Annotated in this window: 55 protein-coding genes and 7 pseudogenes (1 of these 62 running past the window's edge); 34 read left to right on the top strand and 28 right to left on the bottom strand. The window is 71.7% G+C overall.

Annotated features, from left to right (window positions below; translation table 11 throughout):
- Both mptB and ACWC1K_RS20500 read left to right on the top strand, forming a co-directional pair.
- Positions 1–801: the 3' portion of a polyprenol phosphomannose-dependent alpha 1,6 mannosyltransferase MptB gene (gene mptB, locus ACWC1K_RS20505; RefSeq protein ID WP_450833117.1), read on the top strand. 594 nt of this gene lie to the left of the window's left edge; the window shows 801 of its 1,395 coding nt (coding positions 595–1,395); its start codon lies off the left edge, out of view; the stop codon is at positions 799–801.
- Positions 798–2,144 carry a glycosyltransferase family 87 protein gene (locus tag ACWC1K_RS20500; RefSeq protein WP_450833115.1) on the top strand — a complete coding sequence of 449 codons (1,347 nt, stop codon included), beginning with the start codon at positions 798–800 and terminating at the stop codon, positions 2,142–2,144. Before mptB ends, ACWC1K_RS20500 begins: the two co-directional genes overlap by 4 nt.
- A gap of 83 nt (positions 2,145–2,227) precedes the next feature.
- Here ACWC1K_RS20500 and ACWC1K_RS20495 read toward each other — a convergent pair.
- Positions 2,228–2,830: pseudogene (locus ACWC1K_RS20495) on the bottom strand (D-alanyl-D-alanine carboxypeptidase family protein); the annotation flags it as partial.
- A gap of 507 nt (positions 2,831–3,337) precedes the next feature.
- Between ACWC1K_RS20495 and ACWC1K_RS20490 the strand changes: the two are divergent.
- Genes ACWC1K_RS20490 through ACWC1K_RS20475 form a run of 4 tightly spaced genes read left to right on the top strand, consistent with a single transcriptional unit; the run spans position 3,338 to position 7,078 of the window.
- Positions 3,338–4,276 carry an ABC transporter ATP-binding protein gene (locus ACWC1K_RS20490; RefSeq protein ID WP_450833114.1) on the top strand — a complete coding sequence of 313 codons (939 nt, stop codon included), beginning with the start codon at positions 3,338–3,340 and terminating at the stop codon, positions 4,274–4,276.
- Positions 4,273–5,112, top strand: coding sequence for an ABC transporter permease (locus ACWC1K_RS20485; protein ID WP_450833112.1), 840 nt, complete (start codon positions 4,273–4,275; stop codon positions 5,110–5,112). The genes ACWC1K_RS20490 and ACWC1K_RS20485 overlap by 4 nt, the downstream gene beginning before the upstream one ends.
- A gap of 23 nt (positions 5,113–5,135) precedes the next feature.
- Positions 5,136–6,413: a sensor histidine kinase gene (locus ACWC1K_RS20480; RefSeq protein WP_450833111.1), complete on the top strand. Its 1,278-nt coding sequence runs from the start codon at positions 5,136–5,138 to the stop codon at positions 6,411–6,413.
- Complete coding sequence (locus ACWC1K_RS20475) at positions 6,410–7,078, top strand: response regulator (protein ID WP_450833109.1); 669 nt, start codon at positions 6,410–6,412, stop codon at positions 7,076–7,078. Before ACWC1K_RS20480 ends, ACWC1K_RS20475 begins: the two co-directional genes overlap by 4 nt.
- A 61-nt stretch (positions 7,079–7,139) precedes the next feature.
- Here the strand turns inward: ACWC1K_RS20475 and ACWC1K_RS20470 are convergent, their stop codons facing one another.
- Positions 7,140–7,613, bottom strand: coding sequence for a nuclear transport factor 2 family protein (locus ACWC1K_RS20470; RefSeq protein WP_450833107.1), 474 nt, complete (start codon positions 7,611–7,613; stop codon positions 7,140–7,142).
- 201 nt (positions 7,614–7,814) lie between these two features.
- Between ACWC1K_RS20470 and ACWC1K_RS20465 the strand changes: the two genes are divergently transcribed.
- The 4 genes and pseudogenes from ACWC1K_RS20465 to ACWC1K_RS20450 all read left to right on the top strand — a co-directional run.
- Positions 7,815–8,630, top strand: coding sequence for an SDR family NAD(P)-dependent oxidoreductase (locus ACWC1K_RS20465; RefSeq protein WP_450833106.1), 816 nt, complete (start codon positions 7,815–7,817; stop codon positions 8,628–8,630).
- A gap of 58 nt (positions 8,631–8,688) precedes the next feature.
- Entirely contained in the window at positions 8,689–9,930 is a 1,242-nt protein-coding gene (locus tag ACWC1K_RS20460; protein ID WP_450833104.1) for a CaiB/BaiF CoA transferase family protein, read from the top strand.
- A gap of 127 nt (positions 9,931–10,057) precedes the next feature.
- Positions 10,058–11,110: an aldo/keto reductase gene (locus ACWC1K_RS20455; RefSeq protein ID WP_450833102.1), complete on the top strand. Its 1,053-nt coding sequence runs from the start codon at positions 10,058–10,060 to the stop codon at positions 11,108–11,110.
- Positions 11,106–11,567 (top strand): annotated as a pseudogene (locus tag ACWC1K_RS20450) (alpha/beta fold hydrolase); the annotation flags it as partial. The gene ACWC1K_RS20455 and the pseudogene ACWC1K_RS20450, both read left to right, overlap by 5 nt.
- Here ACWC1K_RS20450 and ACWC1K_RS20445 read toward each other — a convergent pair.
- The 5 genes and pseudogenes from ACWC1K_RS20445 to ACWC1K_RS20425 all read right to left on the bottom strand — a co-directional run.
- A pseudogene (locus ACWC1K_RS20445) lies at positions 11,454–12,575 on the bottom strand (sensor histidine kinase); the annotation flags it as partial. The pseudogenes ACWC1K_RS20450 and ACWC1K_RS20445 sit on opposite strands and share 114 nt — an antisense overlap.
- Positions 12,568–13,254 carry a response regulator transcription factor gene (locus ACWC1K_RS20440; RefSeq protein ID WP_450833101.1) on the bottom strand — a complete coding sequence of 229 codons (687 nt, stop codon included), beginning with the start codon at positions 13,252–13,254 and terminating at the stop codon, positions 12,568–12,570. The gene ACWC1K_RS20440 and the pseudogene ACWC1K_RS20445, both read right to left, overlap by 8 nt.
- Positions 13,255–13,322: 68 nt before the next feature.
- Positions 13,323–13,970, bottom strand: a complete 648-nt coding sequence (locus tag ACWC1K_RS20435) for a response regulator (protein ID WP_450833099.1) — start codon at positions 13,968–13,970, stop codon at positions 13,323–13,325.
- Positions 13,967–15,226 carry a sensor histidine kinase gene (locus tag ACWC1K_RS20430; RefSeq protein ID WP_450833098.1) on the bottom strand — a complete coding sequence of 420 codons (1,260 nt, stop codon included), beginning with the start codon at positions 15,224–15,226 and terminating at the stop codon, positions 13,967–13,969. The genes ACWC1K_RS20435 and ACWC1K_RS20430 overlap by 4 nt, the downstream gene beginning before the upstream one ends.
- 131 nt (positions 15,227–15,357) lie before the next feature.
- A complete protein-coding gene (locus ACWC1K_RS20425; RefSeq protein WP_450833096.1) occupies positions 15,358–16,500 on the bottom strand; it encodes an ABC transporter substrate-binding protein in 1,143 nt (380 codons plus the stop codon).
- Between the two features lie 439 nt (positions 16,501–16,939).
- Here ACWC1K_RS20425 and ACWC1K_RS20420 point away from each other — a divergent pair, with 439 nt between their 5' ends.
- Positions 16,940–18,352, top strand: a complete 1,413-nt coding sequence (locus tag ACWC1K_RS20420) for an alpha/beta hydrolase (protein WP_450833094.1) — start codon at positions 16,940–16,942, stop codon at positions 18,350–18,352.
- An 18-nt stretch (positions 18,353–18,370) separates the two neighbouring features.
- On the opposite strand, the gene ACWC1K_RS20415 is transcribed toward ACWC1K_RS20420, so the two are convergent.
- Positions 18,371–19,516 (bottom strand): RNA polymerase sigma factor, encoded by a 1,146-nt coding sequence (locus ACWC1K_RS20415; protein ID WP_450833093.1) that lies wholly within the window; start codon positions 19,514–19,516, stop codon positions 18,371–18,373.
- Positions 19,513–19,932 carry a YciI family protein gene (locus ACWC1K_RS20410; RefSeq protein ID WP_030926839.1) on the bottom strand — a complete coding sequence of 140 codons (420 nt, stop codon included), beginning with the start codon at positions 19,930–19,932 and terminating at the stop codon, positions 19,513–19,515. Before ACWC1K_RS20410 ends, ACWC1K_RS20415 begins: the two co-directional genes overlap by 4 nt.
- 152 nt (positions 19,933–20,084) lie before the next feature.
- On the opposite strand from ACWC1K_RS20410, the gene ACWC1K_RS20405 reads away from it, so the two are divergent.
- Positions 20,085–20,825: a VOC family protein gene (locus ACWC1K_RS20405; protein ID WP_450833092.1), complete on the top strand. Its 741-nt coding sequence runs from the start codon at positions 20,085–20,087 to the stop codon at positions 20,823–20,825.
- 366 nt (positions 20,826–21,191) lie between these two features.
- On the opposite strand, the gene ACWC1K_RS20400 is transcribed toward ACWC1K_RS20405, so the two are convergent.
- On the bottom strand, positions 21,192–22,031 hold the full coding sequence (locus ACWC1K_RS20400) for a LysR family transcriptional regulator (RefSeq protein ID WP_450833090.1): 840 nt from the start codon (positions 22,029–22,031) through the stop codon (positions 21,192–21,194).
- A 94-nt stretch (positions 22,032–22,125) separates the two neighbouring features.
- On the opposite strand from ACWC1K_RS20400, the gene ACWC1K_RS20395 reads away from it, so the two are divergent.
- A complete protein-coding gene (locus ACWC1K_RS20395) occupies positions 22,126–22,863 on the top strand; it encodes an SDR family oxidoreductase (protein WP_450833088.1) in 738 nt (245 codons plus the stop codon).
- A 308-nt stretch (positions 22,864–23,171) separates the two neighbouring features.
- Here the strand turns inward: ACWC1K_RS20395 and ACWC1K_RS20390 are convergent.
- The 4 genes and pseudogenes from ACWC1K_RS20390 to ACWC1K_RS20375 all read right to left on the bottom strand — a co-directional run.
- A pseudogene (locus ACWC1K_RS20390) lies at positions 23,172–23,414 on the bottom strand (transposase); the annotation flags it as partial.
- 215 nt (positions 23,415–23,629) lie between these two features.
- A pseudogene (locus tag ACWC1K_RS20385) lies at positions 23,630–24,007 on the bottom strand (helix-turn-helix domain-containing protein); the annotation flags it as partial.
- Positions 24,008–24,133: 126 nt separating this feature from the next.
- Complete coding sequence (locus ACWC1K_RS20380; RefSeq protein WP_450833086.1) at positions 24,134–24,673, bottom strand: GNAT family N-acetyltransferase; 540 nt, start codon at positions 24,671–24,673, stop codon at positions 24,134–24,136.
- Between the two features lie 309 nt (positions 24,674–24,982).
- Positions 24,983–25,363, bottom strand: coding sequence for a winged helix-turn-helix transcriptional regulator (locus ACWC1K_RS20375; RefSeq protein WP_450833084.1), 381 nt, complete (start codon positions 25,361–25,363; stop codon positions 24,983–24,985).
- 137 nt (positions 25,364–25,500) lie between these two features.
- Between ACWC1K_RS20375 and ACWC1K_RS20370 the strand changes: the two genes are divergently transcribed.
- On the top strand, positions 25,501–25,908 hold the full coding sequence (locus ACWC1K_RS20370) for a RidA family protein (RefSeq protein WP_450833082.1): 408 nt from the start codon (positions 25,501–25,503) through the stop codon (positions 25,906–25,908).
- Between the two features lie 16 nt (positions 25,909–25,924).
- Here ACWC1K_RS20370 and ACWC1K_RS20365 read toward each other — a convergent pair.
- Both ACWC1K_RS20365 and rho read right to left on the bottom strand, forming a co-directional pair.
- Positions 25,925–26,167 (bottom strand): annotated as a pseudogene (locus ACWC1K_RS20365) (hypothetical protein); the annotation flags it as partial.
- 193 nt (positions 26,168–26,360) lie between these two features.
- The gene (gene rho, locus ACWC1K_RS20360) at positions 26,361–27,503 is read right to left on the bottom strand and encodes a transcription termination factor Rho (protein WP_450833080.1); all 1,143 of its coding nucleotides are present in this window, start codon (positions 27,501–27,503) and stop codon (positions 26,361–26,363) included.
- Between the two features lie 436 nt (positions 27,504–27,939).
- Here rho and ACWC1K_RS20355 point away from each other — a divergent pair, with 436 nt between their 5' ends.
- Positions 27,940–28,860, top strand: a complete 921-nt coding sequence (locus ACWC1K_RS20355) for a zinc-binding dehydrogenase (protein WP_450833079.1) — start codon at positions 27,940–27,942, stop codon at positions 28,858–28,860.
- Positions 28,861–29,119: 259 nt separating this feature from the next.
- Here ACWC1K_RS20355 and ACWC1K_RS20350 read toward each other — a convergent pair whose 3' ends face one another.
- A complete protein-coding gene (locus tag ACWC1K_RS20350) occupies positions 29,120–29,887 on the bottom strand; it encodes an NPP1 family protein (RefSeq protein ID WP_450833078.1) in 768 nt (255 codons plus the stop codon).
- Between the two features lie 148 nt (positions 29,888–30,035).
- Here ACWC1K_RS20350 and ACWC1K_RS20345 point away from each other — a divergent pair, with 148 nt between their 5' ends.
- The 8 genes from ACWC1K_RS20345 to ACWC1K_RS20310 all read left to right on the top strand — a co-directional run bounded on the left by ACWC1K_RS20345 (position 30,036) and on the right by ACWC1K_RS20310 (position 36,321).
- Entirely contained in the window at positions 30,036–30,536 is a 501-nt protein-coding gene (locus ACWC1K_RS20345) for a winged helix-turn-helix transcriptional regulator (RefSeq protein ID WP_450833077.1), read from the top strand.
- Positions 30,537–30,917: 381 nt separating this feature from the next.
- Entirely contained in the window at positions 30,918–31,151 is a 234-nt protein-coding gene (locus ACWC1K_RS20340) for a hypothetical protein (protein WP_450833306.1), read from the top strand.
- Positions 31,151–32,209, top strand: coding sequence for an LLM class flavin-dependent oxidoreductase (locus ACWC1K_RS20335; RefSeq protein ID WP_450833299.1), 1,059 nt, complete (start codon positions 31,151–31,153; stop codon positions 32,207–32,209). Before ACWC1K_RS20340 ends, ACWC1K_RS20335 begins: the two co-directional genes overlap by 1 nt.
- A 92-nt stretch (positions 32,210–32,301) precedes the next feature.
- On the top strand, positions 32,302–33,045 hold the full coding sequence (locus ACWC1K_RS20330) for a nuclear transport factor 2 family protein (RefSeq protein WP_450833075.1): 744 nt from the start codon (positions 32,302–32,304) through the stop codon (positions 33,043–33,045).
- A complete protein-coding gene (locus tag ACWC1K_RS20325) occupies positions 33,042–33,320 on the top strand; it encodes a YciI family protein (protein ID WP_450833073.1) in 279 nt (92 codons plus the stop codon). Before ACWC1K_RS20330 ends, ACWC1K_RS20325 begins: the two co-directional genes overlap by 4 nt.
- Complete coding sequence (locus ACWC1K_RS20320) at positions 33,317–34,573, top strand: RNA polymerase sigma factor (protein WP_450833071.1); 1,257 nt, start codon at positions 33,317–33,319, stop codon at positions 34,571–34,573. Before ACWC1K_RS20325 ends, ACWC1K_RS20320 begins: the two co-directional genes overlap by 4 nt.
- A 272-nt stretch (positions 34,574–34,845) precedes the next feature.
- The gene (locus tag ACWC1K_RS20315) at positions 34,846–35,511 is read left to right on the top strand and encodes a DUF402 domain-containing protein (RefSeq protein ID WP_450833069.1); all 666 of its coding nucleotides are present in this window, start codon (positions 34,846–34,848) and stop codon (positions 35,509–35,511) included.
- Between the two features lie 204 nt (positions 35,512–35,715).
- Positions 35,716–36,321 carry a DUF1353 domain-containing protein gene (locus ACWC1K_RS20310; protein ID WP_450833067.1) on the top strand — a complete coding sequence of 202 codons (606 nt, stop codon included), beginning with the start codon at positions 35,716–35,718 and terminating at the stop codon, positions 36,319–36,321.
- A 4-nt stretch (positions 36,322–36,325) separates the two neighbouring features.
- Here ACWC1K_RS20310 and ACWC1K_RS20305 read toward each other — a convergent pair whose 3' ends face one another.
- Positions 36,326–36,721 carry a nuclear transport factor 2 family protein gene (locus tag ACWC1K_RS20305; protein WP_450833065.1) on the bottom strand — a complete coding sequence of 132 codons (396 nt, stop codon included), beginning with the start codon at positions 36,719–36,721 and terminating at the stop codon, positions 36,326–36,328.
- Between the two features lie 96 nt (positions 36,722–36,817).
- Between ACWC1K_RS20305 and ACWC1K_RS20300 the strand changes: the two genes are divergently transcribed.
- Positions 36,818–37,543, top strand: coding sequence for a methyltransferase domain-containing protein (locus ACWC1K_RS20300; protein WP_450833063.1), 726 nt, complete (start codon positions 36,818–36,820; stop codon positions 37,541–37,543).
- A 19-nt stretch (positions 37,544–37,562) separates the two neighbouring features.
- Here ACWC1K_RS20300 and ACWC1K_RS20295 read toward each other — a convergent pair whose 3' ends face one another.
- On the bottom strand, positions 37,563–39,638 hold the full coding sequence (locus ACWC1K_RS20295) for an ATP-binding protein (protein ID WP_450833061.1): 2,076 nt from the start codon (positions 39,636–39,638) through the stop codon (positions 37,563–37,565).
- Between the two features lie 104 nt (positions 39,639–39,742).
- Here ACWC1K_RS20295 and ACWC1K_RS20290 point away from each other — a divergent pair, with 104 nt between their 5' ends.
- Both ACWC1K_RS20290 and ACWC1K_RS20285 read left to right on the top strand, forming a co-directional pair.
- A complete protein-coding gene (locus tag ACWC1K_RS20290) occupies positions 39,743–40,645 on the top strand; it encodes an MEDS domain-containing protein (protein ID WP_450833059.1) in 903 nt (300 codons plus the stop codon).
- Between the two features lie 37 nt (positions 40,646–40,682).
- Positions 40,683–40,910, top strand: a pseudogene (locus tag ACWC1K_RS20285) (hypothetical protein); the annotation flags it as partial.
- Here the strand turns inward: ACWC1K_RS20285 and ACWC1K_RS20280 are convergent.
- From ACWC1K_RS20280 to ACWC1K_RS20265, 4 genes are all read right to left on the bottom strand, one after another.
- A complete protein-coding gene (locus ACWC1K_RS20280) occupies positions 40,880–41,635 on the bottom strand; it encodes a GntR family transcriptional regulator (protein WP_450833057.1) in 756 nt (251 codons plus the stop codon). The pseudogene ACWC1K_RS20285 and the gene ACWC1K_RS20280 overlap by 31 nt on opposite strands.
- Positions 41,636–41,765: 130 nt before the next feature.
- Positions 41,766–42,932: a serine hydrolase domain-containing protein gene (locus tag ACWC1K_RS20275; protein WP_450833055.1), complete on the bottom strand. Its 1,167-nt coding sequence runs from the start codon at positions 42,930–42,932 to the stop codon at positions 41,766–41,768.
- Positions 42,933–43,022: 90 nt separating this feature from the next.
- On the bottom strand, positions 43,023–43,427 hold the full coding sequence (locus ACWC1K_RS20270) for a nuclear transport factor 2 family protein (protein ID WP_450833053.1): 405 nt from the start codon (positions 43,425–43,427) through the stop codon (positions 43,023–43,025).
- Positions 43,428–43,435: 8 nt separating this feature from the next.
- Positions 43,436–44,404 carry an acetylxylan esterase gene (locus ACWC1K_RS20265; RefSeq protein WP_450833051.1) on the bottom strand — a complete coding sequence of 323 codons (969 nt, stop codon included), beginning with the start codon at positions 44,402–44,404 and terminating at the stop codon, positions 43,436–43,438.
- Positions 44,405–44,522: 118 nt separating this feature from the next.
- Between ACWC1K_RS20265 and ACWC1K_RS20260 the strand changes: the two genes are divergently transcribed.
- The 4 genes from ACWC1K_RS20260 (at position 44,523) to ACWC1K_RS20245 (ending at position 46,669) form a co-directional block, all read left to right on the top strand.
- The gene (locus ACWC1K_RS20260; RefSeq protein ID WP_450833049.1) at positions 44,523–45,881 is read left to right on the top strand and encodes an 8-oxoguanine deaminase; all 1,359 of its coding nucleotides are present in this window, start codon (positions 44,523–44,525) and stop codon (positions 45,879–45,881) included.
- Positions 45,882–45,967: 86 nt separating this feature from the next.
- On the top strand, positions 45,968–46,321 hold the full coding sequence (locus ACWC1K_RS20255) for a VOC family protein (RefSeq protein WP_450833047.1): 354 nt from the start codon (positions 45,968–45,970) through the stop codon (positions 46,319–46,321).
- Positions 46,322–46,385: 64 nt separating this feature from the next.
- On the top strand, positions 46,386–46,526 hold the full coding sequence (locus tag ACWC1K_RS20250; RefSeq protein WP_450833045.1) for a hypothetical protein: 141 nt from the start codon (positions 46,386–46,388) through the stop codon (positions 46,524–46,526).
- Positions 46,499–46,669 carry a hypothetical protein gene (locus ACWC1K_RS20245; RefSeq protein ID WP_450833043.1) on the top strand — a complete coding sequence of 57 codons (171 nt, stop codon included), beginning with the start codon at positions 46,499–46,501 and terminating at the stop codon, positions 46,667–46,669. The genes ACWC1K_RS20250 and ACWC1K_RS20245 overlap by 28 nt, the downstream gene beginning before the upstream one ends.
- Positions 46,670–46,683: 14 nt before the next feature.
- On the opposite strand, the gene ACWC1K_RS20240 is transcribed toward ACWC1K_RS20245, so the two are convergent.
- The 3 genes from ACWC1K_RS20240 to ACWC1K_RS20230 all read right to left on the bottom strand — a co-directional run bounded on the left by ACWC1K_RS20240 (position 46,684) and on the right by ACWC1K_RS20230 (position 48,800).
- Positions 46,684–47,265, bottom strand: a complete 582-nt coding sequence (locus tag ACWC1K_RS20240) for a DUF3592 domain-containing protein (RefSeq protein WP_450833041.1) — start codon at positions 47,263–47,265, stop codon at positions 46,684–46,686.
- 154 nt (positions 47,266–47,419) lie between these two features.
- On the bottom strand, positions 47,420–48,202 hold the full coding sequence (locus tag ACWC1K_RS20235; RefSeq protein WP_450833039.1) for a ferredoxin reductase: 783 nt from the start codon (positions 48,200–48,202) through the stop codon (positions 47,420–47,422).
- Positions 48,195–48,800, bottom strand: coding sequence for a sulfite oxidase-like oxidoreductase (locus ACWC1K_RS20230; protein ID WP_450833037.1), 606 nt, complete (start codon positions 48,798–48,800; stop codon positions 48,195–48,197). Before ACWC1K_RS20230 ends, ACWC1K_RS20235 begins: the two co-directional genes overlap by 8 nt.
- Positions 48,801–49,015: 215 nt before the next feature.
- On the opposite strand from ACWC1K_RS20230, the gene ACWC1K_RS20225 reads away from it, so the two are divergent.
- Together ACWC1K_RS20225 and ACWC1K_RS20220 are read left to right on the top strand one after the other, a co-directional pair.
- The gene (locus ACWC1K_RS20225; RefSeq protein ID WP_450833035.1) at positions 49,016–49,930 is read left to right on the top strand and encodes an NADP-dependent oxidoreductase; all 915 of its coding nucleotides are present in this window, start codon (positions 49,016–49,018) and stop codon (positions 49,928–49,930) included.
- Complete coding sequence (locus ACWC1K_RS20220) at positions 49,927–50,637, top strand: GNAT family N-acetyltransferase (protein WP_450833033.1); 711 nt, start codon at positions 49,927–49,929, stop codon at positions 50,635–50,637. Before ACWC1K_RS20225 ends, ACWC1K_RS20220 begins: the two co-directional genes overlap by 4 nt.
- On the opposite strand, the gene ACWC1K_RS20215 is transcribed toward ACWC1K_RS20220, so the two are convergent.
- Positions 50,634–51,071: a MarR family winged helix-turn-helix transcriptional regulator gene (locus tag ACWC1K_RS20215; RefSeq protein ID WP_450833031.1), complete on the bottom strand. Its 438-nt coding sequence runs from the start codon at positions 51,069–51,071 to the stop codon at positions 50,634–50,636. The genes ACWC1K_RS20220 and ACWC1K_RS20215 overlap by 4 nt on opposite strands.
- A 104-nt stretch (positions 51,072–51,175) precedes the next feature.
- On the opposite strand from ACWC1K_RS20215, the gene ACWC1K_RS20210 reads away from it, so the two are divergent.
- Together ACWC1K_RS20210 and ACWC1K_RS20205 are read left to right on the top strand one after the other, a co-directional pair.
- On the top strand, positions 51,176–52,249 hold the full coding sequence (locus ACWC1K_RS20210; RefSeq protein WP_450833029.1) for a hypothetical protein: 1,074 nt from the start codon (positions 51,176–51,178) through the stop codon (positions 52,247–52,249).
- A gap of 176 nt (positions 52,250–52,425) precedes the next feature.
- Positions 52,426–53,235 carry a putative protein N(5)-glutamine methyltransferase gene (locus ACWC1K_RS20205; RefSeq protein ID WP_450833027.1) on the top strand — a complete coding sequence of 270 codons (810 nt, stop codon included), beginning with the start codon at positions 52,426–52,428 and terminating at the stop codon, positions 53,233–53,235.
- A gap of 30 nt (positions 53,236–53,265) precedes the next feature.
- Here ACWC1K_RS20205 and ACWC1K_RS20200 read toward each other — a convergent pair whose 3' ends face one another.
- On the bottom strand, positions 53,266–53,703 hold the full coding sequence (locus ACWC1K_RS20200; protein ID WP_450833297.1) for a hypothetical protein: 438 nt from the start codon (positions 53,701–53,703) through the stop codon (positions 53,266–53,268).
- Between the last annotated feature and the right edge of the window lie 26 nt (positions 53,704–53,729).

The raw sequence follows: 53,729 nt of genomic DNA, 5'->3' as shown, positions 1-53,729 counted from the left end.
GCCGCGCTCTGGCTCGGCGCCCTCAACCCGCTGGTGCTGCTCCACCTGGTCGCCGGCGCCCACAACGACGCCATCATGCTCGGCCTGCTCGGCGTCGGCCTGGTCGCGGCCCTCGGCCGGTGGCCGGTCCTGGGCGCCGTGCTCGTCACCCTCGCGGCCCTGGTCAAGGCGCCCGCCGTGCTCGGACTCGCCGCGGTCGTCGTCCTCCAGGTGCGGGCAGGGCGCAGCCCGGCGAAGGCAGCCCTGTCGACCGCCCTGGCCGCCGCGGCCACCACCGTCGCCGCAACAGCCGTCGCCGGCACGGGATACGGCTGGATAGGCGCCCTCGACACCCCCGTCTCCCCGCACAACTGGGCCCTGACGAGCCTCCTCGGCCGCGCCACCGGAGCCGTGCTGGAGCGTCTCGGCAGCGATCTCGCCCCCCTCGCCCTGCCGGTCTGGCACCTGCTCGGCCTTGCGATCACCGCGCTCGTCATCGCGGCCATATGGTGGCGGCTGCGCCCCCACCCGGTCTACGCGCTCGGCCTGAGCCTCGCCGCCGTAGCCGCCTTCGGCCCGGCGATCCGCCCCTGGTACGCCCTGTGGGGGCTGTTCCTGATCGCCGCCGCGGCCCCCACCACCTCGGTACGGCACCGGGTGGCGGCCGTGACGGGCGTGCTCGCGCTCGCCACCCTGCCCAGCGGCGGGCCGGTAGACAGCGGGCAGCTGATGCTGGCCGTCTCCGGCGGGGCGCTGGCCGTGGTGGTCCTCTGGCAGGTCCACCAGGCGGCCCAGGCGCCCGCGCTGGGGGAAACCGCATGACCCCGCCCCGCACCGACCGCGGCCGACTGCTCCTGGTCCTCGCTCTCGCCACGGCCGTCACCGCCTTCACCGCGACCGTGCCGCTGCTGCGCGACTGGTTCGACCTGCGCGTCTACTACGGCGCCGTCAACTCCTGGATCCACCACGGCGGACGGCTCTACGACTACCGGGTGCCGGGTACGGCATACGGCTTCACCTACCCGCCGTTCGCAGCCGTCAGCATGCTGCCCATGGCCCTCGTCGGCCTGCGCACGGCGATCGCCGGATCCGTGCTGCTGAACCTGGCGGCCCTGGCCTGGGTCCTGCACGTCCTCACCGAGGGGGCCTGGCGCCGCTACGGCCTGTTCGGCTGCGCCCTGGGCGCGTGCCTGCTCGCCCTGTTCGAACCGCTCCGTGACACCTTCAGCTTCGGCCAGGTCAACCTCCTGCTGCTGGCACTGGTCCTCACCGACGCCTGGCTGCTGACCACGGGGCGGGAGCGCTGGGCAGGTATCGGCATCGGCCTGGCGGCCGCGGTCAAACTCACGCCCGCCCTCTTCATCGGACTGCTCCTGATCGCCGGACGCCGACGGGCCGCGGCGGTCGCGACGGCCGTCACCGCGGCGGCGACAGGCCTCGCCGCCTGGGTGGCCCCGGACGCCTCCCGGTTCTACTGGACCGAGGCCCTGTGGGACACAAGCCGGGTGGGCCGCCTCGACTACGTCTCCAACCAGTCGCTGCAGGGCATCCTGGCCCGGCTCGGCGTGGCGGACCGCGCGGTGTGGGCGGCGGCGGTCCTGGTGGTCCTCGGCATCTGGGCGTGGCGCACCCGCCGGGCCGTCACCGCCGCCGACTGGCCGGCCGCCTTCGCCCTCACCGGTCTGACCGCCTGCCTCGTCAGCCCCATCACCTGGGTGCACCACCTGGTGTGGCTGCTGCCGTCGTTCGCCGTACTGATCCGCGCCGGGCACGCGCGGGTGACGGGCGTTCTGTACGGGGTGCTGTGCACGAGCGTGGTGTGGCTCTGGTTCCACGACGCGTCCGGCGTCGACGGCTTCCTCGGCAGCAACACCTACACCTGGATCACCCTGGGGCTGCTGCTGTGGCTGCCGGTGGGTCAACTCCGCGCCGACAGCATGCCCTTGCGCCGCAGGATCAGCGCCACCGCCCCCGCGCCGAGTGCGACGGCACCCGAGATGACCCCCGCCGTCGGCCACGGTGATCCGCCGTCCGGCGCGACGGCCACGGGCGTGGCGCGCGGCCCCGGGCGGGGCTTGTCCAGCAACGCGTCCAGCGAGCCCACCGGTTCGACCCGCCCCGCGGCCTCGAACCCCCAGTCGAGCAGTTCCCGCGCCTCCTCGTAGACGGTGAAGCCACCGCCCGCCTGAGGGTTCATCACGGTGACCACGAGCGTGCGCCCGCCCCGGCGGGCGGCGGCGACGAGGGTGTTGCCCGCGTCGCTGGTGTAGCCGTTCTTGACGCCGATCAGGCCCGGATACGGCTGCACACCGTCCGCCCCGGTCAGCAGCCGGTTGGTGTTCTCGATCTCGTACGACCAGCCGCCCCCGCCGGGGAACCTCGCCACGGCCGTACCGCAGTACTGCGCGAAGTCCGGATTGCGCAGTCCCGCCCGGCCGAACACCGCCAGGTCGTACGCCGACGACACCTGGCCCGGCGTGTCGTACCCGTCGGGCGAGCGCACCTGCGTGTCGCGGGCCCCCAGCGAACGGGCCCTGGCCTGCATCTGCCCGGCCGTCGTCTGCCAGCCGCCGTTGAGCGAGGCCAGCACGTCCACGGCGTCGTTCCCGGAGTGGAGGAAGACCCCGCGCCACAGATCCGCGATCCGGTACGTCCGCCCCTCGGCGACCCCGACCCTGCTGCTGCCCTCACCGATGTCCTCCAGCTCCTCCTGCCGCACGGTGTGCCGGGCGTCCGCCGGCAGCGCCGGCAGCACGGTCAACGCGAACAGCGTCTTGAGCGTGCTGGCAGGCGGCAGCTTGCGATGGGCATCGTGCGCGGCCAGCACGTTCCCGCTGCGGGCGTCCGCCACCACCCAGGACAACGCGGACACGTCGGGGATCTCAGGCGCCCCGTGGTGGGGCCGCACCAGTGTGCCCTCGCGATACAGGAACGAGGGATCCGGCAGCGCCGCCCGCGGCACACCGGGCGGGGTGGGCTCCGCGCCCGCGGCGACGGGCGTGAACGCAAGGACACCCGCCGCGCAGAGCGCGCAGGCGGTGACGGCTGTCCGGGACGAGAAGTGGATGATCACACGATCAACGTAGGAATCGGCCCGGCGTACGGGACGGTGACCGGGCCGGGAGCGGGGCTCCAGCACCCGGATGCCGCAGTGCGGGGCCCGCGCGGCGGCCGGGACGCCGACTGCGACCAGGCGGAGCCCGCGAGCGGACACCGAGAGTAGCGGCGTAGTACCGCGGTACTACGCGCTCAGCCCGGGTCGGCCTCCCGGTACCACGGGATCGGGCGGATCGGCTCCTAGCGTTGCCGGTGAGGCGTCGGAAGCGACGGACGCCGTAACCCGACAGAGAGAACGCGCATGATCGACGCACGGCAGCTGACCAAGAGATACGGCGACAAGACGGCCGTGGACGGGCTCGATTTCGTCGTGAAGCCGGGCACGGTGACCGGCTTCCTGGGGCCCAACGGCGCAGGAAAGTCCACCACCATGCGCATGATCGTCGGACTCGACGCCCCGACGAGCGGTTCCGTCACCGTGAACGGCCATCGCTACGCCAGCCACCGGGCCCCGCTCCAGGAGGTCGGGGCCCTGCTGGAGGCGAAGTCGATCCACCCGGGCCGCTCGGCGTACAACCACCTGAGGGCCCTCGCGCTGACCCACGGCATTCCGCGCCGCCGGGTCGACGAGGTCATCGACCTCTCCGGACTTGCCAGCGTGGCGAAGAAGAGGGCCGGTGCCTTCTCCCTCGGGATGGGCCAGCGGCTCGGCATCGCGGCCGCGCTGCTGGGCGATCCGCAGACGGTGATGCTGGACGAGCCGGTCAACGGACTCGACCCGGAGGGCGTGCTCTGGATCCGCAACCTGCTCAAGGCTCTCGCCGACGAGGGCCGCACGGTGTTCGTCTCCTCGCATCTGATGAGCGAGATGGCGCTGGTGGCGGACCATCTCATCATCGTGGGCCGGGGACGCCTGCTGGCCGACACCACCGTGGGAGACCTGATCCGCGAGGCGGGCGGCGACACGGTGAAGGTCGCCACCCAGGACCCGGCGCGGCTGCGGGACGTCCTTGCGGGGCCGGGCGTCGACATCACGGGGCGGGTGGGCTCCGAGGAACTGCAGGTGACCGGGCTGACCGCCCGCAGCATCGGCCTGAAGGCGGCCGAGCACGGGATACCGCTGTTCGAGCTGAGCGCGAGGACGGTGTCGCTGGAGGAGGCGTTCATGGACCTGACCAGGGAGGCCGTGGAGTACCACGGATCCACGACCGGGATCGAGACCCTCGGGAGGCCGGCATGAGCACCCTCACCGCAACCGTCGAAGAACCCCGGACCGCCCCCGCCCGCCCCGCCTACCGGGTGACCGGACGGCGCGTGCTGAACTCGGAGTGGGCCAAGCTGTGGTCCCTCCGCTCGACCTGGATCACCCTGGGCCTCGGCCTGTTGTTCCTGGTGGCGTTCGGGCTGATCGCCGCGAGCCGGTACAAGTCCGGGATCAACTCCGGCCACATGGACCGGGACTTCGCCACGTCGACGGCCGTGAGCCTGTCCCTGTTCGGTACGAACTTCGCCCAGCTGGCCCTCGGAGTCCTCGGCGTGCTGGTCACGGCGGGGGAGTACTCGACCGGCATGATCCGCTCCACGCTCGCGGCGGTGCCCCGCAGGCTGCCGGTGCTGTGGTCCAAGGCGGCCGTGTTCGGGCTGGTCGCGCTTGCGGTGGGGACGCTGGGCGCGTTCGTCGCCTTCCTGTTCGGCAGCGGCATCGTCTCGGGCACACCCGCGGCCATGAGTTTCTCGCACGCGGGTGTGCTGCGCAGCCTGCTGGGCGCCGGGCTGTATCTCGGCCTGGTCGGGGTGATCGGCACCGCGCTGGGTGCGCTGCTGCGGTCGGTGGCCGGCGGGATCTCGGTGCTGGTGGCCACCTTCATGCTGATCCCGGGACTGATCTCGCTGCTGCCGAGCTCCTGGCAGGACAACATCAGCCCCTACCTGCCGTCCAACGCAGGAGAGTCGCTGTTCGCCCTGACCCACGACTCGACGACCCTGTCGCCCGGCGCCGGGCTCCTGGTCTTCCTCTGCTGGACGGCGCTGGCGCTCGGCGGCGCGGCCTACCGGCTCGCGCGCAGCGACGTCTGACGCACCATGGACAGGTGACGTCCGTGACCACCGATGACATCAGCGGGATGGGACCGCTGGTCGCCCGTCTGTCCCGGGGCGGCCAGCGGCTCAGGCAGGCCGACCGCAACCGTCCGTGGGTGCTGGACACCGCCGTCGTGGTCCTGGTCTTCCTGATGTTCTGCCTGCCCGACCTCCTGCACGGCGGTACCGGCGACGGCGACGGCCCGCGCCGCTTCCGGCTCGTCTTCACCCAGCTGCCCCTCGCCGGGATGCTGGCACTGCAGGCCGGACTGGTGCTGCCCCTGCTCTGGCGGCGGCGCAGGCCCCTGGCCGCCTTCGGCGTCATCGCCGCGGTGTTCGTCCTGCAGTGGTCCCTGAACGCGGTGCTGCGCGCGGACATCGCCCTCTTCGTCGCCCTGTACAGCCTGGCCCTGCACGGGCGGCTGAAGCAGCTGCCATGGGCCTGCGCCGCCATGGCGGGCGCCATGGTGCTGGTCGCCCTGCGGGTGTCCGCGGCCATGTCCGTCTGGGACGCGCTGTTCTTCCTGCTGAGCACCACGACCGCGGCCCTCGCGCTCGGCCTGATGGTCCGCATCCGCCGGGCCCAGCTGGCCGGACTGCGGGAGCGGGCCGCCCGGCTGGAGATCGAACGGGACCAGCGCAGCAGGCTGGCCGCGGTGACCGAACGCACCCGGGTCGCGCGCGAGATGCACGACATCGTCGGCCACAACCTGTCCGTCATCATCACCCTCGCCGACGCCGGCGCCTACGCCAGTGACCTCGCTCCCGAACGCGGCAAGGAGGCCCTCCAGCTCATCGGGGACACCGGCCGCCAGGCCCTGGGCGAGCTGCGGCGCGTACTCGGTGTGCTGCGCGAGGCGGTGGACGGCCCTCCGGCCGGGCCCGAACTCAGCCCGCAGCCCGGCATCGCGGACATCGACGCCTTGTGCGCCAAGGTGCGCGCCGCAGGACTGGAGGTCGTCTACCGGACCTCCGGCGACGTGGACGCCCTCGACAGCGGAGTGCAGCTGACGGCGTACCGCATCGTCCAGGAAGCCCTCACCAACACCATCAAACACGCCGACACCGACACCCGGGTGCACCTGGCGATCGTCGAGACGGACACCCGGCTGACCATCCGGGTCCAGGACACCGGCCCGGCGACAGCGCCGGGGCCGCACGAGGAAGGGCACGGACTGGTGGGCATGCGGGAGAGGGCGGCGCTGTACGGCGGGACCGTCAGCGCGGGACCGGCGGGCGGCGGAGGCTGGAGCGTCGAGGCCGTCCTCGACCTCACGCCCCAAGGCGGTGTCCGGTGACGACGGTGCTCGTCGTGGACGACCAGCCGCTGCAACGCTACGGCTTCCGCATCCTCCTGGACTCCGTCGCCGAGACCGAGGTCGTCGGCGAGGCCGCCCACGGCGCCGAGGCCGTACGCAAGGCCGCCGAACTGCGCCCGGACGTCGTCCTGATGGACATCCGGATGCCCGGCATGGACGGCATCGAGGCCACCCGCCGCATCGTCGCCGCCGGCGAGCGCTCGCGCGTCCTCGTGCTCACCACCTTCGACCTCGACGAGTACGTCCACGCCGCCCTGCGCGCCGGGGCCAGCGGCTTCCTCCTCAAGGACGCGCGCCCCGAGGAACTCCTCGCCGGCATCCGTGCCGTCGCGATCGGCGACGCGGTGATCGCGCCCGCGCTCACCCGTCGCCTCCTGGACGAGTTCGCCCAGTACGTGCCCGCGCACCGGGGCGGCCTCGTCGAGGACCCGAGGCTGACCTCCCTCACCGACCGCGAGCGCGAGATCCTCGTCGCCGTCGGCAAGGGCTGGACCAACGGCGAGATCGCCGCGCACTTCGTCCTGTCCGAATCCACCGTCAAAACCCATGTGGGCCGCGTCCTCGCCAAGATCGGTGCCCGGGACCGCATCCAGGCCGTGATCTTCGCCTACGACCTCGGACTCGCGCGGCCCAGCACCGAATGAACCGCCCAGGGCCGCCCGGGCAGCCCCCTGAGGGGTGCGGGCTCAGCCGTTCGCCCAGGCGTCAAGCCCCGCCTGTAGTGGGTGTCGGCACCTGCGGAGGGGGACCCTGGGTCCACACCACCCGCAGGCTCGAGGCGGAGATCCGCCACCCTTCGGCCGTCCTGACCAGTTCGGCATCGGCGTGCCCGGCGGAGATGAAGACGCCGCCGGTGCCGTCCGCCAGGACGTGGGTGCTCAGCTGGGCGCCACGCGTGGTGGCCCGCTCACCGTCGATCTCGATGATCGCGTTGGTGCCCATGTGCACGGTTCGGTCGAAGAGCGCCATGCCCTGCCGGACCCGGGCCAGCAGAGCATCGCGGCCATGGACGGTGCCGATGGGCATCTCGGCGGTGACGTCTTCGGTGTGGAAGGCGCGGGCCCATTCCTCGTCGAAGACCCCCTCGTCCAGGGAACGCAGGTAGCGGTCCAGCAGATCGGTGATCTCGGCACGGTCGGTCAGGGTCTGCAGCTGTCGCTGCATCTCTTCGATGTCCATGCCTGAAGGCTCGTCCCTCAAGCGCAGTTGAGGTCAAGGGGCACAGGAAACCGACCCGGGGGTGACCATCAGGCACTTCACCCCCGGCGATGTGGAGCACCGGCCGGACCTCGCCGAACCACGCGTGGGCCGAGGTCCCCGACCGGGCGGGCGTAAGATCACGCAGGCCCGATTTCCGGTTGATGAGGAGGCCCAACGGCCATGTCGGACAAGCGTGTTGTAGTGGTAACCGGCGGAGGCACCGGCATCGGTGCCGCGACTGCCCGGCTGCTTCGGGCCGGCGGACACGAGGTCGTCATCGGTGGCCGACGGCCCGAGCCGCTGCAGCGCGTCGCCGACGAAACGGGTGCCCTTCCGCACGTAGCCGACCTCACGGATGCGACCGCCGTGGGCGAGCTCGTCGAGGCCACGGTCTCCCGCTACGGCAGGCTCGACGGACTGGTCCTCAACGCGGGCGTCGGACGCAGCGGCGCGGTGGGAGATCTCTCGGACGAGACATGGGAGTTGGTGATGCGCACCAACCTGACGGGCCCCTTCCTGCTGCTGCGCGCCGCACTTCCGCATCTGCTGGAGACCCGTGGTTCGGTCGTTGCCGTCGCCTCCGTCGCGGCGCTGCGCAACGGGGTCGGCAACGCCGCGTACGCCACCTCCAAGGCCGCGCTGCTTCAACTGTGCCGCTCGCTGGCCGTCGACTACGGCAGCCAGGGGCTGCGCGCCAACACGGTGTGCCCCACCTGGGTGCGCACCGAGATGGCTGATCGTCGTATGGCCCGCTTCGCCGAGGAGTCCGGGCTCGGAGGCGGCGTGGACGAGGCCTACGAAGAAGCGACGAAGCTGGTGCCCGCGGGGCGCCCCGGCGACCCGTCCGAGGTCGCCGAGGCGATTGCCTGGCTGCTCTCGCCCGCAGCGTCGTTCGTCAACGGCGCGGTACTCACGGTGGACGGCGGAGTATCGGCACGCGACGCGGGAACCCTGGCGTTCGACTTCAGCGTCGAGCGCCGCGACGCCGGCCGATGACGGGCAGTGCGTTCGCGCCGGCGGCCGCGTGAGCAAAACGATCACAGGAGGAGGGTGCGTGAGCACTCGGGACAACGCACCGGACGGGCCGTCCGGCGTTCTCGGCGGAGTCGGGCGCGGCGCGCTGGAGGGTCTGCGCATCGCCGACTTCTCCCGGGTCCTCGCGGGGCCCTACGCCACCATGCTGCTCGCCGATCTCGGCGCCGACGTGGTGAAGGTGGAGCGGCCGGGCACGGGGGACGACACCCGGGCCTGGCGGCCCCCGACCGACCGGGACGGCACGTCGACGTACTTCCTGAGTGTCAACCGCAACAAGAGGTCCGTCGCCCTGGACCTCACGACCGAGGCCGGCCTGGAGCAGGCGCGTGCCCTGGTCGCCGAGTCCGACGTCCTGGTGGAGAACTTCCGCCCCGGCACGATGGAGCGCCTGGGGCTCGGGCATCGCGAACTCCTCGCCCGGCACCCGGGGTTGGTCTACTGCTCGATCAGCGGGTTCGGGGCCGGTGCCGGTGCGACGATTCCCGGATACGACCTGCTCGTGCAGGCCGTCGGCGGTCTGATGAGCGTGACCGGGGACCCGGCAGGGGAGCCCACGAAGGCGGGCGTGGCACTCGTCGACGTGATCACCGGTCTGCACGCCACACTCGGCGTCCTTGCCGCCCTCCGGCACCGGGACGCCACCGGGGAAGGGCAGCGCGTCGAGGTCAATCTGCTCGGCTCGCTGCTGTCGGCCATGGTCAACCAGGCGTCCGCGTTCGCCGTCGCCGGTGTGGTTCCGGGGCGCCTCGGCAACGCGCACCCGAGCATCGCGCCGTACGAGACGTTTCCGGCCGCCGATCGTCCCCTCGCGATCGCGGTGGGCAACGACCGGCAGTTCGCGGCGCTCGCCGAGATCGTCGGCGAGCCCGGCCTCGCGCTCGACGACCGCTTCCGCACCAATGCGGACCGGGTCGCCCATCGCACCGAACTCAGGGACATCCTGAGCGAACGACTGGGCGCCGCGGGCGCGGACCACTGGTCGTCGGTCCTGCTGGCCGCGGGCGTGCCCGCCGGACCGGTCAACACCCTCGACGAGGCCTTCGACTTCGCGCGGAAACTCGGTGTTCCCGGCATCATCGACATTCCCGCCGCACCCGCCCACGGAGCCGGCACACCCTCCCGCCAGATCGCGAACCCCATCGCCCTGGGCAGGACACCCGCCCAGTACCGTCTGCCGCCGCCGCACCTGGGACAGCACACCGCGGAAGTTCTCCACCGCAGTGCCAGGCAGGCCTGCACGCCGGACGAGTCGGCCACCTGACCGTTTTGACGTGGGCCCCCGTCGTCGGCCGACGAGCGGACGGGTCGGGTCGCCCTTGCGGTCGAGTGCACTCCACGTCCTAGAGTCACGCTTCCGACCCGCCCCCCGCCAGCGACGGAGCACCGCAATGCGCTATCGAGTCCTCGGCAAGACCGGCATCGAGGTCAGCACGCACTGCCTCGGCACGATGATGTTCGGTGCCGTCGGCAATCCCGACCACGAGGACAGCGCCCGCATCATCCATGCGGCACTCGATGCGGGCATCAACTTCGTCGACACCGCCGACATGTACTCGGCCGGCGAATGCGAGGAGATCGTCGGCAAGGCTCTCAAGGGCAGACGCGACGACGTCGTGCTCGCCACCAAGGTGCACTTTCCGCTGGGGGAGGGGCGCAACCGCAGCGGCAATTCGCGCCGCTGGATCCTCAAGGCGGTCGAGGACAGCCTGCGGCGCCTGGACACGGAGTGGATCGACCTCTACCAGGTGCACCGACCCGACCCCACCACCGACATCGAGGAGACACTGTCCGTCCTCACCGACCTGGTCAGGGCGGGCAAGATCCGGACATTCGGCTGCTCCACGTTCCCCGCCGAGGACCTCGTCGAGGCCGATCATGTGGCGGAGCGGCGCGGACTGATGCGGATGCGCACGGAGCAGCCGCCGTACTCGCTGCTCGCGCGTGGCATCGAACGGGCCGTGCTGCCCACCGCGCAGCGCCTCGGCATGGGCGTGCTGACCTGGTCGCCGCTGGCCTCGGGATTCCTGTCCGGCGCCTACCGCGCGGGCCGCCCCGTCGACCTCACCGCCGGTCGCGCCAGACTCACCCCGCACCGCTTCGACCCCGAGGCCCCGGGCAACCCGGCGAAGTTCGAGGCCGTCGAGCAACTCGTCGCGCTCGCCGAGGAGATGGGCCGTACCCTGCCGGAACTGGCCGTCGCCTTCCCGCTGGTGCATCCGGGCGTCACATCGGTGATCATCGGTCCGCGCACCATGGACCAGCTCGCGTCATTGCTCAAGGGGGCCGATCTGCTGCTCGACGACGCGGTGCTCGACCGTATCGACGAGATCGTGGCGCCCGGCACCGACCTCTACCGGGCCGACGGCGTCTGGCAGCCGCAGTCGCTCACCGAGCGCACCTTGCGCAGGCGCCCGGAAGGGGAGCGGGCGGCCGCGGATTGACCGGGCCGGACGTGATCGGCCTTGCGGCGACGGCCGGGAGTGGTCGGTCCATGCCGAGGCCCTGACCGACCGCTGCCACGTGATCGTCCCCGATCTGCGCGGCCACGGCCGCTGCGAGGTGCCGGAACAGGGCAACACACCGCAGGAGATGGCGGACGACCTGGCCGCCCTGGTCGAGGCGCTCGGCCACGGCCCGGTGCCGGCCGTCGGCCACTCCATGGGCGGACAGGTGGTCGAGCTGCTCGCCGTACGGCACCCGGAACCGGTCCGGTCGGTCATCGCTTTCGGTCCCGCGCACGGAGCGCACGGCGCCGAAGTCGACGGGAGCGCCGATCTATTGGGGCCCGCTCGGGGACGAGGACTGCGGTGCGCCGGGAAGTCGAATCGTGACGACCAGGCCGCCGGTGGGGCGGGGTGCGAGGTCGAGGGTGCCCTCGTGGGCCCGGACGATGCTGTGCACGATGGCCAGGCCGAGGCCGACGCCGGCATGTTCGTCGGAGCGTACGCGTTCCGTTCCGCGCTGGAAGGGTTCGGTGAGGGTCGGTACCAGCTCCGGCGGGAGCGGCGGGCCGGTGTTCTCGACCCGCAGCACACCGACGTCGTGCTGAGTTTCGGTGTGGACCGTCACGGTTCCGCCGGCGGGGAGATTGTGCACGATGGCGTTCTGGACGAGGTTCGTCACCATCCGCAGGATGAGCGCCGCGGAGCCCAAGGTCTGTGTCGGCTCGCCGGTGACGTCCAGCGTGATCCGGCGCTTCTCGGCAAGAGGAAGCAGCGTTTCGGCGGCTTCCTCGGCCATGAGGGAGAGATCGACGGGCTCGCGCGTGAAGCTCCTGGCGTCGGCGCGGCTGAGCAGCAGGAGGGCCTCGGTGAGGTTGATCGCCCGCGTGTTGACGGTGTGGAGGCGCTCGATGAGTTCGCCCTGGTCCCGCGTCGGGTCCTTGCGGGCGGCGTCGAGGAGCGTCTGGGAGATCGCCAGCGGGGTGCGCAGCTCGTGGGACGCGTTCGCGGCGAACCTCTGCTGCCCGGCGACGTGGGACTCCAGTTGTTCAAGCATGGTGTCGAACGTGTCGGCGAGTTCGCGGAACTCGTCCTCGCGGCCTTCCAGGCGGATCCGGTGGGACAGCGACCCGTTCGCGGCCATCCGTGCCGCCTCACCGATCCGGGTCAGCGGCACGAGCATCCGGCCGGCGAGGAGCCAACCACCCAGGAGGCCGAAGACGAGGAGGAAGGCCAGTGCTACGGCTGCGGCGGGCACGAAGCCGCGCAGGGCGTCGGAGCGGTTGAACCCGGTGATGATGACCACGCCGAACCTGTGCTGGATGGCTTTGGGGTCGTCGGTCCGGAGCCAGCGCAGCACGAACACCCACATCACGGCCAGCAGGAGAGCGCCGGCAAGGAGAAGGAATCCGGCGTAGCTGAGGGTGAGTTTCAACCGGGCGCTGAGCCCTGGGCGTCTATTCATGCGTGCCGCCGGGTGGGGTGCTGGTGTCGATGCGGTAGCCGACGCCCGGCACCGTGGCGATGAGCCATGGTTCCCCGAGTCGTTTGCGCAGGGCGGAGACGGTGATCCGGACGGCGTTGGTGAAGGGGTCGGCGTTGTTGTCCCAGGCCCGCTCCAGCAGCTCTTCGGCGCTGACGACTCCGCCTTCGGCGGCGACGAGGACCTCTAGCACGGCGAACTGCTTGCGGGTGAGCGCGACATAGCGTCCGTCGCGGAAGACCTCCCGGCGGAAGGGGTCCAGCCGCAGGCCCGCGATCTCGCGGATCGGGGGCCGGGCGTGCGCGCGTCTGCGGTCCAGCGCCCGCAGCCGCATGACCAGCTCCCGCAGCTCGAACGGTTTGGTGAGGTAATCGTCGGCGCCGAGCGCGAAGCCGGACGCCTTGTCGTCGATCCGGTCGGCGGCGGTGAGCATGAGGATCGGGATACCGCTGCCGGAAGCGACGATGCGCCGGGCGACCTCGTCACCGGACGGGCCGGGGATGTCCCGGTCGAGCACCGCGAGGTCGTAGGAGTTGACGCTGAGCAGCTCCAGGGCGCAGTCGCCGTCGCGGGCGATGTCGGCGGCGATCGCCTCCAGCCGCAGACCGTCACGGACGGCTTCGGCCAGGTAGGGCTCGTCCTCCACGATCAGCACACGCATGGGTGCAGCCTAGGCAGCGGAACATATCGCCGACGTATGCAACGGCCCGCATACCGCTGCTCCGGTGCTCAGGTGAGTTCCAGCAGGCCCCGGCGGACCGCCTCGGCCACCGCAGCCGCCCTGTTGTCGACGCCGAGTTTCCGGTAGATGCGCACCAGGTGGGTCTTCACCGTCGCCTCCGCCAGGTACAGGGCCCCCGCGATGGAGCGGTTGCTGTGTCCGTCGGCCATCAACCGGACGACCTCCTTCTCCCGCTGCGTCAGCTCCGGCGCGGGGCTGACCACCTGCCCGACGAGGTCGCCCACGACCTCCGCCGCGAGGCCCAAGCCGCCCTCGGCGGCGCTGCGTACGGCCCGGAACAGGTCCTCCGGCGGCCCCGCCTTGAGGACGTAGCCGCGCGCGCCGGCCTCCAACGCGCGCACGACGTCGGCCCGTCCGGAATAACTCGTCAGCATCACCACAGGCATGCCCGGAGCCTCGGCGGCCAGCCGGCGGATCGCCTCGATCCCGTCGATGCCGGAGTTCGTGCCCGCGAAACGCAGATCCATCAGCACCACGTCGGGCCCCAGCTCGAGGGCCAGCCGCACGGCCTCCTCCCCGCTGCCGGCCTCCGCGATCACGTCGAGGTCGGCTGCGCCCTCCAACAGGGCGCACAGCCCGGCCCGTACGACCGGATGGTCATCGGCGATCAGAACGCGAAGTGCTGCGCCCGTCATCGGGCCGCCGCCACGGACAGCGGCGCTTCCGCCCCGGGCCGCGACGGCCGGCGGGGGACGCTGGCCCGGATCCGCGTGCCCTGCCCCGGGGCGCTGTCGACAGCCAGGTCACCGCCCTCCCGGCGCAGCCGCTCCCGGGCCGAGGGCAGACCGAAGCCCCGGCCCGACCGGAGAGTCCCGCCGAGGCGGGCGGGGTCGAAGCCGACACCGTCGTCGCACACCTCCAACTCGACCCGGTCGGCGAGATGGCGCAGCGTCACGGACACGCTGGACGCGTGTGCGTGCTCGCGGACGTTCGCCAGCGTGCTCTGCGCCACCCGGAAGAAGGCGGTGGCCGCGTGTTCGTCCAGACCGGGGGCCGGGGTTCCCACCGTGTGGAACCTGACGGGCCCGGGCCCGCCCAGCTGGTGAGTCCGGGCGCACAGCAGCCGGAGGGAAGCCGTCAGCCCGTCTTGGGCGACGGTGGGCGGGGCAAGGTCCTGGATGATACGCCGGGTCTCGGCGAGCCCCGCGTCCAGACCGTCGGCGACGGCGCGCACGCGGCTGCGGGCGACCTCGGGCCGCTCCTCCCAGTCCCGCTCGGCCGCCTGCAGCAGCATCAGGCTCCCGGACAGTTCCTGGGCGAGCGTGTCGTGCAGATCCCTTGCGATGCGCGCACGTTCCTCGAGCGCTCCGCTGCGGTGCCGCTCGTCCGCCAGTACGTCCCGTGTACTGCGCAGTTCCTCGACCAGCCGCTGCCGCTCCGCGACGTTGCGCTGCTGCGTCCGGTACAGAGCCACCGTGCCCCAGACGGCCACCACCGGGATCAGCACCATCTCCGGGTCGAAACCGCCCGCGGTCCGGGTCAGCTGACCAACGAGCAGGGCCGTGATGGCGGCCAGCGCCGCACCGGCTGCACGGTCCCCGAGCGTGTACAGCGCCACGCACGCCAGCGGCACGGCACACCAGACGTAGGCGCCGGCCAGAGGCGGCGGGGTGATCAGGACGAGGATCGCCCACAGCAGGAGGAGGACGGCGACCCAGACGTACCGGGCGCGCCCGTCGAGCCTGGGCCGCAGCGCCAGCCCGGCCGCGTAGGTCACGGCCAGCAGCCCGCTGACGGTCACGATGTCCCAGCACAGCGGGATGTTCAGCCGGGCGAGACGGACCAGTGCGGCGCCGACCACGAGGAAGAACACCAGATGCGGCAGCTGGCTCGCAGCGAACCGTCTGCGGCCGGCCGGCACGGAAGCGCGGACGGACCCGGGATCGGACACGACAAACCCCCTGGATGAAAGATCCATTGGGACAGGGGTTCGAGTCTATCCACGGTCCGTATGACGCATGTGAAGAGCGGGGCTGTGCGACCGCCGTACGGAGCGTACGGAGACGGCAGCCCCGCCGACGCTCAGGCTCCCGGGTGCAGCCCGGGCCAGCCCGGCGTGGGGTCGCCCTTGACCTCACCGAAGTACAGCGCGAACGTCTGTTTCCAGCGTTCCACCTCGGCGCGGTCGGCCATGAAGCGGGGGAAGCCGTCCACGTGCGCGTTGGGGTATTCCCAGATCTGCTTCAGACCGGCCGGGGGAGTGACGTCGGTCCGTACCGACCAGCCGTTGAAGGACGCCTGCTGGTGCTCCGTGGACAGCTGCCAGTTGAGGAACAGCTTGGCTGCCGTGGAGTTCTTGGCCTGCTTGAGGATCGCGGCCCGCTGGCCCCAGGCCATGAACGGGTGCGGCGCGTCGATCGCGAACTTCACCGGGGACGACCCGGTCGCCGAACCCGAGGTGCCGATGCCGATCGGCTTCCGACCGCCGCGGACGGCGTCGCCGGGGGAGTTGCTGCCGCGCGCGAACTGCACCTCCTGGGCGGCGAGTTCGGCCACCCACTGCCACCCGTACTGCTGGGCGTACAGCGTGTAGAGGTACAGCACGGCGTCGTCGTCGTGCGGGTACGACGAGGCGATCTTGCCCTTCCACTTCGGGTCGACCAGGTCGCGCGGGGTGAGCTGCACGTCCGAGCCGAGTGCCGCGGTGCTGTACAGGAAGCTGAAGGCGATCGCACTCGTGGCCACCCATGCGCCCTGCGGGTCCTTGAACTTGTCGTAGACCTTGGAGAACCCGGCGGGCTTGTAGTGCAGCAGACGCCCCTGCTGCTTCCAGCGGTCGAAGTCCTGGAGGGTCTGGAACTGCACCACGTCCGGAACGAGGGTGTCGGTGGCGAACTGGTTGTCCACCCGCACGTCGTGGTACTTGCTGTAGTCGACGATCAGCGTCAGGTCGATGTCCGGAAAGCGGGCCTTGAAGGCGGCCTTGGTGCCGTCCTGCTGAGTCGGTGTGTCACCGCCGGCGTAGACGACCAGTTTCCCGCCCTCCGCCAGAGCGGCCCGGTAGAGCTCGTCGAGGGACCTCGCCTCCTCCTGCCGGGACGACCGCCCCGACGCGGCGGCGGGCGAGGCCGACGCCGGAACCGCCGAGGCGCCGAAGGCACCGGCGCCGAGGGCGGCACCGGCGCCCACGGCGAGGACACGTCGTCTGCTGGGGAAACTGGGCATGCCAGGAGACCTCTCTCAGGGGGTGGCGTAAGCGGCCCGGTGCGCGCCACGGGCCGTGGTCATTCTTGTGCGGCCGGAGGATGCCTCGCGTCGTCCGTGCGGAGCGATGAGGTCGCTCAGAGATGGAAGCGGCGTTCAACCGAACGGTTGAACGCCGCTTCCATGCGGTTCGCTCGGGCCGGCTCAGGTGTCGCGGACGGGGGATGGCTGCCGGCATGGCACCGGATGCGCATCTTGTGAGGGGGAGGAATATTGCCCCGGTACGGGATTCTCCGAGGTGAATGGCCCTTCCACCCATGACGACCTGCCAAGGTTGTGCATTCTATTGACGGCAGCGAAAAAACAGCCCTACATTCCTCGGCGTGTTCGCTCAGTGCACTGAGCATCTTCTCCGGCCCGCCCGCCCCGCACGCCCGCATCCGCCCCGAGGAGCCGCACCATGCCTGCCGGAACCCGTACCCGCATCCCCCGCACCCGTCTGCGTATCGCCCTGACCGCCCTGGTCACGCTGGCGTCCGCGGCGCTCACCACCCTGCCCGCCCCGGCCGCCCAGGCGGACACCCCGGCCACGACCCACCTCACCGGCACCCTCACCGACGGCGCCACCTGGATCGCGGACGTACCCGACCACTGGAACGGCACCCTGCTGCTGTTCAGCCACGGCTTCGGCCCCACCGTCGCCAGGGACGCCCCCACCGACGCCGTGCGCACCGAACTGCTCGCGGAGGGCTACGCCATGTCCGGTTCGTCGTACGACCCCCACGGCTCGATGTGGGCACTGAGCAGCGCCGAACGCGACCAGTTCGCCACGCTCGACGCCGTCACCGAGAAAATCGGAACCCCCCGGCGCACCCTGGCCATCGGCCAGTCCATGGGAGGACTCGTCAACGCGCAGCTCGCCCGCGACGGCGGCGGGCGCATTGACGGCGCGCTCGGCCAGTGCGGACTGGTCGCGGGCGGCACGGATCTGGACAACTACCAGCTGGACGCCGAGTACACCATCGCCCGCCTGCTGCTGCCCGGACAGGACGTGAAACTCGTGCGCTTCGGCACCTCCGCCGAGGCGTCCGCCACCGCCGACCTGCTCACCAAGGCGGTCACCGCGGCGCAGTCCACCCCGCAGGGCCGGGCCCGGGTCGCGCTGGCCGCCGCCTTCCTCAACCTGCCCGCCTGGTCGCCCGGAAAGGACCGGCCCGCCGCGACCGACTGGGCGGGCCAGGAGGAGCAGCAGTACGACTGGTTCGCGCAGGGCATCCTGTCGTTCGTCGAGGGCGGCCGGTACGCCATAGAGCAGTCCGCCGGCGGCAACAACTCCTGGAACCGGGGCGTGGATTACGCCCGACTGCTGGCCGGCTCGGAACACGCCTCCCAGGTGCGTGCCCTCTACCGGGCAGCCGGTCTCGACCTGCGGGCCGAACTGCGCACGCTGACCGAGGGCACCACGATCAACGCGGACCCCGCCGCGGTGAGCACCGCGCAGCGGACGTCCTCCGCGGGCCAGGGCCTCGAGGTGCCCCTGCTCGACGTGCACACCACCGCCGACAACCTGGTCCCGGTGCAGCAGGAGAACCGCTTCGCCGCCCGCGTGCGCGCCTCCGGCGACGGCGCGCTGCTGCGACAGGCGTACGTCGAGCGGCAGGGCCACTGCGCGTTCACCACCGCCGAGACCGTGGCCGCCCTGCACGCTCTCGAACACCGCGTCACCACCGGTCGCTGGGACGACGCCGCGACCCCGGAAGCGCTCCAGCGGTCCGCCACGGCGCTCGGTCTGGACGGAGCGGCGTACGTCGCCTACCGCCCGGCCCCGTTGACGGTCGGCCGCGACCGCCCGGCGTACCCCACCGACCGCTGACGTCGGGACGGCGAACGCTCAGTGCCGTCGGCGGGCGTTGAGGCGGGCGGCCTGGCGGGTCAGGTGGTCGCGTTCGGCGAGGTTGGACGCCTTGTGGGCCGCCTCGGCGTACAGCCGTGCCGCCGTCGCCAGGTCGCCGTCGCGCTCGTGGAGATAGGCCGCCACCGCGGCGTGACGGGGCAGTGCGGCGTCCAGCTCCGCGAGCGCCGCAAGGCCCGCGCGCGGGCCGTCGGCCTCGCCGACGGCCACCGCCCGGTTGAGACGGACGACGGGACTGTCGGCCACGCGCAGGAGCTCGTCGTACCACTCGACGATCTGCACCCAGTCGGTCTCCTCGGCCGCGGGCGCGTCGGCGTGCAGGGCCGCGATGGCGGCTTCGGCCTGATACTGGCCCAGCCGGTCCCGGGCGAGGGCGGCCTGCAGGACGACCACGCCCTCGGCGATCAGTTTCGTGTCCCACCGGCTGCGGTCCTGCTCGGCGAGCGGCACCAGGCTGCCGTCGGGCGCGGTCCGGGCGGCACGCCGGGCATGGTGGAGCAGCATGAGGGCGAGCAGCCCGGCCACCTCGGGATGGTCGATCGCGGCCGCGAGCTGCCGGGTGAGCCGGATGGCCTCGGCCGCGAGGTCGACATCGCCGGAGTAGCCCTCGTTGAAGACCAGGTACAGCACGCGCAGCACGGTGGCCACGTCGCCGGGCTGGTCGAAACGCACCTCGGAGACGGTGCGCTTGGCCCGGCTGATGCGCTGCGCCATGGTCGCCTCGGGCACCAGGTAGGCCTGGGCGATCTGGCGGGTGGTGAGCCCGCCGACGGCGCGCAGCGTGAGCGCGACCGCCGACGACGGGGTGAGCGAGGGGTGGGCGCACAGGAAGTAGAGCTGGAGCGTGTCGTCCACCGCGGGCGCCGGACCGGGCGCCGGCTCCTCCTCGACGCGGTCCTCACGCCGACGGCGGGCGGCGTCGGCGCGCGTCGCGTCCAGGAACTTGCGCCAGGCGACGGTGATCAGCCAGCCCTTCGCATCCCGCGGCGGATCGGCCGGCCAGACACGCAGGGCCTCCACCAGCGCGTCCTGTACGGCGTCCTCGGCCGCCGCGAAGTCGGCTCCGCGGCGGACGAGGACGGTGAGCACACTCGGCGTGAGGCTCCTGAGCAGGACCTCGTTCACCGGTGGGGGCACTCCGTGGTGCTGGGGTTCGCGGCCAGGAACGGGCGCACCTCCAGCCACTCGTGGATCGGCTTGCCGCCCGCCCCCGGGGCGGCCGACAGCTCCCCGGCCAGTTCGACGGCGCGCTCGTAGCTGTCGACGTCGATGACCATCCAGCCGGCGATGAGGTCCTTGGTCTCCGCGAACGGTCCGTCGGTGACCGGCGGGCGCCCCTCACCGTCGTAGCGGACCCATGCGCCTTCAGGGGCGAGTGCCTGACCGCCGACGAACTCGCCGGTCTTCTCCAGCCGGGCCGCGAAGTCGTTCATGTACTGCAGATGCGCCGAGATCTCCTCCGGTGTCCACTGGTCCATCGGCACGTCGTTGACCGCGGCGGGGGCGCCTCGGTAGTGCTTCAGCAGCAGGTACTTGGCCATCCTGGTTCTCCTCGGTGCTCGTGCGACCCATTGTGGTCGCGTGCACCCCGGGGACGGAGCCGGACGCGGGTTCTCGACATCGCCGCCCAGATCTTTTCTGCCGGGTGGCCGGTTCACCCGAGGCGGCAGAGCGGGTACCTAGGATCGTCGGCATGCCACTGCGACCTGTTCACGTGAACATCAAGGCTGTCGACCCCCCGGCGGTCGGCCGGTTCTGGGCGGAGGCGCTCGGCTGGAGCGCCTACAGCCCCGGCGTGACCACCTACGTCGGGCCCGCCGGCGGCCTCGTCTGGCCGCACCCGGCCGTCCTCGGTATCGACCTCGTTCCTGTCCCGGAACCCAAGACGACGGCGAAGAACCGCGTACACCTCGACCTCGCCACCACCTCCGCGGCCCATCAGGCGGAGCTGGTCGCGCGCCTTGAGGCTCTCGGCGCGACACCCGCCGACGTGGGGCAGGACCAGGTGCCGTGGACGGTCCTCGCCGATCCGGAGGGCAACGAGTTCTGCGTGCTGGAGCCCCGGGAGATCTACCGGGACACCGGGCCGATCGCCGCGGTGGTGGTCGACTGCGTGGAACCACGGGCCATGGCCCGGTTCTGGGGCGAGGCGCTGGACTGGACCCTGCACGAGGTGCGCGACGATCACGCGTCGCTGCGCTCGGCCAAGGGCGTCGGCCCGTATCTCGAGTTCCTCCGCACGCCCGACGGGAAAACCGTGCCGGACCGCGTCCATCTCGACCTGCTGCCGTACGCCGGTGACGACAAGGCGGCGGAGGTGACCCGGCTGCGTGCGCTCGGCGCCACCGACCTCGACCTCGGGCAGGGCGATGTCCCGTGGACATGCCTGAACGACCCGGAGGGCCACGAGTTCTGCGTCCTGGCCCTGCCCTGACGCGAGGCCGGACAACTCGCGGCCCGACCAGGGCAGTTGGGCGGCGGCCTTCTAGCGGCTCGTCTCGCAGCGTTGGCCGGGTAATCGATGTGCCGCCCGGCGGTCAGCGGACTGTTTCCAGGACCTGCTTGGCGTTGGTCGTGGGACGTCGCCCGGGTTTGTTCGTCGGCCGGTCAGCATGGAGGAAGGCTGCCGCGTGCAGCGGATCAGCCGGACGGCGAAGGACAGCTGCGGCGGGCGATCGTGGTGCGGATTTCCGCTCAGGGCGGCAGACCGTCAAGGACACTACCCTGCTGAGGCCGGGGCGTTGAGCTGCCAGTTGCCTGATCGAGGCTGTCGTCGGGTGGCCGCCTAACTGATCCGGGTTCAAAGGAGTGTTGCAACGCGGACCAGGTCAGCAACTGCACGCAGGCGGCTGTGCGGCGGCCAGGCGATCACCGTGGTCACAGGCGGAGCGTCCAGGACCGGCACCGCGGCGAGGTCCCGGCGCAGGTCGGTGCCGGCTGACTCGGGAATGACCACGGTGGTACGGCCGAGCGCGATCAGCTGGAAGACCTGTGTCAGGTTCCGTATCTCCGCGCCCGGGCCTTCTGGGTAGCTGCCGTCGGGACCGGGCCAGCGGGCCATCGGGAGCTTGGGCAGTGTGGTGACGTCGGCCATCCGGACCTGAGAGCGGATGGCGAGCGGGTGCGAGGCCGGCAGGATCGCGACCTGTCCCTCGGTGGACAGGGTTTCGGTGTCGAGCCCGGCTGCCGAGTCGAAGGGCAGGTGCAGCAGAGCCACGTCGGCTTGTCCCTCCCGCAGCAGCTGCCGGTGCTGGTGCGCCTCGCAGAGCAGCAGATCGACAGTGGCTGCGCCGGGTTCCGCGGCGTAGGCGTCGAGCAGTTTCGTCAGCAGCTCACCACCGGTGCCGGATTTGACGGCGAGCACGAGGCTGGGGTGTGCCGTGGAGGCCCGTTGGGTACGCCGCTCAGCCGCGGTCACCGCGCTGAGGATCTCGCGTCCTTCGGCCAGCAGCACGGCTCCGGCCTCGGTGAGCGTGACCTTGCGGCTGGTGCGTTCCAGCAGTGCGATTCCGAGCCGCCGCTCGAGCTGGGTGATCGCGCGGGACAGTGGCGGCTGGGCTATCCCGAGGCGCTGGGCAGCCTTGCCGAAGTGCAACTCCTCGGCGACGGCGACGAAGTACCGCAGCTCGCGTATTTCCATGGGTACAGGCTAGGACGGCAGACGGCTGAGATCGATACCGCTCGGGTATCGCTGCACTACCGAGCGGGTGTTGGTGTCCGGCCGCAGCGCAGGCATGCTCGTTTTCATGAGCGAGAAGACGATCGCGCTGATCACTGGCGCGAACAAGGGAATCGGATATGAGATCGCGGCCGGGCTGGGTGCGCGGGGCTGGAGCGTCGGTGTCGGCGCCCGGGACGAGCAGCGCCGGAAGGACGCTGTGGCGAAGCTGCGTGCGGCTGGTGTTGACGCGTTCGGCGTGCCCTTGGACGTGACCGACGCCGGGAGCGTGGCCGCCGCAGTCCAGCTGATCGAGGAGCGGGCAGGACGGCTGGACGTATTGGTCAACAACGCCGGTGTGGCCGGCGGCTGGCCGGAGGAACCGACGACCATCGACCTGGAGACCGTGCGGCGACTGCTGGAGACCAACGTCCTCGGCGTCATCAGGGTCACCAACGCGATGCTGCCCCTGCTGCTGCGTTCGGCGCACCCGCGGATCGTCAACCAGTCCAGCCACGTCGGCTCCCTGACACTGCAGACCACACCCGGCGTGGACCTAGGGGGGATCAGCGGGGCGTACGCGCCGACGAAGACCTACCTCAACGCCGTCACCATCCAGTACGCCAAGGAGCTGAGCGGCACCAAGGTCCTGATCAACAACGCCTGCCCCGGTTACGTGGCCACCGACCTCAACGGATTCAGCGGGACGCAGACCCCCGAGCAGGGCGCGGCGATCGCCATCCGGCTGGCGACCTTGTCGGACGACGGCCCGACCGGCCAGCTGTTCGACGACAGCGGGGTCGTACCGTGGTGACCTGACCTTGGATACGTTCCTCGTCGATCAGGCCGTGGCCACCCGTCCGCCACGTGCATCCAGCAAAGATCGCTGTCGCTGGGCATGGTCAGGCAGCCTTGGCCGGGTCCTCGGATCCACTGGCGGATCGGTGACCCGGACGCGAAACGGGTCTTCGGTTCGGCGTGGGCGTTGCGCCGGCGGATGCAGGCGGCGATGGCGGCCTTCGGTTCGGCGTGGGTGCGGTGGTCGCCGTTGAGGGCGAAGCAGCGCAGGGCGGCGAACTCTGACTCGATCCGGTTCCGCCAGGAGCCGCAGGTCGGCAGGAAGACCAGTTCGACGTCGTGGTCGGCGGCCCAGGTGCGGACTTCGGCATGCTTGTGCGGGGAGAAGTTGTCCAGCACCAAGTACAGCCTCTGCTCGGGCCAGCGTTGCCGCAGGGTCTTGAGCAGGCCGAGGAACTCGCGCCACCGTTTGCGTGTGCGGATCCGGTAGGAGATCTTGCCGGTGGCCAGGTCGAGGGCGGCGAGCATGTGCATCGCGCCGCCGTAGCGGTTGTAGGTGGCCCGCAGCCGACGGGGTCTGCCGGCCGGACGCCAGGCCTTCCCTTGCGGGGCATCAGGTTGAGCGGGCCGAACTCATCGACGCAGATCACCCGCCCGTCGGCCGGCGGGGCGTCGTATGACGCCGGGATCCGGTGCATCTTGGCGATGAAGTCCGGGTCGGTGGAGGCCTTCCAGGTGGTCGTGGTCTGCCAGGAGACCTTGCCCTCGCGCAGGATGCGCCGCAGCGTCTCCCGGCTGATCCGCGGCACGATGTGCCGGCCGATGAGATGCTCGGCGAGCTTGGTCAGGCTCCAGGTGGCAAAGCCGGTGACGCCCCAGTCGGCGGGGGACGTCCGGGCGATCAGGCGGATGTGCTCACGCACCCGCTCACTGATCGCCGGTCGGCGTCCCCCGCTCCATTTTGGGTCCAGAGCATCGAACCCCCGCTCGTTGAAGGCGTGGCCCACGTCGCGGACGTAGTCCTCGCCGACCTGCATCAGCGAGGTGACGTCCTTGACCGTCCGGCCCTGGGCGGACATCAGCACCACGATCGCCCGCCGCAGCCGTATCGGATCCTTCGACGACCGGCTGACCGGCTGCAGCCTGCGGCCCTCCTCCATGCTCACCGCCCGGACGAACACACTCGGCCGACGCCCCACGACCACCTCCAAGATCAGGACCTGGAGACAGTCTGCCGACCGCCGGACAACACGTCGATGGCCCGGCCAACGCTGCGAGACGAGCCACTATCTCGTCGAGCCGGGCCAGTCCTGGACGAGAAGCCCGAGCAGCACCTCGTCCAGGAACTCGCCCATCACCCAGGCCGAGGAGCGCAGGACGCCCTCGCGGACGAAGCCGTTGCGCTCGGCGGAGCGCAGCATCGCGGCATTGTCCGCCAGCGTCTCGATCTGCAGTCGGTGCAGGCCGCGCACGACGAAGCCGTAGTGGCACAGCACCGCGACCACGTCGGTGCCGTAGCCCTTGCCGCGGCAGGCCGGCAGCAGGCCCAGCCCGAGGTGCGCGGACCGGTTGTGGTTGTCGATGCCCCACAGCGTGGCGGTGCCGACGAGGGTGTCGCCCTCCAGCTCCACCACGGAGAACTTGACGCTCCGCTCGTTCGTGTCGTCCACGAACAGGCGCGGGTCCTTCGAACCGGGCGTGACCGGCCGCCACGGCCCGCTCTCGGCCCGGGAGGCGTTGACCACGTCGTCGTAGAGTTCGGCCCGCAGTATCGGGATGTCGTCCTCGTACCGGGCCCTGAGCCCGACCTTGCTGCCTCTGAGCATGCAAGGCTTCCTACCCGACCGGTCCCGCCGACGACAAACCAATAAAGGTCTCCTCAACTGCCGCGCGTGGGTGCCATGTCGACGCCGTCGTGGTCCAGAGCGGTCGACGGCCCATCCTTCTCCGTGTACGACGCGCGCTGCATCCTCAGCCCAGTGCTCGCCGACGGCCAGGCCGGGGAGAAGCGCTCATGGGCAATCGCCCCGGCGGAGGCGGAACGCAGTACCCGTGCAACTGAGTTGGCCGCTGTGCCTGCCGACCGGTTGGACGATGGCCGCGAGGAGCGTCACCTGCTGCGCGTCCACCGATCGTCAGGCTTCGAAACGCCGCCGGGCGGACTCGATGTGCTCGAAGTACCGGTAGGTCCATTCGCACATCCCGTCGACTGTCGCCCGCAGTCCGTGGCCCGCCTCGGTGAGGGTGTACTCGACGCGGGGCGGGACGGTGGGGTGGACGGTCCGTTCGGCCAGGCCGTTGCGCTCCAGCATGCGCAGGTTCTGGGTGAGCATCTTGTGGCTGATGCCCTCGACCCGGCTGCGCAGCTCGCTGAAGCGCAGGGTGCCGTCCCCCAGCGCTTCGATGATCAACAGCGCCCACTTGTTGGCGACGTCGGAGAAGATCTCCCGCCCCAGGGAGTCGGCGCGGCGCAGGTCGGCCTCTTCGGGCGAGCCGCTGAGCTGCTTGGTCACCATCTGGTTCCCCAGTCACTGAAAAGTGCGTTCTTCCATGTCAGCGCTCACTCTCCTACGGTTCCTGAGTAACCACAAGTGACCACAGGCTGGTCTGACGGACACGGGCTCGAAGGAGCCCGCGCAAGGAGGCGGACACCATGGCCATCACCCTGAAGAACCCGCAGGGACTGCCGAAGATCGACGTCTACCGGCAGGTGGCGATCGCTTCCGGTGCGAAGCTGGTCTTCATCGCGGGGCAGGTCGCCTGGGACACCGATGGGGTCACGGTCGGTGAGGGCGACCTCGCCGCCCAGGTCGAGCAGTGCTACCTGAACATCGCAGCCGCGCTGGCCGAAGCAGGCGGTTCCTTCCAGGACGTGGCGAAGCTGACCTTCTACGTCGTCGACTGGACCGCCGACAAGATGTCACCGCTCCTGGAGGGCCTCTCCCGGGCGGCCGCGAAGCTGGAGGTCACTCCGGTGCCGCCGACCACGCTGATCGGCGTGGCGGCGCTGGACGTCCCCGAGCACCTGGTCGAGATCGAAGCCACCGCGGTCCTCGACTGAACGTGGACCGCTGAGCCTCGAGCACTGGAGCGGACGCCTGCATACGGCCCTGTTCGAGTCTGTGGTGGTCGGTGCTCATCGAGGCGAGCTGGGCGACCTCCTCACGGCGCAGCCCGGCGACCCGGCGGGGCCTGCCCGTCTCCGGCAGTCCGACCGTGCTCGGCCGCAGCTCCGAACGGCGCTTGTTGAGGAATTCTCCCAGCTCGTTGAGGGGGCGTGCGCGGTCATGGGGCCCGGCATGACACCGAACGCGCTCCAGTAACAGGGAGAGAGTTTCCGGCTCCCGCTCATGGCGCTCGCCCTCAGCAGCGCCCCGCGCGTCCCCCCGCATCGTGGCCCAGCGCACGGCCCCAGCCCTTATGCGAACGGAGGAGGAACCCGTCCAGCCCCGTCACACCGCTGAAACGGCCGCACAGGGCGTCCGCCCGTCGGTGGCCGGCGCTCGGGCCGAGTCAGTCGGTGGGCAGTGTCGGCTGGATGCGGCGCAGGAACGTCGCGTTGTCGGGGGTGTCCCGCATGCGCTCCAGGAGGGTTTCCAGGCCGGCCTGGCCGTCGCGGGTCTGCAGCGCGCGGCGCAGGCCGCGCATGGCGGTCAACTCGGCCGCGGGCAGCAGGAGTTCCTCGCGGCGGGTGCCGGACGGGATGATGTCGACGGCCGGGAAGACGCGGCGGGCGGCGAGGTCGCGGCTGAGGCGGAGCTCCATGTTGCCGGTGCTCTTGAGCTCCTCGAAGAAGTAGTCGTCGGCGCGGGAGCCGGTCTCGACCAGCGCGGTGGCGAGGATCGTGAGCGAGCCGCCCTCCTCGGCCAGCCGGGCGGCGCCGAAGAACCGCTTGGGCCCGAGCAGCGCGGTCGCGTCGACTCCGCCGGTCAGGGTGCGGCCACCGGCGGCGGCCGCGTTGTTGTGCGCCCGGCACAACCGGGTCAGTGAGTCCAGCAGGATGACGACGTCCTCGCCGGCCTCGACGAGCCGCTTGGCCCGCTCGATGACGAGTTCGGCCAGGGCGATGTGCTGCTTGGCCGGCCGGTCGAAGGTCGAGGCGTACACCTCGCCGCGCACGGAGCGCCGCATGTCGGTGACTTCCTCGGGGCGCTCGTCGAGCAGTACCACCATCAGGCGGCACTCGGGGTGGTTGCCGGCGACGGCGGCCGCGATCTGTTGCAGCAGCACGGTCTTGCCGGTTTTGGGCGGGGCTACGAGCAGACCGCGCTGGCCCTTGCCGACGGGGGCGATCAGATCGGTGACGCGCCCGGTCAGGCCGGCCGCCGGGTGTTCCAGGCGGAGCCGGTCGCGCGGGTGCAGCGGCGTGAGGTCGCGGAAGTGGCGACGGCCGCGCAGTGCGTCGGGCGTGCGCCCGTCGACCCGTACGACCTCGGTCAGGGCGCGCCGGCCGTCGCGTACGCCTTCGACGAAGTCGCCCTTGCGCAGGCCGTGACGGCGGATCAGCGCGGGGGAGACCGAGACGTCGGAGGGCGAGGCCAGCAGGCTCGCGGCACGCAGGTGCCCCTTGCCGCCCGCGTCGATGTCGAGGACACCGGTGGCTGTCTGGGTCGTGGGCTCCTGCTTGACAGGGGGTTGTTCGAGAGTGGTGGTCATGGTGGTCGGTCCTTTCGAGGACGGATGGCATGAGACATGCGGAAGGAAGGGGTGGGATGCCGCGGAACGGAGGCGCACGGAGCGCCTTCGGCGGCAGGAACAGCACCTCGGACACGGCACAGCCGTGCGGTCACGAGGCGGTGCTGGAAAGCCGGTGCGCCGACCGGGAACGGTGGGCGATGCGGCGGACTGAAGAGGAACTGGCACCGGCGCCCTCAAAGGGGGCGTACACAAGTGCTGTCAGGACCGTACCACAACGCGTACGGCGCCAAACCGTTCTTCTGTACGGACCCAACACGTTGACGGCCTCGCCTATTCCGCGCATCCGGCGGAACTCGACGAGATGCAGCCGGGCGCCGCCCGGCGCGGGCGGGAAGAACTCCGGACCGGTCACAGTTGGCGTGGGACGAGTGTCCGACGACGAGAAGGGCAAGTCATGCGCGCACTGATCGTGGACCCCGAGGCACCTGGACGGCTGCGTCTGGGAGAGGCCCCTGATCCGCGGCCCGCGCCGGGCCAGGTGCTCGTCGAGGTCCGGCACACCTCGCTGAACGCCGCCGAGCTGTGGTTCGCGCAGCAGGCGGCGCCGGGCGAGGTGATCGGCTTCGATGCGGCCGGCGTCGTCGTGGACGCCGCGGCGGACGGCACCGGGCCCGCCCCGGGCAGCCGGGTCGTGGGATTTGCGGAGGGGGGCGGATTCGGGGCGCTGCGGGCCGTGGACGTGGCCGATGTCGCCGTGGTTCCGGACGCCGTCGACCTCGGCGAGGCGGCCACGCTGCCGGTCGCCGCGGGCACCGCGCTGCGGGCGCTCGACCAGGCGGGGTCGCTGCTGGGCCGCCGGGTGCTGGTGACCGGGGCCTCCGGCGGGGTGGGCGGGTTCGCGGTACAGCTCGCGCGGCTCGGCGGGGCGCAGGTCACCGCGGTGGCCGGGTCCGAGGACGGGCGGCGGTGGGTTGCCGAACTCGGGGCGGACGAGGTGGTGGGCGGGGTCGGTGAGGTGGCCGGGCCGCTCGACGTGGTCATCGACACGGTGGGCGGCGACCAACTGACCAAGGCCTACGGCCTGTTGGCGTCCGGCGGCAGCGTGCAGAACATCGGCTGGGCCTCGGGGCGGGAGGCCGTGCTGCCGGTGGGGTCGACGCTGGGCAGCCCGGCGCCCAAGGCGATCGTGTCGGTCTACAACGGCGGCGGACTCACCGACCGGCAGGCCCAGTTGGAGCGGCTGCTGAGCCTGGTCGCCACCGGGAAGCTGCGTGTGCCGGTGGGCTGGCGCGGCCCCTGGGGCAAGATCGCGGAAGCCGTGGAGGCGCTGGGCAGCCGTAGTCTGCGCGGGAAGGCGATCCTCGACATCGAGTGAGTCACGTCCGCGACATCGAGTGAGTTACGTCCGCCCCGGCGCCGTGATGCGTCTGCGCGCGCTCCGGGCAGGTATGCCGTTCGTGATCCTGGAGCTGATCCCGCTGCCGCCGGCGCCCGTGACAGGCCAGATGCTCACCTGGGTGATTGCCGCGCTGCCGTCACCACCACCTCCCTGGCCGCGTTCATCGCGGCCGTGAACGCCGTAACCGATCAACTGAACGGCGGCGCCACTGGTGGGGCTCACGGGCCCGGTGCGGTCAGGCGTTGGGGTCGAACGGGATGCCGGCGGGCATCGAATGGGCCAGGGCGTAGGAGAAGTCACCGTCCTTGATCTTGATCGTGGCGGCTCCGAAGTCCGCGCTCAGGAGCTTGTCGCGGAAGCCGTCGGGATAGCCGTTCCAGCCGACCAGACGGGGGTAGAACCAGCCGCCGGTGGCGTTCTCCGGCGGCTCGTCGTTGGTGTTGGCGAAGCGGAAGCAGTGTGTCGACACGCCGTCCTTGTGGTAGATGATCTTCGGGTGGGTGCCGTCGAAACGCACCGACGAGCGGGCCGCCACCTGATAGCCGCTGTGCTGCGACACCGACACGTACTGGATCTCGTTGTTGCTGATCCACACGACCACATGCTCCCAGTCGTGCCGGTGCCCGATGGCCGCCGGCCCCAGGGTGGCCTGGTCCTTCTCGAAGTAGCTCGCGTACATCACGGCGCACCAGCCGTTGTTGCACTTCTCCCGCGAGTAGGTGTTGGCGTTGGCCAGCTGGGCCATGTCGTGGCAGTGGCCGTTGACGTCGCCGCCCAGCTTCAGGCCGGGGTTGATGGTGCCGTCGGCGCCGATGGCGGCGGTGGCGTAGCAGCCGTCGCCGTCGTAGTCGTAGGCCGGGGAGAAGGTCTGCTCCAGGCCGTCGGCGTTCTGCGGCAGCAGCTGCAGGACGTTCGCGTGAGCACTCGCCGGGATCGCCACGACGAGTGTCAGGGCACCGAAAGCACCGACGACGGCCTTCGTGAGGGAGGTCAACTTACCCATGGCGGCTCCTGGTTGGACGGATCGCGTAAGCCTTGCAGCTGGTCCAGACCATGACAGGATCCCGCCACGTCCGTCAATACTTAAGGAAAGAGGTGAAGTTGATGGCTGGAAAGGTGGGTCTCATGGTGAGACTGGCTATCGTGAGTCCATGAAGCGGACGTCGTTCTCGAACTGGCCGTGCTCCATCGCCAGAACCATGGACCTGGTGGGTGACGCGTGGACGCCCCTCGTGCTGCGCGAGGCCTTCTACGGGATCCACCGTTTCGACGAGTTCCAGAGGGAGCTGGGCATCGCCCGCAACACGCTGGCCGACCGGTTGCGCCTCCTCGTGGCCGAAGGTCTGCTCGACAAGCGGCCCTACCAGGACGAACCCGTGCGCCACGACTATGTGTTGACCGAAAAGGGGCGGGACTTCTTCGGCGTACTCGCCGCGCTGTCCCGGTGGGGCGACCGCTGGCTGGCGGAGGAGGTCGGCGCCCCGGTCGTCTTCCACCACGACGCATGCGGCCACGACACCGAGGCCGAGGTGGTGTGCGCCGAGTGCCGGGAGCCCCTGCGGGCCGAGGACACCTCCATGCGGATGGGCCCCGGCTATCCCGAACGGCTGCGGCAACGGCCGGACGTCCAGCGCCGTTTCGGCGTGTCCTGACGCACATCACAGGTACCGGCGGAGGACCCCCCGCCCCCCTTGACATCACAAGTCCTATAAAGCAACTCTGAAGGTCAGACCCCTTAACGGCGAGGAGGCTGACCGGTGTGAAGTGGACCGGCGCGCACTACACGGACAAACCCACCGTCGAGGTCCGGACCTGGATCGGCGCCCCGCCGGAGCGGGTGTGGGCGCTGGTCACCGACATCGCGCTGATGCCGAACCTGAGCGACGAACTCCAGTCGGTCGAATGGCTCGACGGCGCCACCGGGCCTGCGGTCGGCGCCCGGTTCCTCGGCCGCAGCAAGCACCCGGCGTTCGGAGAGTGGGCATCCCTCGTACGTCATCGAGTACGAGCCCCGGCACGTCTTCGCCTGGGCGGTGCAGGACCCTGCCGAGCCCTCCGCGGTCTGGCGCTTCCGGCTGCACGAGGGAGGCGGCGGCACCGAGCTCTCCCAGTGGATGCAGATGGGGCCTGGCCGCTCCGGTCTGTCCGTGGCGATCGACCGGATGCCGGAGAAGGAACAGAAGATCGTGTTCGTGCGCATGCGGGAGTTCGAGCACAACATGACCGTCACCCTCGGGCACATCAAGAAGCTGGCGGAGGCCCACTGATGCGCACCGCGACCACGATCGAGGCCTCCGGCGGTGCAGACTGGCCGCAGCAGGCCGACTTCGTCGTCGAGGCCGAGAAGCTCGGCCTGGACATCTGCTGGGTGGCCGAGGCATGGGGCTCCGAGGCGCCGTCCGCCCTCGGCTACTACGCGGCCCGCACCGACCGGATGCTGCTGGGATCCGGCGTCCTACAGGTCGGCACCCGCACCCCGGTCGCCGTCGCACAGATCGCGATCACCCTGTCCAACCTCTCCGGCGGGCGGTTCCTGCTGGGCCTCGGGGCATCCGGCCCGCAGGTGATGGAAGGGCTGCACGGGGTCCCCTTCGCCCGGCCGCTGTCCCGGATGCGGGAGACCGCGGAGATCGTGCGCCGGGTGCTCGACGGCGGCAAACTCTCCTACTCCGGACGGGAGTTCACCATCCCACTGCCCGGCGGCGACGCCGTCCCCATGCGCCTGTCCACACGGGCCGAACACGCCGTCCCCCTCTACCTCGCCGCCCTGTCACCGGCCATGCTGCGGCTGACCGGCGAGATCGCCGACGGCTGGCTCGGCACCAGCTTCGTGCCCGAGGGCGCTGCCGCCGCGTACTTCACGCACCTCGACGAGGGCCTGGCCCTCGGCGGCCGCAGCCGCAGCGACCTCGACGTCTGTCAGGGCGCCGAGGTCGCCTTCGCCCCCGACGAGGAGGCCCTGGGCGCGATGGTGGCGGGCCGCAAGAAGGAACTGGCCTTCAGCCTCGGCGGCATGGGCTCGGCGTCGACCAACTTCTACAACCACGCCTACAGCCGGCAGGGCTGGGCGGAGGTGGCCGCCGAGGTGCGCGAGCGGTGGCAGGCCGGCGACCGGGACGGCGCGGCCGGCCTGGTCACCGACGAGATGGTGCTCGGCACGACACTGATCGGCACCGAGTCCATGGTGCGCCGGCGACTGCGGGTGTGGCGGGACACCGGAGTGGACACCGTACGTCTCTATCCGGCCGGGCAGACCCTGGACGACCGGCTCGCCACCCTGGGCCGAGCGATCGAACTCGTGCGGGAGGTCGACGGCCCCGGCTGAACCCCTCCCAGGATGGTTCACTCGGGGTGTCGATTGCGGCGGCCCCCGTTCGTCGGTGGGGTGCAGGAAGCTCATGACGACCGGGAGGACCCATGAAGTACATGCTGCTCGTCTGCGGCGACGACACCGCCGACGCCTCGGGCATGGCGCCCGTCGAGCCCTGGGTGGAGGAGCTCGGCGACCGCAGCGTCCGGCTGCACGGCCACCGGCTGGCCCTGCCGTCGGAAGCGGTCACCGTGCGGGTGCGCGGTGGCGAGGTGCTGCGCACCGACGGCCCGTTCGCGGAGACCAAGGAGTACGTCGCCGGATTCGACGTCCTGGAGTGCGACAGCCTGGAGGAGGCCGTGGAGGCCGCCGCCAAGCACCCGGTGGCCACCATCGGGGCCCTGGAGGTACGCCCGTTCTGGCCGATGGGGGACGAGGAGGACGAGGAGACGTCGATCCGCCGGCTCGACGCCGAACTGACCGAGGCGGTCCGGGAGCGCGACGTGGAGCGGATGCTGGCCTGCTACGCGCCGGACGCCGAGATCTTCCACCTCGCCGACCGCGGCGGGCGGCAGGGCCCCGACGCCTTCCGCAAGACGGTGCAGGACGAGTTCGCCACCGTCACCGGGCCCATCACCCGCGAGGTCCTGGAACTGCGGATCCGCACGGACGAGAGCATCGCGTTCGCCCATGCCCTCGTCCGGACCCGGGCCACCCGCACGGACGGCACCCTCTTGGACGAGGTGCTGCGCGTGACCACCGGCTACCGCGACACCGGTCTGCGCTGGCTGATCACCCACGAGCACGTCTCGCCCGCCCCGGACGCAGACTCGGCGAAGGACAGGACGTGAAGTACGTGCTGTTCGTCTGCGCTCCCGCGGACGAGGAGGAGCCCGCCCCCGCACGGGTCACCGCCCGCCTGCAGCCGCCCGCCGACGCCACCACCGTGCGCGTCGCGGGTGACGAAGTCCTCCTCGGCGACGGGCCGTTCGCCCGCACCGAGGAGTACATCGCGGGCGTGGACCTCGTGGAGGCCGACGACCTCGACGAGGCCATCGCCCTCGCCGCGCGGCACTCCGACGCCCTCGGCGGCGCCACCGTCGAGGTGCGGCCGGTGCGGGAGTGAACGTGCCCGATGCCGAGGAGGCCGTCGCCGCCGCCTTCCGTGCGGAGTGGGGCCAGGTCGTCGCCACCCTGATCCGGGTGACCGGCGACTGGGACCTCGCCGAGGAGTGCGCGCAGGACGCCTTCGCCCAGGCCCTGGACCGGTGGCGGCGCGACGGAGTACCGCGCCGCCCCGGTGCCTGGCTGACCACGACGGCCCGCAACCGCGCCCTCGACGTGCTGCGCCGGGAGGCCGTGGGGGCGGCGAAACTGCGGGAGGCGGCCGTGCTGGCGCGCGACGAGGGACCGTACGACCCGGACCACGACGGCGACGACAGCGGCGTCCAGGACGACCGGCTGCGGCTGATCTTCACCTGCTGTCATCCGGCGCTGGCCATCGAGGCACGCGTCGCCCTGACCCTGCGCACCCTGGCGGGACTGACCACTCCGGAGATCGCCCGCGCCTTCCTGGTCCCCGAGGCGACCATGGCGCAGCGCCTGGTGCGCGCCAAGAAGAAGATCCGCAACGCCGGCATCCCCTACCGGGTGCCGCCCGCGCACCTCCTGCCCGAACGCACCACGGGTGTGCTCGGCGTGCTCTACCTGCTGTTCAACGAGGGGTATGCGGCCACGACCGGCGGCGACCTCGTGCGTACGGACCTGTGCGCGGAGGCGATCCGCCTCGCGCGCGTGCTGGCCCGCCTGATGCCCGACGAGCCGGAGACGCTGGGCCTCCTCGCGCTCCTGCTGCTGCACGACGCCCGCAGGCACACGCGCGTGGACGCCGCCGGCGAGCTGGTGACCCTGGAGGACCAGGACCGCAGCGCCTGGGACCGCGCCGAGATCGACGAGGGCACCACCCTGCTGGAGACGGCATTGCGCCGCGGCAGCCCCGGCCCCTACCAGATCCAGGCCGCCATCGCCGCCTGCCACACCACCGCCGCCACCGCCGAGGACACCGACTGGGCCGATATCGCAGGCCTGTACGGCGAGCTGGCCCGCTTCGTGCCCTCCGCCGTGGTCCGCCTCAACCGGGCCGTGGCCGTCGGCATGTCCGAGGGCCCCGCCGCGGGACTCGCCCTGGTCGCCGAACTGGAACACGAGGGTGACCTGTCCGGCTACCACCTGCTGCCCGCCACCCGCGCCGACCTGCTGCGCCGCAGCGGACGTACGACGGAGGCGGCCGAGGCGTACGAGCGGGCGCTGGAGCTGGTGGAGAACGACGCCGAGCGGAGGTTTCTGGAGAAGCGGCTCGCGGAGTGTCGATCCGCGTAGCGGCCGTTCGTCGGTGGGGTGAATCAACCCCACGACACGGAGGCTCCGATGACCGCTCATGCCCCCCGCCCCAGCAGGCTTCGCCGGCTCCTCGCCTCGCTACGGCGGCCGCGCCCGACCACCGGCACACCCGACGTCTGGCTGGCAGCCCTCCGGCTGGGAGGCTGACCGTGACCGCCGACCGCGGCCACGAGGCCCCGCGTGCGCTCGTGATCGCCTCGCCGCGGAACCTTGGCAGTCATGCGAGGCGTTGTGGTGTCGGGAGGTGGGCCATGGGGGCGTTCAGGCCGGGCGAGACCGCAGTCCGACGTGATGTGTTCCGCGACAAGGTGTGGAGCGCACACGCCCTGCGCGTCGTCGAGGACGGCCCCGAAGCACTCGTCCTCGCCGGACGGCCCGGAGCGGAACTCCTGGCGCCGACGACCTGGATCGAGTGGCTGCTGACGGGCGACGAGAGGGCACGGGTCCGTGCCCTGCCGAACCTGGCCGACGGGCACTGGCGGCTCGACCGCTGGTCGTGGCGGAGCACGGCCCATCTGCAGTGGGTCCCATCTCATGTCTGGTTCAGCGTGCACGCCTTCTACGACCCGTCCGACGGCCACCAACTGGCGCACTGGTACGTCAACTTCCAGCGGCCGATGCGCCGCACAGCCATCGGCTTCGACACCTTCGACCTCCTCCTGGACCTGGTGATCGCACCCGACCTGTCACAGTGGAGCTGGAAGGACGAGGACGAGTACGCCCAGGGCCGCCGCCTGGGCGTCGTGACCGAGGCCGACCACCGGGCGGTCGGGGAGGCCCGCGAGGAAGCGACGGCGATGGTCGAGGAGAGATCGGGTCCCTTCGCCGCCGCGGCGGGCTGGCGGAACTGGCGCTCCGAGCCCGACTGGCCGGCGCCCGCGCTGCCCGCCGACACACTGACCGCCGGCCTTCGCTGACTACGCGTCGAGCGCGTTCGTGCTCGCCTGCGCCCCGCCGTGCGCTGCAGCGGATACACCACCAGCGGAGCCACCTCGTCCACGGTGCCAGGCCTGGATGCCTAGCAGGGCTCCGGTCGTGTTCACCGCGAACGCCCGTGCTTGCCGCAGTGGATTTGCGGCTATATCTCCGGTGCGGGACTCGATCCGAGGAAGGCGGGCAGCATGGATCGCGCGGATCCCTTTACCGGTGATGTCGTCGTCAAAGCGACGGGGGACGGAAAGCAGTGGGTGCTCCAGCGGGAGTTCTGCTACAAGAATCCGGAGCATCTCGAACACGGCGGCACGACCGGTCCCATTCAGGTGCACGCCCTGCTCGAGACGGACTTCGCGTCAGTGCCGCGTGCCTTCGTCTGGCTGTTTCCGCGCTACGGGGTGTACACCCGCTCGGCCATCCTGCACGACTCCCTGTGCAGGCACGGGTCGGTGCAGCGGGCCGAGGCCGACAGGATCTTCCGCGTCTCGATGAGGGAACTCGACGTGGCGCTGCTCCGTCGCTGGGTGATGTGGGCCGGGGTCCGTGCGGGTGGCATGTGGGAGGTCGTGAAAGGAGGCGGAACATGGCGGGCGGTCCGCTCGCCCGCGGTCTTGAAGAGAGCCGCGGGATGGCTCCTGGTCGCCGTACCGGCTGCGGTGTTCCTGGCCGTGCCGGCCGTCGTGATCAGCGTCTGGCTCCTCCTCTTCTGGCTGATCGAGAAGGTTGTCTACTACGCGCTGAAGGCCTTCAGGAAGAAACCGAACCACCCGAAGCTGCTCTTCAAGACCGGCTGAGCCGTCAGGACCGCGCCTGCGCCTCCTTCTCGATCCGGTCGAACTGCGCGCCCATGGCCGCCGCCAGGGCCTGCGCGCCGGACAGCGGGCGCACCATGACGGTCAGTTCGTCGATCAGGCCCGCCTCGTCGACATGGATGAAGTCGCAGCCGCTCAGCTCGCGGTCGCCCACCCGTGCCGCGAACACCAGCGCGTGGTCGCGGCCGTCGGCCCCGGCGAGCTCGCGCTCGTAGCGGAAGTCCTCGAAGACCTGCGAGACCGCGCGCAGGATCGCCGCGGTGATCGCCTTGCCCGGGTAGGGCTTGAACACCACCGGGCTGGTGAAGACGACGTCCTCCGCCAGCAGTGCCTCGACGGCGTCCATGTCGCCTGCCTCGACCGCCTCGCGGAACGCACGCATCCGATCACCTCATAGTGAACTAGTTGAGTAGGTGTCGATGAGAATAATCAGCCGCAGAGGGACGTGTCCAGCGCCCGTTCCCCTAAGCTGACGCTGATGTTCAGCCCCGAGGGTCCCAGTGTGCGCGAGCTCGCCGTCCAGGCGCTCTCGTCCGTCGAGCGTGGCTACGACCTGCTCGCCCCGAAGTTCGACCACACCCCCTTCCGGACGCCCGACGCGGTGCTCGACGCCGTCGCCTCGGCGCTGGCGCGGACCGGGCCCGTCGACGCGGGGCTCGACCTGTGCTGCGGTACCGGGGCGGGAGCCGACGTGCTGGCGCGGGTGTGCCGGCGGAGCGTCACGGGGCTCGACTTCAGCGCGGGCATGCTGGCCGTGGCCCGGCGGGGCGTACGGCCGACCGGGCCGGCGGTGTCCTGGGTGCGGGGGGACGCCCGCACGCTCCCGTTCGCTCCCGGCGCCTTCGACCTCGTGGTGAGCTTCGGGGCGTTCGGGCACTTCCTGCCCCGCGAACTGCCGGGACTGTTCGCCCAGGTCCACTCCGTGCTGCGGCCCGGCGGCCGCTTCGTCTTCCCGATCCTGGCCCCGCCGAGGCCCACCTCCCCGGCGTTCTGGATGCTGCTCGGCTTCGACGCCGTCATGCGGGTGCGCAATGCCCTGTGGCGGCCGCCGTTCGTCATGTACTACCGGGCCTTCCGGCTCGGGGACGTGCGGCGGGAGCTGGAGTGGGCCGGGTTCCGCGTGGGCCTTGAGGAGCTCCCGGAGTTCGGGCGGCGCGGCGACGGCAGCCCGCGCGTGCGGATGGTCACGGCCCTGCGTTCCTGACCAGGGCGAGACGGACTCGTCACAGGCCGTTCGGGTCGGCCATGCCGCCCAGCGCCAGTGCGATCGCCGCGTCCGGCCCCAGCTCCCGCCCCTCGCGCACCGCTTCGGCGAACCGGGCGTCCCCCAGCGAGGCCCGCAGCCGGCGCTCGTACTCGCGGTGGAAGACCGTCAGGTCGGCCCTGCCGAGCTGCGGCAGGCCCGCCGCGTGCCACAGCCGCCGGCTGATGCCCAGGAGACGGGCGGCGAGTTCCTCCTCGCCCCGCGAGGCCTGCGCGACCACCAGCAGGTCGGCGACCGCCGCCGCGCCGATCCGGTCGTGCACCCGCCACTTGGCGGTCAGTGCCTCGCGCGCCGACAGCACCGCCTCGTCCGGATGGCCGAGACCGATCCCGGCGAGTGAGACGAAGAAGTCGCCCCAGGCCCGCATCCACAGCTCCCCGCGCTTGGCGCACTCGGCACGCAGCCGCTCCGCGACCGCCGCGCACCGCTCGAAGGCGGCCTGACTGGCCAGCAGATACGCCTGCACGGCCAGCGTCAGCAGCTGGAAGAACTCGGCGCCGCCGTCCCCGGCCGGCGCCCGCCGGACACTTCCGTACAGCACCGCCGACCGCGCGGACTCGCCGCGCACGGCCAGGCTGGCCCCGGTCAACGGCAGCGCGGGCACCGGCAGTCGACGCTCCTCGGCCAGCCACACATAGGCGGCGCTCACCGACTCGGCCGCCTCCAGGTCGTCCGGGACGACGGTGACCAGCCGGTGCGCCCAGACCGCCAGGGTGTGCTCCGGCCCGCCGCCCTCGGGGGTGTGGCGCAGCGCCCGCTCCAGATAGGTGCGGCCCTCCTCGGCGAACCCGCAGGCGAACCAGAAGAACCAGAGGCTGCCGGTGAGTTCGAGCGCGGTCTCGGGCTCGCGCGCGGTCAGGCACTCCTCGATCGCCAGGCGCAGATTGGCGTGTTCCGCGGTCAGCCGCTCCGCCCACATCCGCTGGCCGGGCCCGAGCCACTCCGCCTCGCCCTGGCGGGCGATCCAGCGGAAGTAGTCCCGGTGGCGGCGACGCACCGCCTCCGCCTCGCCGAGCCCGGTCAGCCACTCGGCGCCGAACGAGCGGACCGTGTCCAGCATCCGGTAGCGCACCGCCGCGCCCTCGCCGTCCCGGGTGACGATGGACTTCTCGGTGAGCGAGGCGAGCAGGGCGAGGATCTCCTCCGCGTCCAGGGGGCCGCCGTGGCACACGAATTCGGCCGCCTCCACGTCCCAGCCGCCCGCGAACACCGACAGCCGCGCCCACAGCAGCCGTTCCAGCGGCGTGCACAGCTCATGGCTCCAGCCGATCGCGGTGCGCAGCGTCTGGTGCCGGGCAAGACGGGGCCTGGCGGGCGAGACAAGCAGGTCGAAACGGGAGTCCAGGCCCTCCAGGAGCCGGTGCAGGGGGAAGCCGCGCAGCCGCACGGCGGCCAGCTCCAGCGCCAGCGGGATCCCGTCGAGACGGGCGCAGACCGCGGCCACATGCGCCCGGTTGGCATCGGTGAGCGCGAACGAGGGCACCGCGGCCGCCGCCCGGGTCGCGAACAGCGCCACCGCGTCGTCGCGTTCCCCGAGCGGCAGCGGCGGCACCGTCAGCAGATGCTCTCCGGGCACGCCCAGCGGCTGCCGGCTGGTGGCCAGAATCCGCAACTCCGGAACGCTCGCGAGCAGTTCCTGCGCGACCCGCGCGCACTCGTCCAGGACATGCTCACAGGTGTCGAGCACGAGCAGCACGGGCGCCCCCGCCAGGTGTTCGGACACCGCCTGCAGCAGGGGCCGCAGCGTCTGCTCGGACAGCCGGGTCGCCTGCGCCACCGTGTTCGTCAGCAGATCCGGGTCCCTGAGCTCCGACAGCTCCACCAGCCATGCCCCGCCCGGGAACCCGGCCTTCGCGGCGTGCGCGGCCCGCAGCGCAAGACGGGACTTGCCCACACCCCCGGGCCCTGTCAGCGTCACCAGCCGCTCGGTTCCCAACAGCCCCGATATTTCGGCGAGTTCGAGCCGACGGCCGACGAACGCGTTCGCCTCGGCGGGAAGGTTGCCGATCCTGCCGCCCTGCACAGAGGCCGCCATCGTCCCCCCTCACCCGGAACCGATGGCGGACACGATAACCCCTCACGGCAGGGCTGCTTCCGGCGTAGCGTGGAAGCGGCCCGTCCACCGAGGGAGGTACGGGGATGGCCGTCACACCCACCCTGAAAACTGTGGGGCAGATGCGCCAGGGAGACCACCTGTTCCTCGGCTACGACACGGACGAGGAACGCGAGACCGTCCTCGTCGCGTTCCTGCTGGACGGCCTGGCCAGCGGGCAGCGCGGCCTCCTGCTGCCGCCCGCCGACATCCCGGCCGGCGTCGCCCTGTCCTTCCTGGAGGCGCACGGCTGCCGGGTGGACGAGGAGCTCGCGGCCGGCCGGCTGCGCGTCGACCCGCACCTCGCGGGCCCCGAGGGACTGTGGGACCTGGACGAGGTGATCCGCCGCGAGACCCGGCGCGCCGTCGGCGACGGCTTCCTCGGCCTGCGCGTGTGCACGGAGATCCTGCGCGCCCGGGCCGGCAAGGAACTCAAGACCCTGCGCGACAGCGAACTGCTGCTCGACCCCGTCTTCTCCTCGCTGCCGGTCCTCGGCATCTGCCAGTACGACCGCCGCATCTTCGACGAGACGGAACTCGCCCCGCTCGCCGGGCTGCACCACGGCCGGGTCGGCGCCGACGACGTATGGCGCGACGACCTCCTCGCCATCACCCGCACCTTCGCACCCCCCGGCCTCTCCCTTGCCGGAGAGATCGACGACACCAACGTCACGGCCGTCGCCCGCGCCCTGCACACCGAGACGGCCCGCGCCCGGGCCCGCGCGGCGGACGGCCCCCGCATCCACCTCGACCTGCACGAACTGCGGTTCATCGACGTCGGCGCCCTGCGCCTGCTGGTGTTCACGGCGCTCGCCCTGTACGCGGCGGGCGGCACCCTCGAACTGTCCGGCGTGGCCCCGCACGTCCAGCGGGTGATGCGGGTGACCGGCTGGGACCGGGTGCCGGGCCTGCACCTCGAACCGGACAGCCAGGAGGGAGAAGGACCGTGACCGGCTTCGTCCACGGCCGCACCGCCGCCGCGCGCTCGCCGCGTACGCCCGCCGCCCGGGACTGGCCGAACAGCGGACGTACGACCTGGTGGCGGCAGTGCACGAGACCGTCGTCAACGCGGTCCGCCACGGCGGCGGACACGGCGTGATGCGGCTGTGCCGCCCCGGCTGCGCCGACGACCTCGACTCCCCGGGCTCCGTCGTACGGCTGCACTTCCGGCGCCCGGGGCGCGCTCACCCCGCGGCAGGCAGCGTGAACTCGTAGACCAGGGCGTCCGGTTGGGCGTCCACGACCAGGTCGGTGATCTCCAGCGGCCGCGCGTACTGGTCGTGCACGCGCCGTCTGACCCGCACCGAGGGCGCGTCCGCGAGCGGGGTGATGGAGTCCCGGTGGTGCAGGGTCAGGCCCGCCCTGCGCATCCAGTCGTAGGCGCGGCGCAGCTGGGCCGATGCGGCGCCGTCGGCACGGTCGCGGTAGCGGGCCAGCTCCTCGACCTCGGCGAGCGCCACCGCGGAGAACGAGGTCACCGCCGTGCGGCGGCCTCGGCCGTCGGCGCCGGCCGACTCGTAGCGGTGCACGAGTGTCTGCGAGCGCGGGGCGAGCCCCAGGGCCTCGGCGTGCTCGGGCGGGGGAGTCTCCCAGCTGACCGTGGCCCGGTCGACGGCGCACGGGTCCGCGACCCTGGCGCCGACCGGGAAGGTCAGCGAGGACGCCGTCTCCACCGGCAGGCCGGGCAGCGTGGCGTGGCTGCCCCGCCGGTCGGTGGCGACCAGACCGTCCCGGCGCAGCACCTCCAGCGCCTGCCGGACGGTCTCCCGGCTGACACCGAAGTGCCCTGCCAGCTGCCGCTCGCCCGGCAGCCGTTCACCGGGCGGGACAGTACCGTCGCGCAGCTCGCCGAGCAGCTGCCTCGCCACGCGCCAGTACAGCGGATCCCCTCGCTGGTCGCCTTCGGTGGGGGGAGGGTCGTGCGGGGTGGTGCGGGCCATGCCGCGCCTCCTGTTGGTGACGGTACGTAGCCGTGCGGGCTCATTGCGCCACCAGATCTAGCATTGGTCTAAACCACCAGGGAAGACCGGCCCGGTGGTTCGGCCGAAACCGGCCCGCGCCGAGCGCCGCTCACAACGCCCGGTACACGGCCTCGATCAGGGCCGTCTTCCGCGGGTCGTCCGCGATATGAGGCCCCATCCGGTTCATCACATACCCCACCGACACCCCCGCATCCGGGTCCGCGAGCCCACAGGAACCACCGAAGCCGTCATGTCCGAAAGCCCGCGGGTTCGGGCCGTACGAGCCGTGCGCGCCGCTCAGCCACAGACCAAGTCCGATCTCCGTCTCGTGCCCCAGCCCGGCACCGAGCACCAGGTCCAGGCAGCTGCCCTGACCCTCGCGCGCGCGTTCGACGGCCTCGGGGGACAGGATGCGATGGCCGTCGTACGAGCCCCGGCCCGCGAAGATCCCGTACAGGGCGGCGACCGCCCGCGCCGTGCCGTGACCGTTCGCGGCCGGGATCTCTGCGGCCCGCCACTCGGGAGTGTTGGCCTCGCCCGCGCCCACCAGCGGATTGGCCAGCGCGGCGAGCGCCTCCGGACCCAACTGGCTGAAGATCGCCGCCTGCTCACTGCTGGACGCGGCGGGCGGATGCACCAGCTCGGCCGCCCGCCCGGCCTCCTTCTCCGGCAGCCCGACGGTGAAGTCGATCCCCAGCGGCCCGGTCACCTCCCGCTCCAGAAACGCCCCCGGCAGCAGCCCCGAGACCCGCCGCACGACCTCACCGACGAGGAAGCCGTAGGTGAACGCGTGATACCCGGACCGCGTCCCCGGCTCCCACCAGGGCTCCGTCGCAGCCAGCCGCCGCGTGGTCAACTCCCAGTCGTAGAGCTGCTCCAGCGAGTGCGGTTCGCGCAGCCCGGACAGTCCCGCCCGGTGCGACAGCAGATGCCGTACGAGGACCTTGTCCTTGCCGGCCGCGGCGAACTCGGGCCAGTACGCGGCCACCGGCGCATCGAAGTCCAGCAGTCCCCGGTCGGCCAGGATGTGCGCGCACAGCGCGGTCGGACCCTTGGTCGTCGACCACACATTGACCAGCGTGTCGCGCTCCCAGGGCCGGGTGCGCGCCGCATCGGCCCAGCCGCCCCACAGATCCACGACGGTCCTGCCGCCGACGGTGACGGCGACCGCGGCACCGAGCTCCGCCCGCTCCCGGAAGTTCTCCTCCAGCGCCGTCCGCACCGCCGTGAACCGCTCGTCGCAGTAACCGTGCACCTCGGGCTCGTGTTCCGCCATGGGGCCCTCCGTCGTCCCGCCGGGAAACCGGGCCGCGACGCTGCGGTCCGGGCAACCTGAACGTACCGACTGGTCGGACTGGAGGGAAGGTCAGAGGAGGAACAGCTTCCCGGCGGGCTCCTGGTGACCGTCGGCCGTATGCCAGTAGTCCCGCGTCTCGACGGCCAGGCCCGCCCCGTCGAACCGCACGAACACACAGCCTGCCAGGGCCGAGGGGACGCCGCCCTCCTCGGCCAGGACACGGAACTCGGCCACCGCCACCCCGTCCTGGCCGACGACCGGCGGCGAGAACCGCACGTCCGTCACCCGCTCCTGGGCGAACGACCAGCGCAGATAGCCGGCCAGCTCGCCCCGCCCCCGGTGCGGCTCGCGGAACGGCATCGAGCGGTGGACGCAGTCCTCGGCATACAGCTCAAGGATCGCGTCCACGTCGTGCGCGGCCCACGCCCGCTCCCAGACCCGCACGAAGTGTTCGGCGGCCTCACGCGTGTCCATGCCGCTCCTCACACGTACGACCGCAGCCACTTCAGCTTGGCCGCCTCCTGGAAAGGACCGCCGCCCTCGTGGTCGTTGAAGTCGTACACCTCGATCGCCTTGTCGTCGTGCGCCCACGCGTTGAACGCGGCGAAGACGGTGGAGGGCGGGCAGGTCTGGTCCTCCAGCGCCGCCGAGAACAGGGCGGCGGCCCGGCCGCGGGAGGCGAAGTGCACGCCGTCGAAGTAGGACAGGGTGCGCAGGACGTCCGCGGTGCGGCCGCGGTGGGTCTTGAGGAACAGGCCGATCTCACGGTACGGGTGCCGGTCCGTCACCGTCGCCGCGCGCGGGAAGTCGCACAGGAACGGCACGTCCGGGGCGATCGCGGTCAGGTCCGGGACCAGACCGCCCACCGCGAGGGTGATGCCGCCGCCCTGACTGCCCCCGAGGGCGGCCGTGCGGGTCGCATCCGTCAGGGGGTGCGAACGGGCCGCCTCGACGGCACGCACCGCGTCCGTGAACACCCGCCGGTAGTAGTAGTTCTCGGGCGCGTCGATGCCCCGGGTCATGAAGCCGGGGTAGGCGGGCGCGCCGCCCACCGGGTCCGCGGTGCCGCCGCCCCCGCCCCAGCCGCTGCCCTGCCCGCGCGTGTCCATCACGAAGTGCGCCCGGCCCGTGGACGCCCACAGCAGGTGCTCGTGCGGCAGGCCGCGCCCGCCGCCGTATCCGAGGAACTCCACCACCAGCGGTATCGGCTCCTCGGTCGCGGCGGGCAGCGTCAGCCAGCCCTTCACCGGATGCCCGCCGAACCCCGCGAACGTCACGTCGTACACGTCGACGGTCGTCAGACCCGTGTCGACCGGTTCGAAACGGGCCGCCAGATCGTGCTCGCGGGCCTCCTGCAGCGTCTTGGACCAGAACGCGTCGAAGTCCTCGGGCTCGACGGACTCGCTGCGGTAGTCGCGGAGCTCGCCGAGGGGGAGGTCGAACAGAGCCATGTAGGACCGCCTTTGCGAAGGGGCAGTTACCGGAGGACACTGCGGATGATCACACGGTACGTGGGTGGTCGGACGACTCGCCAGGTCTGTGCGGCGGTACCTGGCTACGATGGGCGCCATGACGTCAGCCGTGGATCTGCTGGTCAAGGACGCTGGTCTGGTGGTCGTCGACGGGGAGAGCGAGATCCCCGGCGGCTGGGTGGCCGTCAGCAATGGTCGGGTCACCGCCGTGGGCACGGCCGGGACCGAGCCGGAGGCCCGTACGACCGTCTCCGCGGCCGGACGGCTGGTCACCCCCGGCCTGGTCAACACGCACCATCACATCTACCAGAACCTCACCCGCTCCTACGCCCCCGCCGTGGGCGGCACCCTCTTCGACTGGCTGACCACCCTCTACCCGCTGTGGTCCGCCCTGGACGAAGAGGCCGCCTACGTGTCGGCGTACGTCGGCATGGCCGAACTGCTGATGGGCGGCTGCACCACCTCCTCCGACCACCTGTACGTCCACCCCCGCCCGCGCCTGGTGGACGCCGAGATCCGGGCCGCCCGCGACATCGGCTTCCGCTTCCACGCGACCCGCGGCTCCATGACCCGCTCCGTCCAGGACGGAGGACTGCCGCCCAGGAGCGTCACCCAGACCGTCGACGAGGTGCTCGCCGACAGCGAGCGGCTGATCAAGGCCCATCACGACCCGGCGCCGGGCGCGCTGATCCGGGTCGCGCTCGCGCCCTGCTCGCCGTTCTCGGTGACCAAGGAGGTCATGACGGCGACCGCCGAACTCGCCGAACGCCACGACGTACGCCTGCACACCCACCTCGCCGAGGACCACGACGAGGACACCTACTGCCTCGAGACCTACGGCTGCCGGCCCGTGGAGTACTTCGAGGACTGCGGCTGGATGAGCGACCGCACCTGGGTCGCCCACTGCATCTACCCCAACGACGACGAGCTCGGCCGGCTCGCGGCAGCGGGCGTGGGTGTCGCGCACTGCCCCAGCTCCAACATGCTCATCGGCGGCGGCACCGCGCGCGTCAAGGAGATGCGCGAACTCGGCCTGCCCGTCGGCATCGGCTGTGACGGCTCCGCCTCCACCGACCACGCCTCCCTCTGGATGGAGACGCGTGGCGCCCTGCTGCTGGGCCGCTACCGCGGCGGACCCGGTGCGATGACCGCCCGCGACGCCCTCGACATCGCCACCCGCGGCTCCGCCCGATGCCTCGGCCGCGCCGACGAGTTGGGGCATCTGCGCCCGGGCGCCTGCGCCGACCTGGTCGTCTGGGATCTCCACGAGGTGGCCCTCGCAGGCGCGTTGAGCGACCCCGTCGAGGCGTGGCTGCGCTGCGGTCCGGCCCGTGCCTGGACGACGGTGGTCGGCGGCCGGGTCCTCGTCGACCGGGGCGAGCCGGTGCTGCCGGGCCTGGCGGAGGCGCTGCGGGACCACGGGCGGATCGCGCGGAGGATGCAGCAGGGGGCGTGACCGGGGCATGGGCAGTTCGCCTGCCCCGGGGGGCGAAGCAGGCGTGGTGCCGGTTCGGCCGATCGCTGTCCTGGCAGGATGGCGGCATGGAACGTGTGCTTGGAATCGGTGGTTACTTCCTGCGCGCCGCCGATCCGGCGGCCCTGAGCGCCTGGTACCGCGACTGCCTGGGCCTGGACGCCGACGAGAACGGTCTGTGGCGTCCGGAAGCCGGGCCGACGGTGTTCGCGGCGTTCGAGTCCGAGAGCGACTACTTCGGGTCCCCCTCCCAGCAGACCATGCTCAACTTCCGGGTCCGCGACCTGGATGCGATGCTCGCGCAACTGCGCGCCGCGGGAGCGGACGTGGCCGAAGAGACACAGGACATGGAAGGTGTCGGCCGTTTCGGCTGGGTCACCGATCCCGAGGGCAACCGGATCGAGCTGTGGCAGCCCGCCTGAGCGCGATATTTCCGGTGAAATGGTCGCGGCGGCACGGGAGTTGGAAGAGCGCGATCCACTGGGTGTGCGTGACGAGGTGGGTGAGGTGGCCGAACTGCGGGCTCTTGAGCGCCAGTTCGACATCGCCATAGGCGTCCAGATGCTCCACTACGCCGGGGCATCGCCGCCATGGAGCGGATGTGCCGTCACGTACACCGGAGCCTGAAGCCCGGCGGTGAGGAGGCCCAGACCGGACCGCGCTTCCGGGTCACCGCGCTGCTCGACTCGCCCGTCGAGATCACCTCCACCGCCCCGCGCCGCGAAGTCTACGAACACTGTCTGCGGGCGGCCGGGTTCTGCCGCGCCTGACCAACGACCGGAGGTCACGCCCGGCGCCGCGTCCACTCGGGCTCCGTCCGTGCCCACTCCCGCTCCCATTCGTCCAGCCGGTGCCCGGTGGACACCCGGCGTACGACCGTGTGTGCCAGCAGGACCGCGGCGACCGCGCCGCCCGCGGCGCAGATGCCGATGGTCACGGTGTGCTGCCAGACCTGGATCTCGCCCGGCGGCGGGGGAGCGGCCCTGCCTGCGGCGTCGAACCAGACGTCGACCGTGTCGCCGTGTTTGGTGCCCGCCGGGACGCGTGCGTTCGCGGTGTGCGTGCCGGTCGCGTCCGTCCAGCGCACATCCACGCGGTACGAGGTGTCCCGGCTGCCCTGTACCGACAACTGCCTCTCGGGCGTCCTGCCGATGACCTCGGCCCGTACCCGGTGGCGTTCTGCGCGCTGTGCCGACGCCACCGCCCGGGCCTCGTCATGGGCCCACCGGCCCGCGAGCGCTCCCGCCAGTGGCGCGCCCACGAACAACAGGACGGCGACGACCAGCGCCGTCCACGCCTCGACCACGTCCGACCGGCGCCGCAGCGGATTGCGCCGCCAGCGCCAGCCGTGCACCCGGGTTCGCATGTCGACCTCCTCGCCGTCGCCGGAGCCGGAGGGGCCGTATGGTCTTTGGTCCGTATTGTCCCTCCCCACCGCGTATGCGCGCGAGTGCCCAGGAGAATCAGGTACCCAGCACAGGGGAGATCGCTCAATCTGCCGGGGCGCGCCCGCGGGAGCGTCAGCCGAACCGCTCGATCCGGATCCGGTCCACGGGCTGGCCCGCCTCGACCAGTAGCCGCGAGGCGTGCTCGGCGAAGGCGTTCGAGCCGCACACATAGGCCTCCCACCCACCAGGTGGCTGCTCGGCCAGGAGCGGTGCCACATGTGCGGCGGCCAGACGGCCGACGGGCGTACCCGCCGGTGCGCGGCGCGTGAACACGGGTGTCGTCTCGGCGCCGAACTCCCGCGCGTAGATGAGCTCCTCGGGACTGCGCGCGGACACCAGCAGCCGCAGCGGCACTTCCAGCCCGCGCGCCCGGTGGTGCCGCACCATCGACATCAGGGGTACGACCCCGGAGCCGGCCCCGAGCAGCAGTGCGGGCCGGTCGCCCGGCCAGGCGAAGAAGCCGCTCAGCGGGCCGCGGACCTCGACCTGGTCGCCGGGCTCGGCCACGGTGTGGAACCAGCCCGAGACCTCGCCGCCCTCCACATGGTCCAGGGTCAGTTCGATGTGCCCCGGGTCGTCGGGCGCGGACGCGAGCGAATAGTGGCGCTGGGCCACATAGCCGTCCGGTGCGGTCAGCCGCAGCATCAGGTGCTGGCCGGGCAGATGCCCCTCCCAGTCGGGCACCGCGAACCGGAAGGTGGCCGCGTGCGGGGTCTCGCGGCGGATCTCGGTGAGCGTGGCGGTCTGCCAGACCGAGGCCGCCCGGTTGCTCACGGCGATCCGGCCGGGCACGGCGAAGCGGGTCGGGGGAGTGAACCCGGCGGAAGGGGACGGTTGCGTCAGTTGCTCAGTCACCGGAGTACCGCTGCTCCTGCCAGGGGTTGCCGCGCGCATGGTAGCCGTTCTGCTCCCAGAACCCCGGCTCGTCGTGGTCGAGGAGTGTCAGGCCCGCGATCCACTTGGCGCTCTTCCAGAAGTACAGGTGCGGCACCAGCAGCCGGGCGGGCCCGCCGTGCTCGGGGGCAAGGGGCCGCCCGTCGTACTCCCAGGCGATCCAGGCCCGCCCGCCGGTCAGGTCCGCGAGGGGGAGGTTGGTGGTGTAGCCGGTGTGCGAGTAGGCGACGGCGTGGGTGGCCGACGTATGCGGGCGCACCTCGTCGAGGAAGGCGTCCAGGGACACGCCCGCGAACCGCACCCCGAACTTCGACCAGCTCGTCACGCAGTGGATGTCGCCCTCGTACGCCGACGCCGGCAGCGCGTGCGCCTGCTCCCAGTCCCAGGTGTGCGGCCGTTCCACCAGGCCGTCGACGCGGAAGGTCCAGTCGGCGGGCGCCAGTTCGGGGGTGACCTCGGCGGACAGGACGGGCCAGTCGTCGCCAGCGTCGTACTGGCCGGGCGGCAGGCCCGGATTGTCGACGCGGGCGCGCCCGGTGAAGCCTCGGGTGACGTTCATACGGATCCAGCGGGACGGAAGTGATTGCTGACGCATCCAACCGTACGGGTTCCTGAGGGGTGCTCCGGCCCCGGGCCGGGCCTCGATCATTAAGGCCGTATGAAGACTACGGCGGCCCGGGAATAGCCGGCTCCTGGTCGTCCTTGCGGACTGGTGCCGGAACCGGTGCCCCCTACAACCGGTGACCAGGCGGCAGCGAAGGAGAGTGGGAGCAGATGCCCAAGGCGTACGTCTTCACGCGCTACGGCGGACCGGAGGCCGAGGCCCTCGTCGACGTGGACCGGCCGAGCCCCGGCCCCGGTCAGGTGCTGGTCGCGGTGCGCGCCGCGGGGGTGAACCCCGTCGACTGGAAGCAGCGCAGCGGCTACCGCCGCCCCGGCGAGAGCGGCGAGCGCGACTTCCCCGCCTCCTTCGGCAACGAGGTCTCCGGCGTCGTGGAGGAGGCCGGCGAGGGAGTCGAGGGGTTCGCCGTCGGGGACGCGGTCTTCGGCCGGCCCGTCGTCGGCGGATACTCCGAGTACGCGCTGCTCTCGGTCGACCTGATCGCCCACAAGCCCGACGCGCTGTCCTTCGCCGACGCCGCCACCCTGCCCGTCGCGGCCGTGACGGCGTACGACGGAATCCGCCAGCTCGACCTGCCGGCCGGCGCGACCCTCCTGGTGACCGGCGCGGGCGGCGGGGTCGGTGTCGCGGCGGTGCAGATCGCCCGCGCGCTCGGCCTGCGGGTCGTGGGGCTCGCGAGCGAGGCCAAGAAGGAGTTCGTCGCATCGCTCGGGGCCGAGCACGTGGCCTCCGGCCCGGGCTGGACCGGGCGCGTTCCGGGCGGTGTCGACGGCGTGTACGACCTGGTGGGCGGCGACGTCCTCGAGGAGGCGGCGACACTGCTCACCGACCGGACCAGGCTCATCACGGCCGGGGCCCCGCCCGAGGTCGTGGAGAAGCTGGGCGGCGCCCGCGTCGCCCGGGTGCGCACCTCGCAGCGGCTCGCGGCGGCGGCCGACCTCGTGGTGCGCGGCGACCTGGACCCCCAGGTGACGCAGACCTTCCCGCTGGAGCGGGCCGGCGAGGCGCTGCGCGCCGTGGAAGAGGGCCACGCCCGTGGCAAGATCGTGATCGAGGTGGCCAAGTGAGCCACGTCCTGGACAACCCCGCCCTCGCCTCGCTGACCGGTCCGCACGCGCACTTCGCCGAGCGGCGCGGCCGGGTGCTGCGCTACCCGGCCGACGTGTCGCCGTGGCTTGCGCTGCCCGACGATCCCGGCCCCGACGACTGGGCCGACCTCGCGGCGCTCGCGGGCCCCGGGGCGGAGGTGCCGCTCGCCGGCTACTGCGGCGAGCTCCCCGCGGGCTGGGACGTCACCTTCCATGTGGACGGCGTGCAGCTCGTCGACGACGGTATCGCCGCCGCACCGGACGCCGAGGCCGTCCGTCTCGGCGCCGCCGACGTGCCCGAGATGCTCGACCTGGTCGAGCGCACCAGGCCGGGCCCCTTCCTGCCCCGCACCGTCGAGCTCGGCACCTACCTCGGTATCCGCCGGGACGGCGCCCTGATAGCGATGGCGGGGGAGCGGCTGCACCCGCCGGGCTGGACCGAGATCAGCGCCGTCTGTACCGACCCCGCCTTCCGCGGCGAGGGCCTCGCGACCCGGCTGATCCTCGCGGTGGCCCACGGCATCCGCGAGCGCGGCGAGACCCCGTTCCTGCACACCGGCGCGGGCAACACCAACGCCATCCGCCTCTACGAGTCCCTCGGCTTCCGGCTGCGCCGCACCACCGCGTTCCTGGCGGCCCGCGCCCCCGAACCCCTCACGGACGGACGGGAGTTGGCGGCCTCCTAGCCCTCGCCGCCGGGTGGCGTCCACGCGTTGTAGCGCACGAGGTAGTCCGCGAACCGCCGTAGATCCTCCTCCGGCCAGTCCGCAAGCCGCTCCCGGAAGGCCGCCCGGCGGCTGTCGGTGACCTGGGCGAGGATCTGGCGCCCGGCCTCGGTCAGGTGCAGGACCTGGACGCGGTGGTCGTCCGGGTCCAGGCGCCGCTCGATGAGCCGGGCCTGTTCCAGGGCGGCGACCTGGCGGCTGACCGTGGACTTGTCCAGCGCGTAGTGTGCCGCCAGGTCGGTGGCCCGGCAGCCGCCGCTCTCCTCCAGATGTCCGAGCAGCGTGTACGAGACCAGTGACAGCTCGGGGTGCATACGGCCCGCCGAGGCGCGGGCGCGGCGGGCGAAGGCCGTCATCTCGCGCTGGATCGTCTCCACGGCTTCGTCTGCTTCCACCGGACCTCCCTCGTTGACCACGGCATACCACCCCATCCCACTTGGTTGTATAGTACAACTTGAAGCGAGAGTTGTATAAGCCAACCATCTGGAGGTTGTGAGCGATGAGGTCGCCGGCCCTGCGCCATGTGATCACCCACCTGATCACCCCGCTGCTGATGTGCATCGGCATGGGACTCGCGTACATGGGGGCGTTCGTCACCCCGGAGCCCCATCACCTGCCCGTCGCCGTCGTCGGCTCCGGCCCGCAGGCGAAGGTGTTCGCGCAGACCGTCAAGGACAAGGCGGGGGAAAGGCTCGACGTCCGTACGGTCGCCACCCGCTCCGAGGCCGTCGACCTGCTCGACTCTCGTGACATCACGGGCGCTTACGTGCCCGGCGCGAAGTCGCCGGAACTGGTGGTCGCCAGCGCCGCCTCCGACATGGACGCCACGGCCGTCGAGAAGGTCTTCACGCCCATCGCCGCCGGGCAGGGCGCCCCGCTCGAGGTCACAGACGTGGCCGCGCCGGTCGACGACGACCCCACCGGGCAGGGCCTGTTCTTCCTGTTGATCGCGCTGAGCATCGGCTCCTACGCGTCTGTCGCCGCGCTCGGCGCCGCCGGTGCCGGTCTGCCCATGCGGCTGCGTGCCCTGCTGGCACTGGGCGTCTCCGCCGTCGTCAGCGCTATCGGCGCACTGCTCGCCGGGCCCGTCTTCCATCTCGCCCACCACGACCTCGCGAGCCTGTGGGGGATGGCCTGGCTCTACTCCGCGGGCATCCTCTTCGTCGGCGTCGGCCTGCACACCTTCCTCAGGCGCTGGACCACCCTCGCCATGATGGTGCTGTTCGTGATGCTCAACTTCACCAGCTCCGGCGGTCTGTTCCGGCCCGACCTGCAGAACGGCTTCTTCGGCACCCTGCACGCCTTCTGGAACGGCGCCGGATTCGTCGAGGGCGCCCGCAGCCTCCTGTACTTCCACAGCGACGGCCTGTCCCGCAACGTGGGGACGCTCATCGCGTGGCTGCTGCTGGGCCTCGCCGTCACGGCGATCGCCGCCGCCCACGAGCGGGCGCGGGGCCGGGCCGAGACGCCCGCGACCGCCGCCGCGCCGGTGCGCGGGGCCGTGGAACACAGGGCCGTGGAGACGGCCGAGGAGGAAGCGGAGGAGGAGGTCGAGGAGACGGTCGGCGTCTGACGCGTTGCGGTAGTGTGGGCGCCCGGCCGTGGAAGCTCCCGGCCACCGAAGACCGAGGAGGTGGGACCCATTACCGCAGTGTCAGATGGGGTGCTCACGCCTCGAGTCGCCGCGGGCCGCCGGCAGTAGGCGACCGCGAGAGCGCCCTTCGACTCACCGAAAGGCTCTCGGCTTTCATGCCTCCCTTGTCTCCTTCACCTTCCTCTCCGCTGTCCTCCTCCGCCCGTGAATCGGCCGTCGCCGCGCTGCGCGCCGCGGGCTGCGTTTTCGCCGAGGACGAGGCGGAGTTGATCCTGGCCGCCGCACGCACGCCGGAGGAGCTGGCCGCCCTGGTCGACCGCCGGGTGTCCGGACTGCCTCTCGAACTCGTCCTCGGCTGGGCCGGGTTCCGGGGGCTGCGCATCGCCGTGGAACCCGGTGTGTTCGTGCCCCGCCGCCGTACCGAGTTCCTCGTCGAACAGGCCCTCGCCCAGGCGCCCGACGCCTCCGTCGTCGTGGACCTGTGCTGCGGCTCGGGCGCCGTCGGCGCGGCGCTGGCCACCGCGCTCGGCCAGGTGGAACTGCACGCCGCGGACATCGACCCGGCCGCGGTGCGTTGCGCCCGCCGCAATGTCGGCGCCGCCGGCGGCCGGGTCCACGAGGGCGACCTGTTCGCGGCGCTGCCGGAGGAACTGTGCGGCCGTATCGACATCCTCGCGGCCAACGTGCCCTACGTGCCCACCGGCGAGGTGGGTCTGTTGCCCGCGGAGGCCCGTGACCACGAACCGCTGGTCGCGCTCGACGGCGGCGCGGACGGACTCGACGTCCTGCGCCGGGTCGCCACCGACGCACCCCGCTGGCTCGCCCCCGGCGGCTGCCTCCTGGTCGAGACGAGCGAACGGCAGGCCGCGGCCGCCGTCGACGCCTTCAGCACCGCCGGGTTGCAGGTGCGCGTGGCGGCGTCCGAGGAGCTGTACGCCCATGTCGTGATCGGCGTCCGCCCCTGAGCTGCTTGGCGGATGGGGCCACTGCCCCGGTCAGGCGGAAGGGGAGAGCTGTTCGCGCACCCAGTCCGGATCGGGGTTGACGTGCGGACGACCCGCCACGACGACAGTCGGCACCGTCTCGTTGCCGTCGTTGGCCGCCCTCACCGCCGCCGCGCCGGCCGGGTCACGCCAGATGTCCACCCAGTGCAACTGACGGGCGCTCAGGCCCAGTCGGAGGCGCAGTCGCAGACAGTACGTGCAGCCGGAGCGCCACAAGACGACCGGTCGGCCGTCGACCGCGCTGCGGCGATGTGCCTCCGGCCAATCGATCGACCGCGGGAAAACCAAAGGCGAGTTCACCCCCGCGAACGCCACGAACAGCAACAGGAAGGCCACGGCGGCGGCCGGGCTGCCTCTGAAGGCCGCCACCCACGACCGGTGGTACTCACGCCACGACGAGGGCGTGCCCCGCTCGGGCCATGCGGCCATCTCCGCGCGGTACAGCGCGAGATCCT

Source organism: Streptomyces sp. NPDC001492 (assembly GCF_053597275.1).
The sequence above is the reverse complement of the archived record's forward strand: the minus strand, read 5'-3'. Positions and strand labels throughout refer to the sequence as shown.

Bases quoted from the DNA above. Each gene is read 5' to 3' on its own strand.
- ACWC1K_RS20500 (WP_450833115.1), top strand. From the start codon at position 798: ATGACCCCGCCCCGCACCGACCGCGGCCGACTGCTCCTGGTCCTCGCT.
- ACWC1K_RS20490 (WP_450833114.1), top strand. From the start codon at position 3,338: ATGATCGACGCACGGCAGCTGACCAAGAGATACGGCGACAAGACGGCC.
- ACWC1K_RS20485 (WP_450833112.1), top strand. From the start codon at position 4,273: ATGAGCACCCTCACCGCAACCGTCGAAGAACCCCGGACCGCCCCCGCC.
- ACWC1K_RS20470 (WP_450833107.1), bottom strand. From the start codon at position 7,613: ATGGACATCGAAGAGATGCAGCGACAGCTGCAGACCCTGACCGACCGT.
- ACWC1K_RS20465 (WP_450833106.1), top strand. From the start codon at position 7,815: ATGTCGGACAAGCGTGTTGTAGTGGTAACCGGCGGAGGCACCGGCATC.
- ACWC1K_RS20455 (WP_450833102.1), top strand. From the start codon at position 10,058: ATGCGCTATCGAGTCCTCGGCAAGACCGGCATCGAGGTCAGCACGCAC.
- ACWC1K_RS20440 (WP_450833101.1), bottom strand. From the start codon at position 13,254: ATGCGTGTGCTGATCGTGGAGGACGAGCCCTACCTGGCCGAAGCCGTC.
- ACWC1K_RS20435 (WP_450833099.1), bottom strand. From the start codon at position 13,970: ATGACGGGCGCAGCACTTCGCGTTCTGATCGCCGATGACCATCCGGTC.
- ACWC1K_RS20425 (WP_450833096.1), bottom strand. From the start codon at position 16,500: ATGCCCAGTTTCCCCAGCAGACGACGTGTCCTCGCCGTGGGCGCCGGT.
- ACWC1K_RS20420 (WP_450833094.1), top strand. From the start codon at position 16,940: ATGCCTGCCGGAACCCGTACCCGCATCCCCCGCACCCGTCTGCGTATC.
- ACWC1K_RS20410 (WP_030926839.1), bottom strand. From the start codon at position 19,932: ATGGCCAAGTACCTGCTGCTGAAGCACTACCGAGGCGCCCCCGCCGCG.
- ACWC1K_RS20405 (WP_450833092.1), top strand. From the start codon at position 20,085: ATGCCACTGCGACCTGTTCACGTGAACATCAAGGCTGTCGACCCCCCG.
- ACWC1K_RS20400 (WP_450833090.1), bottom strand. From the start codon at position 22,031: ATGGAAATACGCGAGCTGCGGTACTTCGTCGCCGTCGCCGAGGAGTTG.
- ACWC1K_RS20395 (WP_450833088.1), top strand. From the start codon at position 22,126: ATGCTCGTTTTCATGAGCGAGAAGACGATCGCGCTGATCACTGGCGCG.
- ACWC1K_RS20380 (WP_450833086.1), bottom strand. From the start codon at position 24,673: ATGCTCAGAGGCAGCAAGGTCGGGCTCAGGGCCCGGTACGAGGACGAC.
- ACWC1K_RS20375 (WP_450833084.1), bottom strand. From the start codon at position 25,363: ATGGTGACCAAGCAGCTCAGCGGCTCGCCCGAAGAGGCCGACCTGCGC.
- ACWC1K_RS20370 (WP_450833082.1), top strand. From the start codon at position 25,501: ATGGCCATCACCCTGAAGAACCCGCAGGGACTGCCGAAGATCGACGTC.
- rho (WP_450833080.1), bottom strand. From the start codon at position 27,503: ATGACCACCACTCTCGAACAACCCCCTGTCAAGCAGGAGCCCACGACC.
- ACWC1K_RS20355 (WP_450833079.1), top strand. From the start codon at position 27,940: ATGCGCGCACTGATCGTGGACCCCGAGGCACCTGGACGGCTGCGTCTG.
- ACWC1K_RS20350 (WP_450833078.1), bottom strand. From the start codon at position 29,887: ATGGGTAAGTTGACCTCCCTCACGAAGGCCGTCGTCGGTGCTTTCGGT.
- ACWC1K_RS20345 (WP_450833077.1), top strand. From the start codon at position 30,036: ATGAAGCGGACGTCGTTCTCGAACTGGCCGTGCTCCATCGCCAGAACC.
- ACWC1K_RS20335 (WP_450833299.1), top strand. From the start codon at position 31,151: ATGCGCACCGCGACCACGATCGAGGCCTCCGGCGGTGCAGACTGGCCG.
- ACWC1K_RS20330 (WP_450833075.1), top strand. From the start codon at position 32,302: ATGAAGTACATGCTGCTCGTCTGCGGCGACGACACCGCCGACGCCTCG.
- ACWC1K_RS20315 (WP_450833069.1), top strand. From the start codon at position 34,846: ATGGGGGCGTTCAGGCCGGGCGAGACCGCAGTCCGACGTGATGTGTTC.
- ACWC1K_RS20310 (WP_450833067.1), top strand. From the start codon at position 35,716: ATGGATCGCGCGGATCCCTTTACCGGTGATGTCGTCGTCAAAGCGACG.
- ACWC1K_RS20305 (WP_450833065.1), bottom strand. From the start codon at position 36,721: ATGCGTGCGTTCCGCGAGGCGGTCGAGGCAGGCGACATGGACGCCGTC.
- ACWC1K_RS20300 (WP_450833063.1), top strand. From the start codon at position 36,818: ATGTTCAGCCCCGAGGGTCCCAGTGTGCGCGAGCTCGCCGTCCAGGCG.
- ACWC1K_RS20295 (WP_450833061.1), bottom strand. From the start codon at position 39,638: ATGGCGGCCTCTGTGCAGGGCGGCAGGATCGGCAACCTTCCCGCCGAG.
- ACWC1K_RS20290 (WP_450833059.1), top strand. From the start codon at position 39,743: ATGGCCGTCACACCCACCCTGAAAACTGTGGGGCAGATGCGCCAGGGA.
- ACWC1K_RS20280 (WP_450833057.1), bottom strand. From the start codon at position 41,635: ATGGCCCGCACCACCCCGCACGACCCTCCCCCCACCGAAGGCGACCAG.
- ACWC1K_RS20275 (WP_450833055.1), bottom strand. From the start codon at position 42,932: ATGGCGGAACACGAGCCCGAGGTGCACGGTTACTGCGACGAGCGGTTC.
- ACWC1K_RS20270 (WP_450833053.1), bottom strand. From the start codon at position 43,427: ATGGACACGCGTGAGGCCGCCGAACACTTCGTGCGGGTCTGGGAGCGG.
- ACWC1K_RS20265 (WP_450833051.1), bottom strand. From the start codon at position 44,404: ATGGCTCTGTTCGACCTCCCCCTCGGCGAGCTCCGCGACTACCGCAGC.
- ACWC1K_RS20260 (WP_450833049.1), top strand. From the start codon at position 44,523: ATGACGTCAGCCGTGGATCTGCTGGTCAAGGACGCTGGTCTGGTGGTC.
- ACWC1K_RS20255 (WP_450833047.1), top strand. From the start codon at position 45,968: ATGGAACGTGTGCTTGGAATCGGTGGTTACTTCCTGCGCGCCGCCGAT.
- ACWC1K_RS20245 (WP_450833043.1), top strand. From the start codon at position 46,499: ATGTGCCGTCACGTACACCGGAGCCTGAAGCCCGGCGGTGAGGAGGCC.
- ACWC1K_RS20240 (WP_450833041.1), bottom strand. From the start codon at position 47,265: ATGCGAACCCGGGTGCACGGCTGGCGCTGGCGGCGCAATCCGCTGCGG.
- ACWC1K_RS20230 (WP_450833037.1), bottom strand. From the start codon at position 48,800: ATGAACGTCACCCGAGGCTTCACCGGGCGCGCCCGCGTCGACAATCCG.
- ACWC1K_RS20225 (WP_450833035.1), top strand. From the start codon at position 49,016: ATGCCCAAGGCGTACGTCTTCACGCGCTACGGCGGACCGGAGGCCGAG.
- ACWC1K_RS20210 (WP_450833029.1), top strand. From the start codon at position 51,176: ATGAGGTCGCCGGCCCTGCGCCATGTGATCACCCACCTGATCACCCCG.
- ACWC1K_RS20205 (WP_450833027.1), top strand. From the start codon at position 52,426: ATGCCTCCCTTGTCTCCTTCACCTTCCTCTCCGCTGTCCTCCTCCGCC.
- ACWC1K_RS20200 (WP_450833297.1), bottom strand. From the start codon at position 53,703: ATGGCCGCATGGCCCGAGCGGGGCACGCCCTCGTCGTGGCGTGAGTAC.